At 54.7% G+C, this 57,671-nt stretch carries 52 protein-coding genes and 2 tRNA genes (1 of these 54 running past the window's edge); 25 read left to right on the plus strand and 29 right to left on the minus strand.

All coding sequences use genetic code 11. The features are described from left to right. A partial coding sequence (locus E6C51_RS20060; RefSeq protein WP_407920778.1) for a transposase occupies nucleotides 1-206 on the plus strand: 206 nt, incomplete at its 5' end. A 243-nt stretch (nucleotides 207-449) separates the two neighbouring features. Beyond that, complete coding sequence (locus E6C51_RS07240) at nucleotides 450-1,085, plus strand: recombinase family protein (RefSeq protein ID WP_190235503.1); 636 nt, start codon at nucleotides 450-452, stop codon at nucleotides 1,083-1,085. A gap of 1,141 nt (nucleotides 1,086-2,226) precedes the next feature. Here the strand turns inward: E6C51_RS07240 and E6C51_RS07245 are convergent. Together E6C51_RS07245 and E6C51_RS07250 are read right to left on the minus strand one after the other, a co-directional pair. Further along, nucleotides 2,227-2,580, minus strand: a complete 354-nt coding sequence (locus E6C51_RS07245; RefSeq protein ID WP_330999754.1) for a thermonuclease family protein — start codon at nucleotides 2,578-2,580, stop codon at nucleotides 2,227-2,229. Nucleotides 2,581-2,672: 92 nt separating this feature from the next. Continuing rightward, nucleotides 2,673-3,470, minus strand: a complete 798-nt coding sequence (locus E6C51_RS07250) for a hypothetical protein (RefSeq protein WP_190235505.1) — start codon at nucleotides 3,468-3,470, stop codon at nucleotides 2,673-2,675. 97 nt (nucleotides 3,471-3,567) lie between these two features. Between E6C51_RS07250 and E6C51_RS07255 the strand changes: the two genes are divergently transcribed. Next, nucleotides 3,568-3,810, plus strand: coding sequence for a helix-turn-helix domain-containing protein (locus tag E6C51_RS07255; RefSeq protein WP_190235506.1), 243 nt, complete (start codon nucleotides 3,568-3,570; stop codon nucleotides 3,808-3,810). Here the strand turns inward: E6C51_RS07255 and E6C51_RS07260 are convergent. The 3 genes from E6C51_RS07260 to E6C51_RS07270 all read right to left on the minus strand — a co-directional run bounded on the left by E6C51_RS07260 (nucleotide 3,755) and on the right by E6C51_RS07270 (nucleotide 6,643). Continuing rightward, nucleotides 3,755-5,452, minus strand: a complete 1,698-nt coding sequence (locus E6C51_RS07260; RefSeq protein WP_190235507.1) for a site-specific integrase — start codon at nucleotides 5,450-5,452, stop codon at nucleotides 3,755-3,757. The genes E6C51_RS07255 and E6C51_RS07260 overlap by 56 nt on opposite strands. A gap of 64 nt (nucleotides 5,453-5,516) precedes the next feature. Further along, nucleotides 5,517-5,592 (minus strand) — tRNA-Thr (locus E6C51_RS07265). 85 nt (nucleotides 5,593-5,677) lie between these two features. Next, nucleotides 5,678-6,643 carry an NAD(P)H-dependent flavin oxidoreductase gene (locus tag E6C51_RS07270; RefSeq protein WP_190235508.1) on the minus strand — a complete coding sequence of 322 codons (966 nt, stop codon included), beginning with the start codon at nucleotides 6,641-6,643 and terminating at the stop codon, nucleotides 5,678-5,680. A 248-nt stretch (nucleotides 6,644-6,891) separates the two neighbouring features. Between E6C51_RS07270 and E6C51_RS07275 the strand changes: the two genes are divergently transcribed. After that, on the plus strand, nucleotides 6,892-8,277 hold the full coding sequence (locus tag E6C51_RS07275; protein WP_230987110.1) for a hypothetical protein: 1,386 nt from the start codon (nucleotides 6,892-6,894) through the stop codon (nucleotides 8,275-8,277). A 12-nt stretch (nucleotides 8,278-8,289) separates the two neighbouring features. Here E6C51_RS07275 and ppk2 read toward each other — a convergent pair whose 3' ends face one another. Continuing rightward, complete coding sequence (gene ppk2, locus E6C51_RS07280) at nucleotides 8,290-9,168, minus strand: polyphosphate kinase 2 (protein ID WP_190235509.1); 879 nt, start codon at nucleotides 9,166-9,168, stop codon at nucleotides 8,290-8,292. Nucleotides 9,169-9,396: 228 nt separating this feature from the next. Between ppk2 and phoR the strand changes: the two genes are divergently transcribed. The 7 genes from phoR (at nucleotide 9,397) to phoB (ending at nucleotide 17,277) form a co-directional block, all read left to right on the plus strand. Beyond that, nucleotides 9,397-10,659, plus strand: a complete 1,263-nt coding sequence (gene phoR / locus E6C51_RS07285; protein ID WP_407920779.1) for a phosphate regulon sensor histidine kinase PhoR — start codon at nucleotides 9,397-9,399, stop codon at nucleotides 10,657-10,659. A 193-nt stretch (nucleotides 10,660-10,852) separates the two neighbouring features. Next, a complete protein-coding gene (locus E6C51_RS07290) occupies nucleotides 10,853-11,878 on the plus strand; it encodes a substrate-binding domain-containing protein (RefSeq protein WP_146932150.1) in 1,026 nt (341 codons plus the stop codon). 128 nt (nucleotides 11,879-12,006) lie between these two features. Next, a complete protein-coding gene (gene pstC / locus E6C51_RS07295) occupies nucleotides 12,007-13,494 on the plus strand; it encodes a phosphate ABC transporter permease subunit PstC (RefSeq protein ID WP_146932148.1) in 1,488 nt (495 codons plus the stop codon). Further along, complete coding sequence (pstA, locus tag E6C51_RS07300; RefSeq protein ID WP_190235511.1) at nucleotides 13,491-14,813, plus strand: phosphate ABC transporter permease PstA; 1,323 nt, start codon at nucleotides 13,491-13,493, stop codon at nucleotides 14,811-14,813. Before pstC ends, pstA begins: the two co-directional genes overlap by 4 nt. 79 nt (nucleotides 14,814-14,892) lie before the next feature. Continuing rightward, nucleotides 14,893-15,708: a phosphate ABC transporter ATP-binding protein PstB gene (pstB, locus tag E6C51_RS07305; RefSeq protein WP_146932144.1), complete on the plus strand. Its 816-nt coding sequence runs from the start codon at nucleotides 14,893-14,895 to the stop codon at nucleotides 15,706-15,708. 47 nt (nucleotides 15,709-15,755) lie between these two features. Continuing rightward, entirely contained in the window at nucleotides 15,756-16,463 is a 708-nt protein-coding gene (gene phoU / locus E6C51_RS07310) for a phosphate signaling complex protein PhoU (RefSeq protein ID WP_075639338.1), read from the plus strand. A 130-nt stretch (nucleotides 16,464-16,593) separates the two neighbouring features. Then, the gene (gene phoB / locus E6C51_RS07315; protein WP_075639036.1) at nucleotides 16,594-17,277 is read left to right on the plus strand and encodes a phosphate regulon transcriptional regulator PhoB; all 684 of its coding nucleotides are present in this window, start codon (nucleotides 16,594-16,596) and stop codon (nucleotides 17,275-17,277) included. A 295-nt stretch (nucleotides 17,278-17,572) separates the two neighbouring features. Here phoB and E6C51_RS07320 read toward each other — a convergent pair whose 3' ends face one another. Then, complete coding sequence (locus E6C51_RS07320) at nucleotides 17,573-18,118, minus strand: GcrA family cell cycle regulator (protein WP_146932140.1); 546 nt, start codon at nucleotides 18,116-18,118, stop codon at nucleotides 17,573-17,575. A gap of 450 nt (nucleotides 18,119-18,568) precedes the next feature. Between E6C51_RS07320 and E6C51_RS07325 the strand changes: the two genes are divergently transcribed. From E6C51_RS07325 to E6C51_RS07335, 3 genes are all read left to right on the plus strand, one after another. Then, the gene (locus E6C51_RS07325; RefSeq protein ID WP_190235512.1) at nucleotides 18,569-19,777 is read left to right on the plus strand and encodes an aspartate aminotransferase family protein; all 1,209 of its coding nucleotides are present in this window, start codon (nucleotides 18,569-18,571) and stop codon (nucleotides 19,775-19,777) included. A 14-nt stretch (nucleotides 19,778-19,791) separates the two neighbouring features. Then, entirely contained in the window at nucleotides 19,792-20,709 is a 918-nt protein-coding gene (argF, locus tag E6C51_RS07330; RefSeq protein WP_190235513.1) for an ornithine carbamoyltransferase, read from the plus strand. A gap of 299 nt (nucleotides 20,710-21,008) precedes the next feature. Continuing rightward, nucleotides 21,009-21,998, plus strand: coding sequence for an Hsp33 family molecular chaperone (locus E6C51_RS07335; protein ID WP_190235514.1), 990 nt, complete (start codon nucleotides 21,009-21,011; stop codon nucleotides 21,996-21,998). Nucleotides 21,999-22,038: 40 nt separating this feature from the next. Here E6C51_RS07335 and E6C51_RS07340 read toward each other — a convergent pair whose 3' ends face one another. Beyond that, nucleotides 22,039-22,638 carry a DsbA family protein gene (locus E6C51_RS07340; RefSeq protein ID WP_190235515.1) on the minus strand — a complete coding sequence of 200 codons (600 nt, stop codon included), beginning with the start codon at nucleotides 22,636-22,638 and terminating at the stop codon, nucleotides 22,039-22,041. Then, entirely contained in the window at nucleotides 22,635-23,627 is a 993-nt protein-coding gene (gene galE / locus E6C51_RS07345) for a UDP-glucose 4-epimerase GalE (protein WP_146932130.1), read from the minus strand. Before galE ends, E6C51_RS07340 begins: the two co-directional genes overlap by 4 nt. Before the next feature lie 407 nt (nucleotides 23,628-24,034). Here galE and E6C51_RS07350 point away from each other — a divergent pair, with 407 nt between their 5' ends. The 3 genes from E6C51_RS07350 (at nucleotide 24,035) to E6C51_RS07360 (ending at nucleotide 28,323) form a co-directional block, all read left to right on the plus strand. Further along, on the plus strand, nucleotides 24,035-25,735 hold the full coding sequence (locus tag E6C51_RS07350) for a long-chain-fatty-acid--CoA ligase (RefSeq protein WP_190235516.1): 1,701 nt from the start codon (nucleotides 24,035-24,037) through the stop codon (nucleotides 25,733-25,735). Nucleotides 25,736-25,939: 204 nt separating this feature from the next. Then, entirely contained in the window at nucleotides 25,940-27,565 is a 1,626-nt protein-coding gene (gene pgi / locus E6C51_RS07355; protein WP_190235517.1) for a glucose-6-phosphate isomerase, read from the plus strand. Nucleotides 27,566-27,576: 11 nt separating this feature from the next. Next, nucleotides 27,577-28,323, plus strand: a complete 747-nt coding sequence (locus E6C51_RS07360; protein ID WP_190235518.1) for an SDR family oxidoreductase — start codon at nucleotides 27,577-27,579, stop codon at nucleotides 28,321-28,323. Between the two features lie 50 nt (nucleotides 28,324-28,373). On the opposite strand, the gene E6C51_RS07365 is transcribed toward E6C51_RS07360, so the two are convergent. The 15 genes from E6C51_RS07365 to E6C51_RS07435 form a co-directional block, all read right to left on the minus strand. Further along, on the minus strand, nucleotides 28,374-29,300 hold the full coding sequence (locus E6C51_RS07365; protein WP_190235519.1) for a carbohydrate kinase family protein: 927 nt from the start codon (nucleotides 29,298-29,300) through the stop codon (nucleotides 28,374-28,376). Between the two features lie 98 nt (nucleotides 29,301-29,398). Next, a complete protein-coding gene (locus E6C51_RS07370; RefSeq protein ID WP_190235520.1) occupies nucleotides 29,399-30,091 on the minus strand; it encodes an orotate phosphoribosyltransferase in 693 nt (230 codons plus the stop codon). A 154-nt stretch (nucleotides 30,092-30,245) separates the two neighbouring features. After that, entirely contained in the window at nucleotides 30,246-31,415 is a 1,170-nt protein-coding gene (locus E6C51_RS07375) for a GGDEF domain-containing protein (protein WP_190235521.1), read from the minus strand. Between the two features lie 116 nt (nucleotides 31,416-31,531). Further along, nucleotides 31,532-32,569, minus strand: coding sequence for a dihydroorotase (gene pyrC / locus E6C51_RS07380; RefSeq protein WP_190235522.1), 1,038 nt, complete (start codon nucleotides 32,567-32,569; stop codon nucleotides 31,532-31,534). A gap of 74 nt (nucleotides 32,570-32,643) precedes the next feature. Continuing rightward, nucleotides 32,644-33,732, minus strand: coding sequence for a response regulator (locus E6C51_RS07385; RefSeq protein ID WP_146932113.1), 1,089 nt, complete (start codon nucleotides 33,730-33,732; stop codon nucleotides 32,644-32,646). Nucleotides 33,733-33,749: 17 nt separating this feature from the next. Further along, nucleotides 33,750-36,011: an ATP-binding protein gene (locus tag E6C51_RS07390; protein ID WP_190235523.1), complete on the minus strand. Its 2,262-nt coding sequence runs from the start codon at nucleotides 36,009-36,011 to the stop codon at nucleotides 33,750-33,752. Next, nucleotides 36,008-36,505, minus strand: a complete 498-nt coding sequence (locus E6C51_RS07395) for a molybdopterin-dependent oxidoreductase (protein WP_146932109.1) — start codon at nucleotides 36,503-36,505, stop codon at nucleotides 36,008-36,010. Before E6C51_RS07395 ends, E6C51_RS07390 begins: the two co-directional genes overlap by 4 nt. Before the next feature lie 51 nt (nucleotides 36,506-36,556). Further along, nucleotides 36,557-36,937: a response regulator gene (locus E6C51_RS07400; protein ID WP_075639022.1), complete on the minus strand. Its 381-nt coding sequence runs from the start codon at nucleotides 36,935-36,937 to the stop codon at nucleotides 36,557-36,559. Nucleotides 36,938-37,262: 325 nt separating this feature from the next. Continuing rightward, the gene (locus E6C51_RS07405; RefSeq protein ID WP_190235524.1) at nucleotides 37,263-38,006 is read right to left on the minus strand and encodes a Crp/Fnr family transcriptional regulator; all 744 of its coding nucleotides are present in this window, start codon (nucleotides 38,004-38,006) and stop codon (nucleotides 37,263-37,265) included. Nucleotides 38,007-38,117: 111 nt separating this feature from the next. Continuing rightward, a complete protein-coding gene (locus tag E6C51_RS07410) occupies nucleotides 38,118-39,158 on the minus strand; it encodes a proline racemase family protein (RefSeq protein ID WP_190235525.1) in 1,041 nt (346 codons plus the stop codon). Between the two features lie 135 nt (nucleotides 39,159-39,293). Further along, complete coding sequence (locus tag E6C51_RS07415) at nucleotides 39,294-40,556, minus strand: alpha/beta hydrolase (protein WP_190235526.1); 1,263 nt, start codon at nucleotides 40,554-40,556, stop codon at nucleotides 39,294-39,296. A gap of 205 nt (nucleotides 40,557-40,761) precedes the next feature. Then, nucleotides 40,762-42,255 (minus strand): acetyl-CoA hydrolase/transferase family protein, encoded by a 1,494-nt coding sequence (locus E6C51_RS07420; protein ID WP_190235527.1) that lies wholly within the window; start codon nucleotides 42,253-42,255, stop codon nucleotides 40,762-40,764. Between the two features lie 348 nt (nucleotides 42,256-42,603). After that, nucleotides 42,604-43,116, minus strand: coding sequence for a hypothetical protein (locus E6C51_RS07425; protein ID WP_190235528.1), 513 nt, complete (start codon nucleotides 43,114-43,116; stop codon nucleotides 42,604-42,606). 303 nt (nucleotides 43,117-43,419) lie between these two features. Then, nucleotides 43,420-43,496, minus strand: a tRNA-Arg gene (locus tag E6C51_RS07430). Between the two features lie 160 nt (nucleotides 43,497-43,656). Then, complete coding sequence (locus tag E6C51_RS07435) at nucleotides 43,657-45,165, minus strand: sensor histidine kinase (RefSeq protein ID WP_407920780.1); 1,509 nt, start codon at nucleotides 45,163-45,165, stop codon at nucleotides 43,657-43,659. A 403-nt stretch (nucleotides 45,166-45,568) separates the two neighbouring features. Here E6C51_RS07435 and rpmH point away from each other — a divergent pair, with 403 nt between their 5' ends. The 4 genes from rpmH (at nucleotide 45,569) to yihA (ending at nucleotide 48,680) form a co-directional block, all read left to right on the plus strand. Next, nucleotides 45,569-45,703, plus strand: coding sequence for a 50S ribosomal protein L34 (gene rpmH, locus E6C51_RS07440; protein WP_075639015.1), 135 nt, complete (start codon nucleotides 45,569-45,571; stop codon nucleotides 45,701-45,703). Nucleotides 45,704-45,735: 32 nt separating this feature from the next. Continuing rightward, a complete protein-coding gene (gene rnpA, locus E6C51_RS07445; RefSeq protein ID WP_146932097.1) occupies nucleotides 45,736-46,125 on the plus strand; it encodes a ribonuclease P protein component in 390 nt (129 codons plus the stop codon). Continuing rightward, nucleotides 46,122-47,915: a membrane protein insertase YidC gene (gene yidC, locus E6C51_RS07450; RefSeq protein ID WP_190235529.1), complete on the plus strand. Its 1,794-nt coding sequence runs from the start codon at nucleotides 46,122-46,124 to the stop codon at nucleotides 47,913-47,915. The genes rnpA and yidC overlap by 4 nt, the downstream gene beginning before the upstream one ends. A 105-nt stretch (nucleotides 47,916-48,020) precedes the next feature. After that, nucleotides 48,021-48,680: a ribosome biogenesis GTP-binding protein YihA/YsxC gene (gene yihA / locus E6C51_RS07455; protein ID WP_190235530.1), complete on the plus strand. Its 660-nt coding sequence runs from the start codon at nucleotides 48,021-48,023 to the stop codon at nucleotides 48,678-48,680. 226 nt (nucleotides 48,681-48,906) lie between these two features. On the opposite strand, the gene E6C51_RS07460 is transcribed toward yihA, so the two are convergent. The 3 genes from E6C51_RS07460 to E6C51_RS07470 form a co-directional block, all read right to left on the minus strand. Beyond that, complete coding sequence (locus E6C51_RS07460) at nucleotides 48,907-49,464, minus strand: fasciclin domain-containing protein (RefSeq protein ID WP_146932091.1); 558 nt, start codon at nucleotides 49,462-49,464, stop codon at nucleotides 48,907-48,909. A 248-nt stretch (nucleotides 49,465-49,712) separates the two neighbouring features. Next, entirely contained in the window at nucleotides 49,713-50,435 is a 723-nt protein-coding gene (locus tag E6C51_RS07465; RefSeq protein WP_190235531.1) for an anti-sigma factor, read from the minus strand. Next, the gene (locus E6C51_RS07470; protein WP_146932087.1) at nucleotides 50,432-50,968 is read right to left on the minus strand and encodes a sigma-70 family RNA polymerase sigma factor; all 537 of its coding nucleotides are present in this window, start codon (nucleotides 50,966-50,968) and stop codon (nucleotides 50,432-50,434) included. The genes E6C51_RS07465 and E6C51_RS07470 overlap by 4 nt, the downstream gene beginning before the upstream one ends. A gap of 354 nt (nucleotides 50,969-51,322) precedes the next feature. Here E6C51_RS07470 and argB point away from each other — a divergent pair, with 354 nt between their 5' ends. Continuing rightward, a complete protein-coding gene (gene argB, locus E6C51_RS07475) occupies nucleotides 51,323-52,210 on the plus strand; it encodes an acetylglutamate kinase (protein ID WP_146932085.1) in 888 nt (295 codons plus the stop codon). Between the two features lie 46 nt (nucleotides 52,211-52,256). Here the strand turns inward: argB and E6C51_RS07480 are convergent, their stop codons facing one another. Continuing rightward, the gene (locus E6C51_RS07480; protein WP_190235532.1) at nucleotides 52,257-53,156 is read right to left on the minus strand and encodes a ribokinase; all 900 of its coding nucleotides are present in this window, start codon (nucleotides 53,154-53,156) and stop codon (nucleotides 52,257-52,259) included. A 44-nt stretch (nucleotides 53,157-53,200) separates the two neighbouring features. Next, nucleotides 53,201-54,427 carry a DNA recombination protein RmuC gene (locus E6C51_RS07485; RefSeq protein ID WP_190235533.1) on the minus strand — a complete coding sequence of 409 codons (1,227 nt, stop codon included), beginning with the start codon at nucleotides 54,425-54,427 and terminating at the stop codon, nucleotides 53,201-53,203. Between the two features lie 194 nt (nucleotides 54,428-54,621). On the opposite strand from E6C51_RS07485, the gene E6C51_RS07490 reads away from it, so the two are divergent. From E6C51_RS07490 to fmt, 3 genes are all read left to right on the plus strand, one after another. Beyond that, entirely contained in the window at nucleotides 54,622-56,139 is a 1,518-nt protein-coding gene (locus tag E6C51_RS07490) for a methyl-accepting chemotaxis protein (protein WP_190235534.1), read from the plus strand. 72 nt (nucleotides 56,140-56,211) lie between these two features. After that, nucleotides 56,212-56,730 (plus strand): peptide deformylase, encoded by a 519-nt coding sequence (def, locus tag E6C51_RS07495; protein WP_190235535.1) that lies wholly within the window; start codon nucleotides 56,212-56,214, stop codon nucleotides 56,728-56,730. 37 nt (nucleotides 56,731-56,767) lie between these two features. Then, nucleotides 56,768-57,671: the 5' portion of a methionyl-tRNA formyltransferase gene (fmt, locus tag E6C51_RS07500; protein ID WP_190235536.1), read on the plus strand. Its footprint extends 32 nt past the window's final position; only the first 904 of its 936 coding nucleotides appear in the window; it begins with the start codon at nucleotides 56,768-56,770; its stop codon lies off the right edge, out of view.

Genomic DNA, 57,671 nt, shown 5'->3' on the forward strand with positions numbered 1-57,671 from the left:
ACCTGCACTGGGTTCTTGATACCGTCTTTGCCGAAGATGCGGGGCGCTCACGAAAGAACAATGCGCCCCAAAACCTTGCCATCATGCGACGGCTCGCACTCAACATTGCCACCATGCATCCAGAAAGAGTTCCCATGCGACGAAAACTCAAAAAGGCCGCATGGAACGAGAAATACCTACTCGAGCTCATTCACCATATGCGATAGGCCTGCCCCGTAGGGGGGGGCGGGTTCGGCGCATCTGTACGTTCTTCCGGCGCGGCATACGGTGCCTTCAGCGCCAGCCAATGTTACGCCACATAGGACATAAGGCGGGGTACGGGCATTGTCCGTAGGGGTATACCCTAACGTACATCTGGAATGAAGCACGAAAGAGTGTCCGTAAGGGTTGACTTGGATCATCGTACATGCATTTTAACGGACATAACCCTAACGGATAAGGATTGGGTCATGTCAAAGACTGTATTGTACGCCCGTGTATCAACCATAGACCAGACGATTGATCACCAGCGAACGCAAGCCGAGCAAGCAGGTTTCGTCATTGATGAGGTTCTTGCTGACAATGGCGTGTCGGGTATCAGCACCAGACTTGCGGACAGACCGGAAGGCAAGAGGCTGTACGATAAGCTCCGCCATGGGGATGTGCTAGTAGTCCGGTGGGTCGATAGACTGGGCCGCAACTACGAGGATGTGACAGACGCCATTCGGCATTTCATGCGGCAGGGGGTCATCGTGAAAACGGTCATCAACAGCATGACGTTCGACGGGGCGACGGCGGACCCGATACAGCAGGCTGTAAGGGATGCGCTGATTGCGTTCATGGCCGCGACGGCTCAAGCTCAGGCGGAAGCCACAAAAGCCGCTCAGCGGGCCGGAATAGAGGCAAGCAAGGGTGACGCCGAACGCTACAGGGGCAAAAAGCCGAGTTATGATCGAAAGACGTTCCGGCAGGTTGCGGACATGCTGGCGTTTGGCAACGGCGCATCTGAAATTTCAAAAGCCACTGGACTGACCAGACAGACAGTTCTCAGAATTAAAGGGGATCAGGCCGGGGCCGAAGCAGCTTTAGTTAAGTGGGGTATGTGATGTCCAAGCTTACAATTAAAGCGCTGTTTATAAAAGATTTTATAGGATCTTTCTCTAGCCGGACACTAATAGGAAATAGAAACGCGGTATCAGTTTATCACCAGTTGAAAGCACGGCTTTAGAGCCTGATACAAGCTGGCTGCGATACCAATCCAGTGCTGGCCGATAGGATGCTGACGCATGATGGATCAGCAAGTATGACAGCCGATAGTCTGGTTACGGAATAGAACGGTTGACGATGCCGGAAAGGTAACGGACCCTAATAGGATAATAAGCCGGATGCCGAATGGGTTGCTGACCATTGTAGTCATGGCAGGTTCGGCTTTGACCAGATGGCTCTTTAAGACCAAATCCCCAATCCTCACTGTACAGTGTATCAGTTTTACCAAGTTAGATATGCAGATTTATATACCGATAATAATAAAATTAGGTAAAGCACTCCATTGCATATACATATACATATACATATACATATAGATATACATATAGATATAGATATAGATATAGGTTTAATATCAATGAATATGTTATATGGATGAAGGTATCGATGAATGCTGCAGTATCTAGCTATGGAGCCATCAGTACAGTTCAGGGGAATGGCATTTTAGCGGATTTCGGCACTAGCAAAACGGCACCAGCACGCCACCCCGATCCGGCTATCAGTCCTAAGTGTACAGTGGTCGTGTCCAGTTTTAAGAATAAGTGATAAATACAAAATATAAATACAGAATGGAGTATATATTGTCGGTGCCGATTACGTTGTAACTCACGGTTATCATAATAATGTACAGGTGATATATATGAGATTCGTTCTATGTGGGTACGATACGGATTGGAAATACGAAAACCTTGTGGTTTGAACTCAATGCATCCAAATATTTTTGAGCTTATATGTCGCGCTGTGCGTTTCATTCCTTGAGGGGCTTCTTTCGACTGCAGGAGCTCGCTCAGAGCGAAAGCAGGGCTTGCAATTGGCAATGAGGCGTCGAGACGAAAAACGCTCGTCAGCGGGCAAATTTGGGAATTTCAATGTTGACTAAAATAATGTCAGCTCTCTGATATGCTTTACTGTTCTCGTGTAGCTGTCTCGTAACGCCACTCTTTCCTGAGCAACTATTCCCCCGGCTGTACGGAAAACCTGTTAGCACCACGGCTGTCTTTTGCCGCCCCATGTCCGGGCTAAGCCTTCCGACACAAGCATGTCGCCAATGGATCGGCCATCCCGTACCAGCACCCGAAGCTTGCGCCCGTACTTGTCTTCATCTCGTCCCCGCCATGCCTGCATCTGGAAGGGGCCAGCATTGACTAGTTCCTTGAGCCGAACGGTTGCGTGATCTCCCAGCGCCTTCTCGGCTGCGCAATGGGGTGCGCCGACTTCCGATGTATCGATGTCGGCAATGCGGATTTTGATACCGTTGCTCCAAAGCGTATCTCCGTCCACGATGCAGTTGAGCCGTGACCCGGTCTTGCACAGATCAAAAGCTATCTCGCTCATGTCGGCACCTTGTGGAAGCTTTGTAACCTGCGAGGCGCTTGCTTCCATACATAAGCACGCCACGATCAGCATGCCGAATGTGCTGCAATTCTTCACGCGCTGTGCTGCTCGGTGACGAGATGATGGAAACTGAGTGCAGTCAGGCGAGGATGGATATCCTGTTTAAAGTTGCTATCGATCAAGTTAGGATGTGCTCGTGCAAGCCACCCGGCATGTTCGGAGGCGTTGGCAGAGAAACGCCTGAGTTCCTGTGCGAAGGCGGCATAATAGCTCTCGTAGTCGGCAAATTTCTCGATTATCTTGTGATCATGGCAGTATTTCGCTGCCAGCAGTAAGGGGTCGATACCGTCTGTGTGGGCGCGGTGTAACGGTTCGTGTTCCATAAGGTCTGTAACGCGGGGATCGCTGACAGACTTGCCAGAAATACGATGAACCTCATTTGCGTAGGTCTCGTAGAAGTCGACATACCGCTCGTCCTTGCGCATGTCCTCGTCGGCCTGTGGGTCTTCATCTGTAGTGATCGTGCTAATGCGACCGTATGCAACTTCAATCCCCAAAGTCTCTGGCGCTGCAAGTGCCATCTTCTGATACCAGAATGGCATCGTCGTTTGCATTCCCTGTCGGTAGGCGTAGCCGATCATTGGAAGCTGTTTGCCACGATGTACGGTTGCGTACTCCAGCTTCGCCATATTCATGGCGTTGATCGCAAGGTCTTTGCCAACGTCGCTGAGCAATACCTCCGTCATGACATTGGCATCTTCAGGCGGCAAACCCTTCTTGAGCGTTTCCAGATAGACGTAGGCCCGCACGGCCTCCTTGCCTGTGCGGCTGGTATGGCGAAAGAACCTGTAGCCAGCGAATGCCAGCAACCCAATGATGATGATTTCCATGCGTCTACCTCTGTGTTTCGATCTGGATCGGAATATCTGATTTTTGGATAATCTAAAAATCGGATTACCGCACGGTTGAAGGGACAGTCAACCGCGCATGGCAAAAACACTGCATTCAAAGAGACAGGAGGTATTGGTAACGGCGATTGCAGAACAGCGCCGCGCTAAAGGCTTGTCTCAAGCGCAGGTCGCAAAGGTTTTAGGACGCCATCAACCCTTCATCGCCAATATCGAAAGTGGCGAACGGCGTGTCGATTTGCTGGAATTGCTAACGATCGCCAGCATCATCGGGTTGGATGTTCACGCGCTTGTGGATCGGTTGCAGCAGGTTCCTGAGTGAAATCCAGCTTCTGTATCGCGTCATTGAGCAGGTGCAGCGTGTGGCCGCCAAAATAACTCTGGTAGGTCACACCCTGTTGGCTGTGTCCGACAAGGGCCTTGATCAGAGGGCCGTCAACTTGAGCATTCACAAGCTTAGTCACAACCGTTTGCCGTAGGCTGTGAAACACGAGTAGCTTTGTTTTGATGCCAAGAGATGGTAGCAGGGTCTCGTTGAACCAACGGCCAATTGCTCGTCCACGACCATGTTCAACTGATGTGCTAAGATCGTGGAACAGCTTTGATACGCCCCGCTGACGGAGTGACTGTACATAATCCAAGAAGCCAAGCGCGAGAAGGTCTTTATGTATCGGAACCCTGCGCTTTGCAGACAAGGTCTTCAGCTTTTTTTCATCACCCTCATCATTCAGGTCAAAAAACCAGATTTCACCTTCTTGTTTGATGTCTGTAAGATCGATTTGCGCGATCTCATTTAGTCTCGCCCCGGTATACAAACCTATTAGCGGTCCCCATTTTTGATGAGGCTTACGCGCATGCAAAAAGCCGCCGTCCACTATGGCTTCCAGAATTGTTCGCACTTGCTCCGGTGTGAACCCTTCGCGGGTTTTTGCCTGTAACCGTTGACGATTCTGTTTTATCGCGACAGCCGCAAACAGATTATGTTTGATATGGCCGTGCTGGTGCGCATAGCCGAAAAAGTCATTGTAGGTCTGCAAGTATTTATTGATTGAAGGCACTGATAGTCGCGACAGGTTTGTCATAGTTAGTATCTCTGCCAATGGTTTGCCAATCGTCGCCTGCTTTTTGTGACGATGCTTGGGTAGGGCAAAGAGGGTTTCCTTAACGGTCGTCACATCCTTGTGGGTCAAGGTGGCAATATCGCGGTTGGTTCCGAAAAGCTCTGTAAGCAGGCCAAGATATTCCTCCTTACCGCTTACGGTGGTTTCTACCCAGTTCCCGCCCCGCTTTCGCTCCATGATAAACCGCTTGGCTAGTTCTTGTATTGTTACGCCTGCACTGATTGGCGGCTCCATCGGGGCAGGCGAAAGGTTAGCTCCGAGTGTAGGAGCGGATATGATGCGTTCATCTGATGTATTAAGGTCAAAATCATCGTATGAGGCATCGTGATCCAAAGCGGCTTTGAGAAAGCTACGGACGGCCTTTTTAAAATCTCGCTCAAGCCACTGATACTGTTGGTCAGCACCTGAAAAAGGCACGTTGTATTGCTTCATAAAGCTTGCAAGTAGCGTCTCGTAGCCGGTTCCAAACGATAGCGGTTTGTCCTCTGCTATTTCACGCTCGGTCGTCGCAAGCCGCTGTTGATAGTCCGCTCGCGTCTTTTCGTTCAAGCGGCCTTGGATATCTATTTCGTTTTTAACCGTGTCGAGAAGTTCGCGGAAGTGCCTCTTCAGGAGGCCGTGCAGTTCGTCGTATCGCATTCCGTAGGCAATCCCGTGGTCATTCAGTTGTTCACCTATCTGGATCAAAGAGCGGGACAAGCGCAATGCCTTTTGTGGGTCACGCGTCTGTAGCGACAGCTTGATCGTTTCAGCTTTACCGTGCGGATGTAGCAGCTTGGGTAGTGGCCAACGGAAGTAGAATAGGCCGTGCCGAGACTTGAGAAGGTACGTGGGAACGAACAAAAAATGCCTCACCGGAGTGTCCCACCTGTGGAAACCGGAAGCAAGTCTTTGATTTAAAAGGAAATGGTGCCGCTTGCAGGACTCGAACCTGCGACCCCATCATTACGAATGATGTGCTCTACCACCTGAGCTAAAGCGGCCCAGGAAACCGCGAGAAGCGATTTCCATTCTGAGCGGGTGGATACAGGCAAACTTTGCGGATTTCAAGATGCCTTTTCTGATCTGTTACGCTTTTTCGCAAATCCTTGCTTTTGCCGCATGGTACTCGCTTTCCAGCCTGCCAACCAAGGCCGAGACCGGCTGAACCGACTTGATCGCTCCTATGCCTTGACCGCAGCCCCAGATGTCCTTCCAGGCTTTCGCGCCGGTGGTGGCCGCTTCAAAATCCATTTTGCCCGGGTCGGCTTCAGGCAGATGGTCGGGGTCAAGGCCAGAAGCCTTGATGGAGGATTTCAGGTAATTGCCATGCACGCCGGTAAAATAGTTGGAATAGACAATATCGTCGGCGCTGCCTTCAACCAAAGCCTGCTTGTAGGCTTCGGAAGCACGGGCTTCCTCGGTGGCAATGAAGGGCGAGCCGATATAGGCCATGTCAGCCCCCGCGGCTTGCGCTGCCAAAATTGCACCGCCATTGGCTATGGAGCCTGCCAACAGCAGGGGGCCATCAAACCATTCACGGATTTCCTGCAAAAGTGCAAAAGGCGAGAGCCTGCCAGCATGGCCGCCCGCGCCAGCGGCAACCGCAATCAGGCCATCCGCTCCTTTGCGGATCGCTGAGTTTGCGTGGCGATTGTTGATGACATCATGCAGCACAATGCCGCCATAGGAATGAATGGCAGCATTGACCTCTGGCACGGCCCCCAGCGACGAAATCACGATCGGCACCTTGTATTTCACGCACAGGCCAAGATCATGCTCCAAACGTTTGTTGGAGGTATGCACGATCTGATTGACGGCAAAGGGTGCTGCGGGCTTCTCAGGGTTTGCGGCATTGTAGGCGGCGAGATTTTCGGTGATCTCGGCCAGCCATTCATCCAATTGGGCTTCGGGGCGTGCGTTGAGTGCCGGAAACGAGCCAACCACACCGGCCTTGCACTGGGCCAGTGTCAGGGCAGGGTGGGAAATAATGAAGAGGGGAGATGCCACAACCGGCAAGGCAAGATGACGAGAGAGAATTGCTGGAAGGGCCATTGCACACCTCAAATATTTGACGTTTCCGTAAACGTCAAAACGATAGCAGAGCCATTGGCGATTGAAAAGAGCGTTCTCTTCTCAAATATGTCGGGTTTGTTCCAACTATTGTGGCAGTTCCGGTTCGCCGCCGGGGGATGATGACATGCATCATGTTGATTGCTGCTTGTGAGCAGATATGACCTATGATGTCGGGTCCTTGTCGTCCCATATATAGTGAAAGGCGTGATAAAGGTGCGCAGGCGGGCTTGCGGTTTGTCTGGGCAGCCGTTACCGATTCGCAGCAAGAGAGTGTGCGCTGGCATGGTTCCGGCACGGTGTATGAGGAAAGATCAGGCGTGAGCGGATTGGAAACGGCGATTAGAGGCGCGTTGGAGCGGTCGGACCGCACGAAGGCGGAGGTGCGGGCGCGGATTTATCAATCTGCCCGCCAGGCGCTGGAATCCGGTTTGCGCAAGCAGGGCGTCAATGATCCCGAAACCGTGGCCGAGCAACGCCATCAGCTTGAAGCGACAATCCATGCGATTGAGCAGGAAGAGCGTGAGCGTTTAAAAGCGCAGGCTGAAGTTGCGCCGCCGGTTGCAAAACCTGTTACCCCCGCAGCACCGCAGCCAGTTTCGCCCCCGCCAGCTGCACCGACGCCAGCTGCACCGCAGCCCATGCCTCAGTCCCGTGCGAGTGAGCCGAAAGCGCCTCAAGCATCGAAACCGACCGAGCCTGCCGCAGAGGATGCAGGCGTGCTCTCCTTTGGTGCTGATCGTGATCACGTCGCCGATCACCCTTCATCTTTGGATGATGTGAGAGCCGAGCGCGATGACCGCCCCGCGATGGATGCGGTTATGGGTGAGCGCCGGCAGGCGGCCGCCCCTGCGTCTGATGTGGTTGATGAAAAGCCATCAAAGCGCGGGTCGAAGAAACGCGCTCAAGCCGCCGCCAAAGCCCAAGCTCAAGCCGCAGCCCGAGCCAAGCCACGGCGTCGCCGGGGTCTGTTCTCGCGAATCTTTATCTTCGTTGTTATTCTGAGCTCCATCGGCATTGCAGCCTGGTGGGTCTATTCAACGGGTCTTCTTCTTACCGCAGCCGAGCGCCAGACTGGCGTGCCGACGCCGACGCCCACAGCTTCTGCCGATGATTTTTCGGGCAATAGCCAGGAGCCGAAGACCATTGATCCGCAGCGTGGGTTCTCCAGCGCATGGCTGGATATTTTCAAGCCCAGCGATGCCCGCGCCGTCAAGGCAGGCCCGAACGCCACGGTGGAGGTTTTGGGTGCAAGCGATGGGCAGGCCGTCAAGATCGCCTCGCGCAGTTCAGATGCGGATGGCGCTGCGATTTTCACGGTTTCGCCGGATATTCTGCGTGAAATGGTGGGTAAAACCTCAACGATTGCCATCACGGTGCAATCGACAGGCGAGAAGCCGGTGCAGTTTGCGGTCTCCTGCGAATTTGATCGGCTGGGCGGCTGTTCCCGTCATCGCTTCACAGCCAATCCGGAGCAGGCAGACCTGCTGTTTCGGGTGACCTTGCCCCCCGCGGTCACCCCCAACGCACCCGGACAATTCACCATCAACACCGATATGAGCGGCAATGGTGCTGGAATCAATGTCTATTCCATCCGGGTTTTGCCGGGGCAATAATGCCTGCCGTTGTCAGAGGATCTTGGATGGCTTACCCAGGATTTTTTCGTCAATGTCGCCGATCGCCTTGAGGTCTTTGCCGTCATAATCCAGTGATAACAGGATATGGCGGATGGCATTGAGGCGCGCGCGGCGTTTGTCGTTGGCCCGCACCACGGTCCAGGGTGCTTCCTTGGAATGGGTTTCTTTCAGCATCCGGTCGCGCTTTTCGGTATAGTCATCCCACCGGTTCAGAGCGGCAATGTCCATGGGTGAGAGTTTCCAGACTTTGAGCGGATCGTGGCGGCGATCGTGAAACCGCTCAATCTGCATTTCGCGGCCAATATCCAACCAGAATTTGAAGAAGTGGATATTGTCCTGCTGGATCAGTTTTTCAAACCGTGGCACCTGCTCCATAAAATGCCTGTACTGCTCCTCTGTGCAAAAGCCCATCACCGGCTCAACCACCGCGCGGTTATACCAGGAACGGTCAAACAGTACGAATTCGCCAGCACTTGGAAACTCGGCAATATAGCGCTGAAAATACCATTGACTTTTTTCGGTCTCCGTCGGTTTGGTCAGCGCCACATTGCGCGCAGAACGCGGGTTCATATAGGATAAAATCGAGTGGATCGTGCCGCCCTTGCCAGCAGCATCGCGCCCTTCAAACAGCGCCATAACACGGGCCCCGGTGGCCTGTAGCCAAAATTGGACTTTGACCAGTTCAATTTGTAGGGCCTTCAATTGCTCGTCATAATCACTTTGCTTCAGTTTTTTATCATAGGGATAGCCGCCCGATGCAAGGGCGCCTTTGTCCACCCAATCGGGCAAAACCGGATCATCAATGTCAAATTCGCGCTGCTGGCCATTGATTTCAAGAGTGACTTTGCGGCTGGCAATCGCTTGGTTCATTGCATTCTCCACAGGTGTTTTGAGCGGCAATCTGGACAGGATAGTGAATGAAATGCCTATATCATTCAATCGTTTGTCGCTGTTTTGATGAAGGCTGGCATAGGTGTCGCAACTTTATGTGATGCAACACTGTTCGAAGGCGGTACAATTCTGTCATGCTAGAGGAATAAGATGTAATCCTTCTTTGAAATGTCCAGCCCCTTGTACCGTGCCGCGCCGAGGTTTGCCTTGAAGTATTTTTTGTCACCTTTGCGTGTCTTTGGTCAAAGGCTTCGTCGTCGTTGGGATTTTATTCTTCTGGATGTCCTTGTGTCCGGCAGTGCGGCGCTGGCTGGAGCCAATCTGGTTTTTAGCTGCATCCTGTTTGCCTTCGCGCTGGTTGTCATCATGCTCTACGGTGATGTTGATGACGCGCAGACACCCGATGTGGTGCAAAAAGCGTCCTCTGCCGCACCACCGCTCTCTGGCGAAGATGTGGAGGGCTTGCTCAAGGCAACCTTTGCGGCCATTGAGCTGCCATGTCTGGTGTTTGGGGCGGATGGCACCGTCGCCTTTCAAAATGCTGCGGCAGAAAAGGCCTTTGGTGTGGTGGCGGCGGGCGTTCATCTGTCCGCCCGTTGGCGCTCTCCCGGTATTTTGGACATGGTGCGCGAAACCGTGGGCAATGGTCTGCCCAATCAGTTCGAGCACTCCGAAGTGCTGCCGTCCGAGCGTGTGTTTGTGGTGCGGGTGGCCCCGCTGGCCCTGCCGCAGCTAAAGCGGCACTCGGCGCTGTTTGTCATGACCTTTCGTGATATTTCCGAGTTGCGCCGCCTTGATCGCATGCGTTCGGATTTTGTCGCCAATGCCAGCCATGAATTGCGCACGCCGCTTGCCTCTCTGCGCGGCTTTATCGAAACGTTGCTGGGGCCGGCGCGCAATGATGACAAGGCGCGCGAGCGGTTTTTGGGCATTATGCTGGATCAGGCCAACCGCATGAGCCGGCTGGTGGATGATCTTTTGTCGCTCTCGCGGCTGGAATTGAAGGCCCATCTGGCACCAGACCAGAAAGTGGCCTTGCAGCCGGTGTTGAGCCATGTGCGCGATTCCCTCAGCCCGTTGGCGACGGAGCTGGATGTGGATTTGCGCCTGCATTTGCCCGAAGAGCCGATCGAGGTGACGGGGGACCGCGATGAGCTGATTCAGGTGTTTGAAAACCTGATCGAAAATGCCTGCAAATACGGACAGGAAGGCAAGCAGGTCGATGTCTTCCTGCGTCAGACCCCCGACGCTGTGGAAGTCAGCGTTGTTGATAAAGGCCCCGGCATCCCCGCAGACGACGTGCCGCGCCTGACCGAGCGGTTTTATCGAGTCAGCGTCACCGATAGCCGATCCAAAAAAGGCACCGGACTTGGGCTTGCCATCGTTAAGCATATTCTCACACGCCACCGGGCACGCCTGATTATTCGATCAGAAATTGGGGTTGGGACGGACTTCACGGTGCGTTTTTGACATGAATGTCATAATTTTTTTAGGTTATTCTAAATTTTATAGATAAATCAATAAATTAGACTGTCATAAATGTTTCATCAAAGTGACATAAAAGCTAAGGCCATCGGGCGCTAAGTACAAGCAGCCGGAGCACGGCGAGGGCAGGCGGGGGACGCCTGCTTCCCAAACAAAAGCTCATTCTCGGGAGAGATTTATGAACATGCTAAGACTTTCCGTAGCGGCTTTGGTCGCATCTGTTGCATTTGCCGGTGCGGCTTCTGCCCGCGATCAGGTTCAGGTCGCTGGTTCTTCCACCGTTTTGCCTTATGCCAAGATCGTTGCTGAAACCTTTGGCGAAACCTTCCCCAAGTTCAAGACTCCGGTGGTTGAATCGGGCGGCTCGTCTGCTGGTCTGAAGGAATTCTGCAAGGGTGTTGGCCCGGAAACCATTGATATTGCCAATGCTTCCCGTCCGATCAAGGACTCTGAAGTTGAGGCCTGCAAAAAGAATGGCGTAACAGAAATTCAGGAAGTGAAGTTCGGCTACGACGGTATCGTCTTTGCCGTTGATGCTTCCAACAAAGACCTCGCTTTGGTGCCTGCTGATCTTTACAAGGCTCTGGCCGCTGAAGTTGTGGTGGATGGCAAGCTGGTTGCCAACCCTTACAAGAAGTGGTCGGAAGTCAACAAGGACCTGCCGGACACAGACATCATGGCCTTCATTCCGGGCGAAAAGCACGGCACACGCGAAGTGTTTGAAGAAAAGGTTCTGGCCGAAGGCTGCAAAGAATCCGGCGCTCTGGCTGTGATCGAAAAGGCTGTCGACAAAAAGGATGCGCCCAAGAAGTGCATCGCCGTGCGTAAGGATGGCAAGGCTGTCGATATTGATGGCGACTACACCGAAACGCTGGCCCGCATCTCGGCCAACAAGACAGCTGTTGGCGTATTCGGCTTGTCCTTCTACGAAAACAACGCGGACAAGCTGAAGGTTGCCACGATTTCTGGCGTCAAGCCTTCGGTTGAAACCGTTGCATCTGGCAAGTACCCAGTGTCGCGTCCACTGTTCTTCTACGTCAAGAAGGCGCACCTCGGCGTGATCCCAGGCATGAAGGAATATGTGGATTTCTTCCTGTCGGACCAGATGATCGGTGACGACGGCCCATTGGCCAACTATGGCCTGGTTCCTGCTCCTGAGAAAGAGCGCGAAGAATTCCGCGCCAAGTTCACAGCTGGCAAATAAGCAGATAACTGGCGCGGGTGTTTCATCCGCGCCAACTTTCATTTTGGCAGATCGCGCCTTCAATCATGATCTGTCAGCCTTCTCTCCTTGCTCTTCTGGGGTAGGGGTATGGTGACCCGGGGATGTACATGAGTCTATCCATACTGTTGTTTATTGTGATCGCGATTGGGGTCGTGTCTTATCTGATGGGAGCTTCGCGTGCAGCGTCTCTCGCGGGAGGCAAGGCATCCTCGCTTCATTCTCGCTATGGCTATCACGGCAGCTTTGTTGCGGTGATGGCGGTTGTTCCTGCTTTTCTTGTTCTGGCTGCCTGGCTGTCGATTGCGCCAAAGGTGATTGAAACAAGTGTGCGCGAAGCTTTGCCGCCGCAGGCGCAATCTCAGGCCGCTGCCACACAAAATTTGAACTACGGGACGATCATGTCGATTGCGCGGGGGATGCGCGATCTTGATGCGGATACCCTGGCAAAACTGAAGGCTGCCGATCCATCGACGGCGCGCACCATTTTGGGCGATCACGGCGTGCCGCTGGCGGGTGAGCCGGATGCTTATATGCTGAATGCAGCAGAATCGCTCAACAGCATGAGTGCCATCAACAGCATGGCCATGACCGCTGTGGTGATTGCGCTGTCGATTGCCGGCGCAGCTCTTGGAATGCGGATGATTGCGCCACGCTTTCGGGCGCGCAATCGCGTTGAGCAGGTCATGCTGGCAGCGCTTATCCTGTGCTCGTCCATCGCCATTCTGACCACGGTTGGCATTATCCTGTCGATGTTCAGCGAGACGGTGCATTTCTTCCAGGCGGTTCCAGCGTGGAAATTCTTCTTTGGTGTGGTCTGGGATCCGCGTTTTGCGGCGGCTGGCTCCACCGACACCGGCGGCCAGTTTGGTCTGATCCCGCTGCTGCTGGGTACGCTTTATATTGGCGCGGTCGCCATGCTGTTTGCGGTTCCCGTCGGGTTGTTTTCGGCAATCTATATGGCTGAATATGCATCGCCAAAGCTGCGCGCCGTTACCAAGCCGCTTCTGGAAGTGCTGGCGGGCATTCCCACCATCGTTTACGGCTTCTTCGCACTCACCTCGGTCGGGCCTTTCCTGCGCGATATTTCTGCCAAGATCAGCGGCATCGCGACGGGCGATTTTACCAGCTTCATTCAGGCGCAAAGTGTTCTGACCGCCGGTTTCGTGATGGGCATCATGTTGATCCCATACGTCTCCTCGCTCTCCGATGACATCATCACAGCCGTGCCGCGCTCGCTCAGAGACGGATCGTTGGGCCTCGGCGCAACCCGCTCTGAGACGGTCAAGAATGTGATCTTGCCAGCCGCTCTGCCGGGCATTGTCGGCGCACTGCTGATGACCGCCTCGCGCGCTGTGGGTGAAACCATGATTGTGGTGCTGGCCGCAGGTGTTGCAGCCCGCATTCAGTTCAGCCCGTTTGAGCCGATGACAACCGTGACCGTCAAGATTGTCAACCAGTTGACGGGCGACCTTGAGTTTACCTCACCGCAGACGCTGGTGGCCTTTGCGCTGGGTATTACCCTGTTTGTCATCACGCTTTGCCTTAACATCTATGCACTTTATATCGTGCGCAAATACCGGGAGCAGTACGAATGAGTGATGTCGTCTCTCAAGGCCCTGCTTCAATGGCAGGCGCAAAAGCGCCGCGCCGCGATATCGGCATCAAACGCCGCTATGCTGCTGAACGTCGTTTCCGTGCCTATGGCATTGCGGCGATTGCCTTTGGCCTGATTTTTCTGGCGCTGTTGCTGAGTTCCGTGGTGTCAAAGGGCTATACGGCCTTTTTGCAAACCACCATTACGGTACCGGTTGAGTTCAGCCAGAAGATCATTGATCCCAACAATCAGCGCGCTACCAACCCGGATGTGCTGCTGCCCGCCAACTATCCATTGCTTGTGCGCAATGCAGTGGCAAAGGAACTGGGGCTGGAAACCACCAACCGCCCGGCCATGAAAGCCTTGATGGAGATGGTGTCGGACAGCGCGCGCATTCAATTGCGCTCGGTGGTCATGGCCGATCCGTCGGTGGTTGGTAAAACCGTGCCGATTTCTGTGCTGGCCAGCGCCACGATTGACTCGGCTTTCAAAGGTCAGTTTGACCTCACCACCGATGAGGCCAATCGCAAGATTTCGGATCAGCAGATCGAATGGATGAACAAGCTGGCGGCAAGCGGTGCTTTGCACAAGGCGTTCAACACCGGCATTTTCTTCAATGGTGCATCCAGCCGCCCGGAAGCCGCTGGCGTGGGTGTGGCCTTGATCGGCTCTGCCTACATGATGTTGATCGTGTTGGCTCTGGCTCTGCCCATTGGTGTGGCGGCCTCAATCTATCTTGAGGAGTTTGCGCCTAAAAACCGCTGGACGGACCTGATTGAGGTCAACATCAACAATCTGGCGGCGGTGCCTTCCATCGTCTTTGGTTTGCTGGGTCTGGCCGTATTCATCAACTTCATGGGCCTGCCACGCTCTGCATCGCTGGTGGGTGGTCTGGTTCTGACGCTGATGACCTTGCCAACCATTATCATCGCCACCCGTGCCGCTTTGAAGGCGGTGCCACCGTCCATTCGCTCGGCAGCGCTTGGCCTTGGTGCATCGAAAATGCAGACCGTGTTCCATCATGTTCTGCCATTGGCCATGCCGGGTATCCTGACCGGAACCATTATCGGTCTGGCCCATGCCCTGGGTGAAACCGCGCCACTGCTGCTCATCGGTATGGTGGCCTTTGTGGCCGATTATCCGGCAACCCCGATGGATCCCTCAACCGCTTTGCCGGTGCAGATCTACATGTGGGCCAATGAAGCGGAGCGTGCCTTTGTCGAGCGCACGTCGGGTGCGATCATCATTCTGCTTATCTTCCTGTTGATCATGAATGTCGGGGCTATTCTGCTGCGGCGGCGTTTCGAGCGGCGCTGGTAGGCGGTGCCGCCCCTGAAAGAAATGTGGACGGCTTTTCATCTGCAAATGCGCTATTGAGAAAGCCAGAGGAGTAAATTCCATGAACATGATGTCCGAATCAGCAGTGGAAAAGGCGCTGGATCAGAAAATGACCGAAATGAACTATAAAATGGTCGGCAAGGACGTGTCCGTTTATTACGGTGAGAAGCGCGCCTTGTTTGACGTCAACCTCAATGTTCGCGAAAACACCGTGACGGCTTTGATTGGCCCGTCTGGTTGCGGCAAGTCGACCTTCCTGCGCACATTGAACCGCATGAATGACACCATTGATGGCTGCCGCGTGACGGGTCGCATCACGCTCGACGAGATGGATGTCTATGATCCGTCCATCGACGTGGTGGAACTGCGCGCCCGCGTCGGTATGGTGTTTCAAAAGCCCAATCCATTCCCCAAGTCGATCTATGAGAATGTGGCCTATGGCCCACGCATCCATGGTCTGGCTCGCAACAAGGCGGATATGGATCAGATCATCGAGAAGAGCCTGCAACGCGCCGGCCTTTGGAATGAAGTCAAAGACCGTTTGCATGAAGCTGGCACTGGCCTCTCCGGTGGTCAGCAGCAGCGTCTGTGCATTGCACGTGCCATTGCGGTCAGCCCGGAAGTGATCCTGATGGACGAGCCATGCTCGGCGCTCGATCCGATTGCCACCGCCAAGGTGGAGGAATTGATCCACGAGCTGCGGGCCAATTTTACCATCGTGATCGTCACGCACTCCATGCAGCAGGCGGCGCGTGTGTCGCAGCGCACAGCCATGTTCCACCTTGGTCAGCTGGTTGAGGAAAACGACACCGATAAAATGTTTACCAACCCGGATGATCAGCGCACCCAGGATTACATCATGGGACGCTTCGGCTGAGCATTCGGCCGACGTCGAAAACAATCCATTAAGTTGAGGAAATGGCCATGCCAGCGCATATCTACACTGCCTTTGACGAGGAATTGAAATATCTCATGCGTCGCATCTCCGAGATGGGCGGTCTTGCTGAGCAGATGGTGGCGGAATCGGTTCGCGCCCTGGTGAATTCGGATGCGGCCCTTGCCCAGAAGGTCATTTCCGATGACACGATCATGGATGCCGCCGAGCGCGACGTTGGCGACAAGGCCATCGTCACCATTGCCAAGCGCCAGCCGATGGCGGCAGACCTGCGCGAAATCATTGGTGCCCTTCGCATTGCCTCGGATCTGGAGCGCGTTGGCGATATGGGCAAAAACAATGCCAAGCGCGTGATGGCCGTGCAGGGCACCGGCGTGCCGCGCAAATTGGCCCGCGGTATTGAGCATCTCTCTGAGCTGGCTCTGACCCAGCTGAAAGAGGTGCTGGATGTCTACACCACGCGTTCCGCCGAAAAGGCAAAGTCGATCCGCGATCGCGACGAAGAAATTGACGCCATGTACACCTCGCTGTTTCGCGAGATGCTGACCTATATGATGGAAGATCCGCGCAACATCACCACCTGCACGCATCTTTTGTTCTGCGCCAAGAACATCGAGCGCGTTGGTGACCATGCCACCAATATTGCCGAGACGATCTATTACATGACCACGGGTGCGCAGCCGGAGGGTGAGCGTCCGAAGGATGATACGACAACGGCGGTTGGCGTTGTTGAGTAAGGTTTAGGGGCTTCATGTCTGATGTCGGGATGCGTCAGACATGTTTGAGGTGAGGGGATCATGAACAAAGGTTTTGCCATTGGGGCAGGACCTTTGTGCTATCTGGCTCTCATTGAAGGTTTGAGAACGAATGCTGCCGAAGATTGCTGTGGTTGAAGACGAAGAAGCGCTCAGCGTTCTTCTTCGATATAATCTCGAAGCCGAAGGCTATGAGGTCGAAACCGTCTTGCGCGGAGACGAGGCCGAAATTTGTCTTCAGGAGCGGGTGCCGGATCTGTTGATCCTGGACTGGATGTTGCCAGGCGTGTCTGGTATTGAGCTGTGCCGCCGTTTGCGGATGCGCCCTGAGACCGAACGCCTGCCGATCATCATGTTAACGGCGCGGGGCGAAGAGAGTGAGCGCGTGCGCGGCCTCTCCACCGGTGCTGACGACTATGTGGTCAAGCCGTTTTCCACGCCGGAGCTGATGGCGCGGGTGAAAGCCATGCTGCGTCGGGCCAAGCCGGAAGTGCTCTCCAGCGTGTTGAAATGCGGCGACATTGAACTGGATCGCGAGACCCATCGCGTTCACCGCAAAAGCCGCGAAGTGCGCCTTGGACCAACCGAGTTTCGCCTGCTGGAGTTTTTGATGGCGTCCCCTGGCCGGGTGTTTTCGCGCTCGCAGCTTCTGGATGGTGTCTGGGGTCACGACATTTACGTGGATGAGCGCACGGTGGATGTGCACGTCGGACGACTGCGCAAGGCGCTGAATTTTTCCAACATGCAGGACGTGATCCGCACCGTGCGCGGTGCTGGCTATTCCATGGAAGCCTGAATCTGGCTTTGTTTATTGCATAATTCTTTAAACCGGAATCGGTTTAAAGAGAAAATTATGCAACAGATATAAAGTGCTACAGCGAACCTTTGTGCGCCATATATGGCGCACGGCGCTGTAGTGCACGATAGCAAAAACGGGCCGTTTGGCCCGTTTTTTGTGTTTGGTGCAAATTTTCAATGGCGGAAAACGATTGGCCTGAAATGGAAAGGCTGATCATCAATGTAACAAAGACCAGCCCCAGTATTTTTTTCGACGCATTTTCATGCGTGGAAGACGGCGCGCTTGGAAGCGCTTAGCGTGTTGCAGCCGCAGCGCGACGGCGCTCATTGACAGGCTGGTAAGCCAGCTTTGCGTGGTATTTGCAATAGGGCGAGCTGTCCATGCTGTCGCAGCCGCAGAAATGGAAATCGTCGGTCATCGGATCGCCAACCGGCCATTTGCAGGTGCGCTCGGTGAGGTCGGTCAGTGTCAGGCGCTTTGATGTTGGCAAGGTGCCGCTGATAACAGCCAGTTCTACCTTGTCTTCGATCGGCTGAATGTCCATATCCTGCTTCAGTGAAACAGCTTCTTCAGCGCGCGGCGCTGTGCGTGTTACGGTGCGTGCAGGATAGTTTGGTGCGCGCGGAGCCGGTGCGGCAGGGCGCTTTGGTGCCGTGCGTGTCGGGGTTGTTGTGGTGCCGCCAGCTTTGACGCGGCCCGGCAGGCAAAGCCTGTGAACCTTGCCAATCACGGCGTTGCGGCTGACACCGCCACCAAGCTGGGTGGCAATCTGGCTTGCGCTCAGACCTTCTGCCCATAGTTTCTTGAGTTTTTCAACTCGTTCATCTGTCCAGTTCATGCCGCAATCTCCGCCTGTTGCGTGCGTTTGCGCAGAATCCATCACCACGATCTCGGGAGGTCCGAAACCCAACTTGCCTCGAATTGTTGGTGACTATTCCGCCGCATGCAGTCTAGTAATTAGACATTAACCTAGTGTGAGCCTGACTCCGTGACAAGAGTCGGCGAATCATCACGAATCGAAATTCGTGCTTTTCCCCAACTTGCTGCCGATTGCGTTTTTTTCGAGTCTTGCGTTGCGAGGTTTCGCCCGTCGTCGAAAGTCATGAAATATCGATGTTTTGTTGACAATGAGGCACGAAGCCCCAATAGTGCAGTTGCGAATTTGGGGAGGACATGATCATCTCAAATCGCACAAAGGCCGCCGTGATGGCGGCATTTTTAATTTTTCACGGTCATACCGGCCGTGGAGTGTCAGTTTGGATTGCCGCAGGATAAAGGATTTTCCGTCATGGCTCAGAATACAACGCCGCTGTTCAACACGTTCTCACGTGCGCCGCTGCGTTTTGAGCGAGGTGAAGGCGTTTGGCTTTACACCGAAAGTGGCGAGAAATACCTTGATTTCGGTGGCGGCGTGGCTGTGACCTCCTGTGGTCATTCGCATCCCCATCTGGTCGATGCTTTGAAAAGCCAGGCCGAAAAGGTATGGCATTTGTCTAACCTCTACGAGGTGCCCGGTCAGGAGCGCCTGGCTGAGCGGCTGACCGAAGCGACGTTTGCCGACAAGGTGTTTTTCACCAACTCTGGCGCGGAAGCGTTGGAATGCGCCATCAAGACTGCGCGCCGTTACCATTATTCCAAAGGCCATCCCGAAAAATTCCACATCATCACCTTTGAAGGCGCTTTCCATGGTCGGACCATTGCGACCATTGCTGCCGGTGGTCAGGAAAAATATCTGGAAGGCTTTGGACCCAAGGCACCCGGCTTCGATCAGGTGCCGTTTGGCGACATGGAAGCGCTGAAGGCTGCCATTACTGACGCAACGGCAGCTCTGTTGATTGAGCCCATCCAGGGTGAAGGTGGCATTCGCGTTGTGGAAAAAGAGTTCCTGAAGCAGTTGCGCGCCATTTGTGATGAAAAGGGCCTGCTGCTGATCCTCGATGAAGTTCAAAGTGGTGTTGGCAGAACCGGTAAATTTTTCGCCCATGAATGGGCGGGCGTGACACCGGATATCATGGCAATTGCCAAGGGCATTGGCGGCGGTTTTCCGTTTGGTGCCTGCCTTGCCACAGAAGAGGCGGCATCGGGCATGACGGCGGGTGTTCATGGCACTACCTATGGCGGCAATCCGCTGGCGATGGCCGTTGGCAATGCGGTGCTCGATCTTGTACTCGCCGATGAGTTTTTGCAAAATGTTCGCGATGTCGCGCTGGTGTTCCGCCAAGGGCTGGCGGCGCTGAAAGACCGCTTCCCGGATGTGATTGAGGATATTCGCGGCGATGGTCTGATGCTCGGCATCAAGGCCGTCAAGCCCTCATCGGAACTGCTGTTTGCCATGCGAGCAGAGCATATTCTGGGTGTGCCAGCGGGGGATAATGTTATCCGTCTGCTGCCACCCTTGACCATCACCGCCGACGAAGCCCGCGAGGGTTTGAAGCGCATTGAGCAGGCCGCCGAGGCCTTGTCCGCAAAGGCTGCCCCCAGCGCAGCGCAGGCTTGAAAACAGGTAACACAATGGCATCCCCGAAGCATTTTATTGATCTCTCGGCCATGACATCCGAGGACCTCACCTCTATTTTATCCGACGCGCGCGCCCGCAAGGACAGAACCAAGGCAGGCACTGCCGATAAGCCTTTGGCTGGCAAGATGCTGGCGATGATTTTTGAAAAGCCATCGACCCGCACCCGTGTGTCTTTTGATGTTGGTATGCGTCAACTCGGCGGCGAAACGCTGTTTTTATCCGGCACGGAAATGCAGCTTGGCCGCGCCGAAACCATTGGCGATACGGCCAAGGTGTTGTCGCGCTATGTTGACGCCATCATGATCCGCACCACGGACCATTCCCGCCTGTTGGAACTGGCAGAGCATGCGACTGTGCCTGTCATCAATGGTTTGACGGATTTGACCCATCCTTGCCAGATCATGGCAGACATCATGACCATTGAAGAGCATCGCGGCCCGGTTAAGGGCAAGACATTGGCCTGGACCGGTGACGGCAACAATGTGCTGCATTCGCTGGTCGAGGGTGCGGCGCGTTTTGGTTATAAAATGAATATGGCCGTGCCCATGGGCTCGGAGCCGGAAGATCGCATTCTCAACTGGGCGCGTGATCATGGCGGCGAAATCATGTTGTGCCATGATGCGGAGCGGGCGGTGGCCGGTGCCGATGCGGTGATTACTGACACATGGGTGTCGATGAATTTGGAGCACAAGGCCCGTGGGCACAATGTGTTCCAGCCGTTCCAGGTCAATGCGGATTTGATGAAGCGGGCGAAATCCGACGCTTTGTTTATGCATTGCCTGCCTGCACATCGCGGTGAAGAAGTGACGGATGACGTGATTGATGGGCCGCAGTCTGTGGTGTTTGATGAGGCTGAAAACCGCTTGCACGCGCAAAAATCCATTCTCGCATGGTGCCTTGGCGCTGTGTGACACTTGCTCTCAGCATTCTGCGTGTCACAGCTCAAAGCATGGGCTGTGACACGTCTGTTTTTAAGCGTCGTCAGGAATTTTGCGCATAAGGCTTGATGCAAAATTCACAATCATTATGTATCGGCACCATATATAGGCATTCCCCAGAAGGTTTTGCCCCACACGTTGCGGCGCGTACCTCGTGCCAGAATCTGTCCGGTTCAGATTGAACCGGACAGATTCTGAAATTCTTTGTTTTCGTTTGTCTTTTCGGGAAAACCGGGTTCCACTTTTCCCTGACAAACTGCAGGAGTGTCAAAATGACAGACAGATCAAACCAGCTTGGCGAATTCGATTTCGCAGGTGACGATAAGGTTGTTCCCTTTCAGGTGGACGGGCTTGATGTGCGCGGTCGCGCCGTTCAGCTTGGGCCGTTGTTGAACAGCATTCTCGACCGTCATGCTTATCCACCAACGGTTGCGCGCCTGCTGGCCGAGGCGATTGTGCTCACGGTGCTGATTGGCACGTCCCTGAAGTTTGAAGGCAAGTTTGTGGTGCAGACCAAGAGCGATGGGCCTGTGGATCTGCTGGTCTGTGACTTTGCCACGCCAGAAAATGTCCGCGCCTATGCACGTTTTGATGAGGCGCGGCTGAACGAGGCGCTGGCGGCTGGAAAATCCTCTCCCACCGATCTTTTGGGCAATGGTGTTCTTGCCTTTACCATTGACCAAGGCGGCTTCATGCAGCCCTATCAGGGCATTGTGCCGCTGGATGGCTCATCCTTGGAAGACATTGCCGGCTTCTACTTCCGCCAGTCGGAGCAGATTCCGACACGGGTACGTTTGGCGGTTGCCGAGCTGTTTGATCGCGATGAGGGTGGCAAGCCGCGCCACACCTGGCGGGCCGGTGGCATTCTTGTGCAGTTTTTGCCGGAAGCGCCAGAGCGCATGGGGCATCAGGATCTGCCCGGTGATGGCGATGACAATGGTGAATACGCGCCACCTGAGCATGACAACTGGACAGAAGCCCGGATGATGGCTGATACCATTGACGGGGACGAGTTGACGGACCCGCTGATTGGCACCGAGCGTTTGCTGTTTCGCCTGTTTCATGAGCGCGGTGTGCGGGCCTATACCCCGCAGCCGATTTATGATCGTTGCAGCTGCTCGCGCGACAAGATCAAGGGCGTGTTGTCGGGCTTTTCAGCCGAGGAAATCTCGGCCAGCATTGAAGATGGCACCGTGTCTGTGACCTGCGAGTTTTGCTCAACCACCTATAAGTATGAGCCGCAGGAGCTTATGCCTGCGTAATGCTTGACGATCGTGCGCCATTTATGGCGCACGATCAGATTTAAGCCTTGCGGGCTTTGGCGATCGCTTCTTTCAGATCGCTTTCCTGCAAGGCACCGGGATAAAGGGTTGCGCCAATCACAAAGGATGGCGTGCCCTGAAAGCTCAGGCCTTCCGCTTGCAGCCAGTTGCGATCCAGAATACCGGCGATGTTCTTTGAATTGGCGTTCACCGTCTTTGTCAGCAGGTCTTTCGATATGCCGATGTCCTCCAGTGCCTGTTGTACGCGATCTGGCGTCAGCGGGCCGGAAAGCTTGAACAATGCGTCCTGTGCGGGCTGATATTTGCCAAGTTTGCTGGCCGCCAGCACGGCTTGGGCTGCAAACACCGAGGCGGCACCAAACACCGGCCAATCCTTCATCACCAGCCGCACATTGCCATCCTCCTTGACCACTTTGGTAACAACCGGATGGACGGCTTTGCAATAGCCGCACTGATAATCAAAATATTCGGCAATGGTGACATCCCCCTTGGGATTGCCCAGCACCGGCACATCCTTATCAAAGAAGATGTCTTTCTGGGTCGGTTCCTTGGCCCGCAGCAGCGATGGCATGGCCAAGGATGCCGCAGAGGCAAAAAACAATGTGCGCCGCTTGATCATGATTGACTCACGAGGTTTGAGGTTGAGTGCCAGGCCCAGGCCGAGCGGATAATGTCTTCCAGCGTATATTGTGGCGACCAGCCCAAAACGTCACGCGCCTTGTCGTTGTTGGCCACCAGCGTCGTGCTATCACCTTCACGGCGTGCCGCATATTCCACCGGGAAGGGGCGGCCTGACACTTTTTCAATGGTGGACAGCAGTTCTTTCACCGTGGTGCCGGTGCCGGTGCCAAGGTTCAATTCCACTGATGCGCCGTCGTTGAGCAGATATTCCACGGCACGCACATGGGCATCGGCCAGATCGAGCACATGGATATAGTCGCGAACACAGGTGCCGTCGCGGGTGTCATAATCGCTGCCAAACACCTTGAAGCCGTCGCGGCGGCCAAGGGCGGCCTCCAGCGCCAGCGGGATAGCGTGGGTTTCGGGTGTATGCCATTCGCCAATGCGTCCTTCAAAATCCGCGCCCGCCGCATTGAAATAGCGCAAAATGACCGAGCGGAAGCCGGTGTATTGGTCGTAATCCTTCAAAGCCTGTTCCACCATCCATTTGGTGCGGCCGTAAGGATTGATGGGCGATTGGCGGTGGGTTTCATCCATCGGCACCGCATCAGGCAGGCCATAGGTGGCGCAGGTCGAGGAAAACACGAAAGCCTTGATGCCAGCAGCTTGGGCTGCCGCCAACAAGGTGAGAGAGCCAATCACGTTGTTTTCATAGAAAGCGACCGGATCTTTAACCGATTCCCCCACCTCAATCAGGGCGGCAAAATGCAAGATTGCCGCGGGCTTATGCTTGGCCAGCACCTCATCCAGGCGGGCGCGATCCCGAATATCGCCTTGCTCCAGCGGTCCCCATTTCACGAACTCGCCATGGCCATTGGAAAGGTTGTCGTAGACAATTGGCAAAAATCCACGCTTGGCCAAAGCGAGGCAGGTGTGGGAACCAATATAGCCTGCACCACCAACAACGAGAATGGGCGTTTCACTCATGCAATCGTCCTCTATCTACAGCGTCTCAGTCTATGAGCCATGGCATAGTCCCGGAAGCCGAAATCATCTTGCCGGGGACATTATGCAACAAGCCTCTCAATCTCCAGTGATCTTTGTCGGTAATTTATGGCCTTCGCAAGGGTACGGGGCTGTGGACTGAGAGTTCGGTTTGAACGTGCAAGAATAAATTGACGTTTACGTCAAAGTTATTGTAGCATGGGCACTTGCGATTGCGCACGCTTGGCATAAGCTGAGAGTAAGGCGATGAGGTGAGAGCGTCGCATTCTAACTCTGGCACCTTTCTGGTGATTGGGTGAGGACAAAATCTACGGTGCCGCCTGTGTCTGGAGGGCGCATGGTGCCGTGATGGCTGGGGTGAGGATGCCCGCCGAAAAAGGGAGTGAGGAATGAATACAATATCCATGCCCGCTGGTAACCCGGATAACGAGCGCATCTGGCTCGCGTCTTACCCGGCAACCCTGCCTGCGGAACTGCCGCCGTTTCAGTTTGAATCGCTTGGCGCTCTGTTTGACAACAGCTGCCGCATCTATGCCAAGCGCGATGCCTTTAGCTGCATGGGCCGCGCCATGACCTTTGAGCAGTTGGGTGCGAATGCCACAAAGATTGCGGCATGGCTGCAGGAGGCAGGTTTTGTCAAGGGCGACCGCATTGCCGTGATGATGCCCAATATTTTGCAAAACCCGGTTGTGGTTTACGGCATCCTCAAGGCTGGCATGGTGGTTGTGAATGTCAACCCGCTCTATACCCCGCGCGAATTGGGTCATCAGTTGAAAGACTCTGGTGCCGTCGGCATTTTCGTTTTGGAAAATTTTGCCCATACCGTTCAGGCCGTTGCCAAGGAGACGGCGCTGCGCAGCATTGTGGTCGCTACCATGGGCGACATGCTTGGATTGAAAGGCCATCTGGTCAATTTCATCGTGCGCAAGGTAAAGAAACTGGTTCCAGCCTGGTCTATGCCCCAGGCGTTGAGCTTTCGGTCTGTGCTGGCTGAAGGCGCAAGGCTGACCTTTAATCCCGTAAAGGTTGAACGCAACGATATTGCTTTCTTGCAATACACGGGTGGCACAACCGGCGTTTCCAAAGGGGCTGTGTTGACCCATGGCAATCTGATTGCCAACACCATGCAGATGATGGGCTGGCTTGGTGCGGTTTTTGATCAGAAAACCGTTACCGGCTCATTGGTCTATGTGTGCGCGCTGCCGCTCTATCACATTTTTGCGCTCACCGTGAATTCGCTGATGGGTGTTGCCAGCGGGGCCAAAAATCTTCTGATCGTCAATCCGCGCGACATTCCCGGCTTCGTCAAGGAGCTTGAACAGCATCGCTTCAACATCATCATTGGTCTCAATACGCTGTTTACGGCGCTGATGAACAATGAGGCCTTCAGAAAACTCGATTTTTCTGCGTTGAAGCTCACGTTTGCAGGTGGCATGTCTGTGCAGCGCCCTGTTGCGGATCGCTGGCGAGAAATTACCGGCAGCAAGATCACCGAAGGATATGGTCTGTCCGAAACCTCGCCGGTGGCAACCGCCAACCGGTGTGATGAGGCGGATTTTACCGGTATGATCGGCATGCCGATTCAGTCCACGGATGTGAGCATCCGAAACGAGGACGGAATCACCATGCCCTTGGGCGAGGTTGGGGAAATCTGCATTCGTGGTCCGCAGGTGATGGCAGGCTATTGGCAGCGGCCAGACGAAACCGCCAAGGTGATGACAGCAGATGGTTATTTCCGCACCGGTGACATGGGCTTTATGAATGAGCGCGGTTACATCAAGATTGTTGATCGCAAGAAAGATATGATCCTTGTGTCCGGCTTCAATGTTTATCCCAATGAGATTGAAGAGGTGGCTGCCATGCATCCCGGCGTGCTTGAAGCCGCAGCGGTGGGTGTGCCGGACCCCCATTCTGGCGAGGCGGTGAAGCTTTTTGTTGTGCGAAAAGATCCGGCACTCACCGAGCAAGAGGTGAAGGATCATTGCGCCAAAAACCTCACCAACTACAAGCGGCCTCGCCATGTCGAGTTTCGCACCGAGTTGCCGAAATCCAACGTTGGTAAAATCCTGCGAAAAGATCTGAGAGGGTAAGCGAAAGCTCTGAAGATTACCCCGGTATCTCTCAATTAAAACCCCAGTATCTCTCAATGAAAACATTGTGCGCTGCTTTTGCGGCGCGCATGGTGCACCATGTCTGTTTTCATGCCGCACGGGTATAATTTTCTCCTGAAATTGATTCCGGTTTGGCAATTTATGCAGTAAGTTCCCAGTCTATGACCGGATCGGGAGACATTTATGCAGGCCATTATCGAACAGTTGAAGACATGCGTTGCGGCCACATCCGCCACCGATATTCGCGCGGCATTTGCAGCCGACTCCAACAGGTTTGAGCCTTTCAGCGCCCGTCTCGATGACTTGCTGATGGATTATTCCAAATCGGCTGTGAACAAAGACATCATGGCTCTTTTGCAATCCCTATGCGAAAAAGCGGGCGTTGCTGAAAAGCGCGAGGCCATGTTTACGGGCGAGGAAATCAACTTTACCGAAGGTCGCGCTGTGCTGCACACCGCCCTTCGCAATCGCGCCAACACGCCTGTTTTTGTGGATGGCAAGGATGTGATGCCGGATGTCAATGCGGTGTTGTCCGCCATGGCAGATTTTGCGGAAGGCATTCGTGCAGGCAAAATCACCGGCTCGACCGGCGAACAGATTACCGATGTGGTCAATATCGGCATTGGCGGTTCTGACCTCGGTCCGGCCATGGCAACGCTTGCGCTGGCTCCGTTTCATGATGGTCCGCGCCTGCATTTCGTTTCCAACGTCGATGGCGCGCATATTGCCGATACGTTAGCGCGGCTGGAGCCAGAAACCACACTGTTCATTGTGGCCTCCAAGACCTTCACCACCATTGAAACCATGACCAATGCCGCAACGGCGCGCCGGTTTATTGCCTCCATGCTGGGCGAGGACGCTGTGGGCCAGCATTTTGCCGCAGTTTCAACTGCGCTGGACAAGGTGCAGGCCTTTGGCATTGCCTCGGATCGGGTGTTTGGCTTCTGGGATTGGGTTGGAGGTCGCTATTCGATCTGGTCGGCCATTGGTCTGCCGTTGATGATCGCGGTTGGGGCCGATAATTTTACCGATTTTCTCACTGGTGCCCATGTCATGGACAACCATTTCAGAAGCGCGCCATTCCTCGAAAATCTGCCGATGCTGCTGGGAGCACTTGGCTATTACAATCGCAATGTTTTGGATTATGCGACGCGCGCTGTGCTGCCTTATGATCAGCGCTTGTCGCGCTTTCCGGCCTATCTGCAACAGCTCGATATGGAATCAAACGGCAAGGGTGTGACCATTGATGGCACGCCAGTAAAGGGCAATTCCGGCCCTGTGGTCTGGGGAGAGCCGGGCACCAATGGCCAGCATGCTTTCTATCAGCTGATCCATCAGGGCACGAGCGTCATACCTGCCGAGTTCATGATTGCCGCCAAGGGGTTCGAGCCAGAGTTGCGTCATCAGCATGATCTGCTGATTGCCAATTGCCTTGCGCAATCGGCAGCGCTGATGAAGGGGCGCACGCTGGAAGAAGCCAAAGCGCAATTGCAAAAGGTGGGCATGGATGCTGCCAAGGTCGACCACATTGCGCCCCATCGGGTTTTCACTGGCAACCGCCCATCCATTACCTTTGTGTATGAGCAATTGACCCCGTTTGCTCTGGGTCGTCTGATTGCGCTTTATGAGCATCGGGTGTTTGTCGAAGGTGTGCTGTTTGGCATCAATTCCTTCGATCAATGGGGCGTGGAATTGGGCAAAGAGCTTGCCACAGGCCTTTTGCCGGTGGTTGAAGGCAAGGCAGGCACCGATGGTCAGGATGCGTCCACTGCCGGGCTGGTGCAGGCCTTGAGCAATCTGGCTGGGTAAGGCCATCCCCGATGGCAGAGCAAACGCCTGCGCAAAAATTGGCTATTGTCACGGGCGCGGCCCGTGGCATTGGTGCAGCAATCTCGGCCCGCTTGGCAATAGCCGGTGGCTTGTTCGTGATCGTCAGCGATCTGGATGGCGATGAGGCGGAAGCAACCGCGCGTTCCATCCGTGCATCAGGTGGCAAAGCGTTGGCCATGGCTGCCGATATTGCTGGTCGCACCACATTTCCCAACCTGTTTGATCAGGCTGAGGCCCTGTGTGGCGGTGTTGATGTATTGGTCAACAATGCCGGCATCATGGTGCGGCGTCCCATGGTGGAAATTGATGACGCGATGTTTGATCGCCAGATCGCGGTGAACCTGACAGGGACATTTGCTGGCATGCGCGAAGCCGCCAGGCGCTTGCGCGATGGTGGGCGGATCATCAATATTTCCAGCAGTGTTGCGGCCATGCGGGCCGAGAACTACAGCCTCTACGGTGCCACCAAGGCGGCCATCGAGACAATGACGGCCGTTCTTGCCAAGGAACTGCGCGGTCGCAACATTACTGTGAACGCTGTTGCTCCCGGTGCCACGGCGACGGATCTGTTTCTGGATGGAAAATCCGAGCAGGCAATTGCAGCCTTTGCCAAACTTGCGCCGCTGGAAAGAATTGGCACACCTGAGGAAATTGCGACTGTTGTGGCTTTTCTGGCCGGGCCGGAAGGCGGCTGGATCAACGGCCAGACACTTCACGCCAATGGCGGCGTGATCTGACACGCATTTCCACCGGATCAGTGACCCGGTGGAGGTCCGCAATGGTTCAATCAAAGCCCGATTTCATGGGCGAATGGCGGGTTTGCGCCAGCGCGTGATACGGTGACAGCCGCAGCTTTTGCCCCCAAAGCCAGCGCCTTGGCAATCTGATCTTCGGTCAGGTTGGCGACTTGCGCTTTGGTGAGCAGGTTTTGCAGTTTCAATGAGGCCAGAACGCCTGCATCGAAGGTGTCACCCGCACCCACGGTATCCACCACGGTGACTTTTTCGCTTGCCACCGTCACTTTATGCTTGGCGCTATAGCCCACTGCACCATCGGCACCACGGGTGATGACAACCAGCTTTGCACCATGGTCCAGCCATTGGCGGGCAAGGCTTTCCTCGTCGCCGTCCATGCCAAACCACGCCAGGTCTTCATCGGAAAATTTCACAATGTCAGACATGGCTGCCATGCGGCGGATGCGGGCCATGTGGGCAGCCTTGTCCTTGATGAAGCCGGGGCGGATGTTGGGGTCCAGCGAGATCACACGGGTCTTGTGCTCGCGCAGCATCAAGGCTTCATAGGTTGCGCCGCAAGGGTCAGGGATCAGGCTGATGGCACCGAAATGCAAAGCCTCGCAATCATCGCCCAGCGTTGGCAGGTCAGCCTCGGTGATCATCCGGCCCGCGGTGTTTTCATCATAAAAGGCGTAAGAGGCGTGGCCATCAACCAGCTTGACAAAAGCAATGGTGGTGGGGCGCGCCAGGGTGGCGCAATAGCTGAAATCGACGTTGCTTTTGCTTAAGGTGTCGCGCAGCACATCGCCCAGCATGTCGTCGGAGAGGCCGGTGAAAAAAGCCGAGGGCACGCCAAGGCGCCCTAGCGCAATGGCGGTGTTGAACACGGCACCACCGGCATAGGGAGAAAAGGCAGGCTCTCCCAGCGTGGTTTCACGCGGCAACATATCAATCAAGGCTTCACCGCAACTCAGGATCATTCGAGCCTCCCAGGCCAATTGTTCGATTGTTTAATCGATTTAAAGCAAGTGATCGATTTTTGCCAGCCCGCTGAGCAATTCTTCGGACCGGCCAGCCTTCAGGCAAGTTCGCTGACACCACCATTGCGGCCCGACCATTCGAGGGGGGCGTCGAGGAAGGCTTCCACCTCGGACAAGGTCTTGTCATCAAACAGTTTTTGTTGCTTGGCAACGGCCAGCACATTGCGCCAGGTGGCAATATGGTGAAGCTTGACGTTGCCTTTGTTGAAGCGTTCATGGGCTTCCGGGAAGATGTCGTAGAAAAACAGCGCCATGCCGTGATCAATCACGCCGCCAGCCGCGCGCACCGCATCAATGAAGGTAAACATGCTGCCGCCAGCCGTTGTCAGGTCTTCAATCACCAGAACGCGGGCACCTTCCGGCATATGGCCCTCGATCTGGGCATTTCTGCCATGGCCCTTTGGCTTTTTGCGCACATAGATCATCGGCAGGTTCAAGCGATCTGCCAGCAGGGCTGCAAAGGGAATACCAGCAGTTTCGCCACCCGCGACGCAATCGAATTGCTCAAACCCGGCATTGCTCAAGAGGGTTGCGACGGCAAAATCCATGACGCTTGAGCGCACGCGGGGATAGGACAAAAGCTTGCGGCAATCGATATAAACGGGGCTGCGCATGCCCGACGCCAGCTTGTAAGGTTCCGCCGCGTTAAAATGCACCGCCTTGATTTCCCAAAGCATCTTGGCAAGCAGATTTGCCATGACGGCAGGATCGGAAAAGGATGTCAGGGTCATGATGTGCTCCTCATTATCGGGCGGCGCTGCCAAAATGGACGGTTGCAGCGCTATAACAAGAAGCAGCAAGTCACGCCAGATGGATTTATCCCTTGTTTTTTGAGCATAGACTTAAAAGCGGGAATCGGTTTTCTGCATGGCGCTGTGAGCGCAATCAGGCGAGGTTGCAGGCCGAGGCACCCGGTGCTCCGTTTGAGGCGACCTCTATGCGATTGCGCCCCATGCGTTTGGCGCTGTAAAGGGCGTCATCTGCCTGCTTCAGCAAGGCCTCAAACGTCATGCCACCGTCCGTGCCATAGCTGATACCGACGCTGGTGGTGACGCGGATTGTTTCGCCATTGACGGTAATGTCGCGGTCTTGCAGCTGTCTGCGAATGCGCTCGCCGATCCACTCGGCACGTCCGGGAGGGGCATCTTCAATAATGGCTGCAAATTCCTCGCCGCCCAACCGTGCGACGCAATCAACACCAACGGCGCTTTGCAACTCCTTGGCAAATGTGCGGATCACCCTGTCGCCAGCCGCGTGGCCGTGCTGGTCATTGATGGATTTGAAGCGGTCAATATCAAACACCAGAACTGCCATGTCTGCTTTGAAACGCTTCTGTGCGTATTTTTCAAACAGGGCCCGGCGATTGAAAATACCGGTCAGGGAATCGGTCATGGCTTCCAGCCGATGCTGGAGCGTAATACGGGCCTGATGGGCGGTGAGCGACAAAACGCCAATTCCCGTCATGCCGACAATGCAGGATGCAATATTGATTTTTTCGCTCACCCCGTCAGGTGCGCCCTCCATGACCCAGGATCCGGCCTGAACCAGAGCAATGGCGCAGAGAAGAAAGGAAAGCGAAATGGCACCGTAAAGCAGGGCGATGCTGGCAAGAATGCCCGGAGCTTCCGCTCTGCCCTGCCAATATTGATGGGCTGTGGCCAAAAGCGCAACAGTCGCACCCAGATTGAGCAGGATGAAGCCAACGCCCCAATAGTGCGCGACAAATGCTGCGGTAATGCTGAGCGAAGCAATACTTGCGAGGCAAACAATGCGTGCCATCGGAAAATTGCCGCCTCTAAACTGCATGGCGGCTCCATAGAGCGTGCAAAACCCCGATTGCATGAGCGACATCGCCAAAGCACCGGCAAGCGTCGTTGGCCACCACAGGAAAAATGCGTAGGACAAGATCCCGGCAACGCAAAGGAAAAGCCCAACAATCCAGCTGAGAAGAAAGGACGATTCTCTGCGCCCGAGCCACGTACCCACCAGTGTCAGCAGCAAACACAGCCCTGACAAGCCCAGTGCAGACAGCAGAGAATTATAGTCCAGCATCATGCTCACCCCAAAGCGCTATCCTGCGCTTTTCCTGAGGGGATACTATGATGATTTTCTCTCTAAAAAGTTACGTGCAATATGATTCATCTTTTAAATGTAATCGATGCACATCACGCTCAATTTACATCCCAATGAAGAGGGAACATTGGATCAAAGACGGTAACAATACCTGCGCCTGTTTCAATTTTTGACGGAAAAGACACCGGTTCATCGCGTTTGACCAGGGTGATTGTTTCTTCGTTACATGGCAAGCCATACCAGGCCGGGCCATTGAGCGAGGTGAAGGCTTCGAGCTTGTCGAGGGCATTCTCCTGCTCAAACACATGGGCAAGGCAGCTCATGGTGTTGATGGAGGTGTAAATACCGGCGCAGCCACAGCCGCATTCTTTCAAAGGATCGATATGCGGGGCAGAATCGGTGCCAAGAAAGAAGCGCGCATCCCCGGATGTGGCGGCTGCCCGCAGGCTGAGCCGATGGCTCTCGCGCTTGGCAACCGGCAAGCAATAATAATGCGGACGAATGCCACCCACCAGAATAGCATTGCGGTTGATAATCAAATGATGCGTGGTGATGGAGCCTGCCAGATTGCGCTCTGCGGATCGGATATATTCCACGCCGTCTGTGGTGGTGACATGTTCCATCGTCACTTTCAGCTCCGGCAGGCGCTTGCGCAACGGTTCCAGAACCGTGTCAATGAACACCGCTTCACGGTCGAAAATATCAACCTCCGGGGTGGTCACCTCACCATGGACGCACAGCGGCAGGCCGATCTTTGCCATTCGCTCCAGAACCGGCATGGCCTTGTCCAGATCACGCACGCCGCCATGGGAATTGGTGGTGGCACCGGCGGGATACAGCTTGACCGCGGTGATCAGGCCGGTGTTTTTGCCCTCTTCCACATCGTCGGGATTGGTGTGCTCGGTGAGATAAAGCGTCATCAATGGCTGAAACCTGTGCTCTTTCGGCACGGCGGCCACAATGCGTTCGCGATAGGCGATTGCGTCTTGCGTTGTCACCACCGGCGGCACAAGGTTTGGCATGATGATGGCGCGGCCAAAATGCCGGCTGGTGTCGCCCACCACACCCTGAAGCATTGCACCATCGCGCAAATGCAGGTGCCAGTCATCGGGGCGGCGAATGGTGAGCGAACGCATGGGCTATCTCCGGCAAAAAGAATTGGCCGGAAATAGCATTGTTCCTCTGTCGAGACAAATCATCGCTGGCAAAATCAGGCAATTTTTCCAAGCGGCGGGACACCTGCGCTCAGGGCCGCTTCCTCGGCCTGTTCACGACGGTCATTTTCCATGATGGCGCGAATTTTCGGCAGTGATTTTTCAAAGGCGGCAACGCAGGCTGGATCAAACTGGCTGCCAGCTCGCCCCAGAATATGCTCGACGGTGCGCTCATACGACCATGCCGGCTTATAGGGCCGCTCTGTGGTCAGAGCATCAAAATTATCGGCAATGCAGACAATGCGACCCGCCAGCGGAATGGCTTCCCCGGCCAGCCGATTGGGATAGCCCTGTCCATCCCAGCGTTCATGATGGCTAATGGCGATCTCAGATGCCAGCTGCAACAAGGAGGAATGAGAGCGGGCAAGGATGTTGGCCCCGACCTCGGTGTGGGATTGCATTTGTCTGAATTCAGATTCGGTCAATTTGCCCTGCTTGAGCATCATGGTATCGGGCATGGCCACTTTACCAATGTCGTGCATCGGGGCTGCAAGCCGCAAATCGGTGCAAAATTGCTCGGACAAACCCATTTCGCGGGCAATGGTTTCGGAATAGGCCGCAACGCGCAATGTGTGGCGGGCCGTGTCGGGATCTTTATATCCGGCAGCAAGGGTCAGCCGTTCAATGATTTCCTGCTCGCGCAGTCTGAGTTCCTGAACGGCTTTTTCCACCTCGCGGCGCAACCATTCTGCCTGATCCGCCAGTTGGCGACGGGCAATGGTCAGATTGACAATGTTATGAATGCGAACCTGAAATTCCACCGGGTTGACGGGCTTGGTCAAAAAGTCGATGGCACCGGCATTCAGCGCTGCCATGCGCGTTGTCATGTCCTTGTCGGCGGTGATGAAAACCACCGGCACATTGGCGTATTTCTCAAACCGGACAATCTCGGTGAACAGCTCGACGCCATTATAGACCGGCATCTGGTAATCAATAATGGCAACATCGAAATCCAGATCGGGCAAGGCCGACAAAACCTCATCGGGGGTTGAAAAGGCCACGGCTTCGCAGTTTTCGACCTTCTTTACCAACCGTACGAGAAGTTTCAGATTGGTATTGTTATCGTCAACGACTAAAATACGCATTTTTGCCTCCCGTGTCATCAGGCCACCAATTTCAATTTCATCGTTTCGATTTCCTTTGAGAGCCTGCCAATGGACTCAAATGTCGGTGCAGCGCCCCGCAAGGTATCGGCATGATGGGCAATATCGTTGAGCCCTACATTGCTTGCCGCCCCTTTGATCGTGTGCAGAACGCGGTCAATTTCCGGATTATTCTGATTGGCAAAGGCGATGTTGAGGGCACCAATCAGATCTTGTGCGTCATTAAAAAAGGATTCAATCAGCTCCTGGTACACGTCTTCGCCCAGCGCTTCAATCAATTCATCCTGGCGCGATTTATCCAGCCCGTTGATTTCATCAAGATGCTGCTGGAGCGTCAGCGGCGGCTGTTCCGGGGATGGATCAATCAGATCACGGATGTCGAGAGGGCCTTTGTCAGCGTCGCTGTCGTGTTCCGCGGGCGCGAAAGTGAGGATAACATCCCGCAGGCGGTTCATGGTGACCGGTTTGGATTCAAACCCCACCATGCCTGCGGCGCGGCAGCGGCGGCGGTCTTCGTCAGACGCATTGGCGGTCATGGCGATAATGGGGGTGAGGGCGGCGGCACCGCCGCGCTGAATAATATGTTTGGTTGCCTCTATGCCATCCATGACCGGCATTTGCATGTCCATCAGGATCAGATCAAAAGTTTCCTGTTCTGTTTTCTCCACCGCTTCGGCACCGTCGCTGGCCAGCACAACGGTCTGATTGAGCTTTTCGAGAAAGCGGCTGGCGACCTGCTGATTGACGATATTGTCTTCCACCAGCAGAATCCGCAGACGTGGAAAATGCTTCTCCGGTGTTTCGCTTCTGGCGTTCTGGCGCACTTCATCCTTGCCAGCGACAATCACCGGTAATTCGAACCAGAAAATACTGCCAACGCCCACGGTGCTGCTCATGCCCAGCTCACCGCCCAGCTTGCCGACGATCTGTTTGCAGATGGTCAGACCCAGGCCGGTGCCACCGTAGCGTCGGCTGATACTGGCATCGACCTGGCTGAACGGCTGAAACAACTTGGCAACGCCCGCCTCATCAATGCCAATGCCGGTGTCTTCCACCTCAAAGCGCAACATCAGCGCTGTGCCGCGGTAAAATTCGCGAAGGCGCAATGTCACAGTGCCATTATGGGTGAATTTCACCGCATTGCTCAACAGATTGAGCAGAACCTGCCGAAGGCGGGTTGGGTCGGTGCGCACATAGAGTGCGTCCATTGACAGCGGAATATCCAGAATAAGCTCATTTTTTTGCGCGTCAGCCCGGCCTTGAATAATGCTGATCGTGCTTTCGGCCAGCGCGTAAATATCAACCGCGCGTTCTTCCAGTTCCAGCTTGCCATGTTCGATTTTCGAATAATCGAGAACCTCGTTGATAACTTCCAGCAGCGCTTCGCCTGACGAGCGAATGGTTTTCACACTTTGCAATGCGTCTGGTGGCAGCTCGGAATATTCCAGCAATTCGGCCATGCCCAGAATAGCATTCAACGGTGTGCGGATCTCATGCCCCATGGTTGCCATGAATTGCGATTTTGCCCGATTGCCCGAATCGGCCGCCTCATAGGCGTTTGACACTTCGCGCGCCATTGTTTCCAGCCGGTGGCTGGTTTCGCGCAGGGACGTCAACTGGCGGCGTAGTGTCACCACCAGAAAAATCACCGAGATCATCAACAATCCCAGCATGACGGCCGAGGTTTTTTCCAGCTCGATCATATTGGCGCGAATGGAAGCGCGCTCATTACCAACATAATTGTTGGTGTAGATCAGCAGATCGCCAGTGTTCTGGGTCAGGCGGCCAAGTTTTTGATCAATTGGTTCAAAATCATGTTTGGTCGGTGTTTTTCCATTGGCGATATCGTCAAAGAAGGGTTGCATGTCAGCAATGGCACCACCTATTTTGCTCAAATAGTCCTGAACCGTGGCGTCATGAATGAAATATTCGCCAAACTGGGTTTGTTTGGCCAGTTTAATGCGCGAATACAGAATGTCGTAGCGCAAGCTGATGTCTTTCAGCTCTTTTTGGTCAATGGTGTCCAATCGACGCGCTTCTGCAATGGTATAGTCCAGCGCGCGCGCCTCCCGATCCAGTTGGTAAACGGCCCAGGTTGCATTTTCGCGGATGTCGTCAAACAACATATGGAAACGATCGGATATGTCGCGCGACAGCAGAAGAAATGTCAAAAGCAAAACGCCTGACAGGATCAGCAGCACAAATGTTGTTTTAGGCTGGGAGCGGTGTCGCTCCAGCCCATTGCGATTGAACAGAATCATGGAACGATCTCAATGTCCTTGATTTGCCACACAGAGCGCGAAAAATAGATCTCTGTGTAAAGCTTGGGATTGAGATCAAAGGGATAGACCAACATGGTTGGCCCTTTGTCGCGCACAGACATGGTCTTGCCATTCAGCCTTGTGGCGATAATGACGTCCAGACTGCCTGCGTCATCAGCGGGCACCACAACCGTGTAATCATTGAGAGCGTGGACCTTCAATGCGCCCGCAGGTGCGCCCGCGGCCTCCAGCACAGCACGCAACAGCGGGCCGGAAAATGTCACTTTTCCTTCGGTCCAGGGCGTTTCCATTGTGGCGCTGCGCCCCTTGAGAGCTTCGAGCATCGCAAGATCAAAGACAGCGTCAGCACCGCTGTTGGGGTGGGCAAGCGGGCCTTTGATGGTGAGAATGACCGCCCCTTGCGGAGCATCAAGCGCCATGAGCGGCGTTGCCATGAAAAGACATGCTGCAAGGGTCATCAGCAAACGTTTCATTGAAACACTCCTTACTTGCTTTGGTCGATATTGGCATTGCTCGAAAGGGGCCTATTCCGCCGTGGCTTTGCGCCCGCGGTGGTTGGCAATGAGTTGGCGAAACGCCAGGGCCTCCACGGGTTTGGTTAGAAAATCAGAGACACCATTTTGCTTGGCTGCCAGCCGCAACGCCGGGTCATTGTCGCCCGTGACCATGATGATTGGCACCGTGTCATAGCGATGGAGCTGGCGAATGGCCTTGACGAATTGCAGGCCGGTCATGCCTGGCAAAATCTGGTCAACGATCAGCATGTCAAACAGCGTATTGTGACACAGAACCAGAGCATCATTGGCATCGGCCTGAACGGTGATTTCGTCGTCCGCAACCTTGCGCGCCAGATGCTTCAAGATCATCGCATTGGTCGGATTGTCTTCGACGATCAGAATGCTCATGGGTGTCTCCTTCAGATATTTCCATCAAACCCGACGGGTCCAACGGCAGTGAAAAGCCGAGGACCGCAACCGGTATCGAATTGTGAGCTACTGCATCAATCCTGAAACCAAAGGGGATCCAAGGAGACCAATCATGCAGTAAAAATGGACAGTGCTGTCGTGTCTCATTCGGGTTTTCATGTGGAGCACCCTGCATCATGCAGGACCAGCCAAGTACTCCATCCCAAAGTTGTAACGAGATTGCACTGATATTAGCTGAAGCAAATGGGTAAATTTTTAGTTTTTTTGCGCTGTGCTGGGATTAATCTTTACGGCATTGGAGACGTCAAGCCGGGTTGCACGCTGGCTTAACCAAAGGCGGAGCAATGGCCACGCGCGACAGGCGTCGCAACAATTCGCGGGGCTGGCGAATGATAATGGCGTCGCTGTTTCGCTCAATCACGGCGTCTTGCAAAAGGCGCGACATTTCGCGCGAAATGCTTTCGCGGCTGGTGCCGACATGTTCCGCCAAGGCCGCATGAATCAGAGGTGGCGCGATGATGCGACGCTCTGGATTGTCGGTGCAGGGCAGTGAGAGCCGCAGTAAAGCGTTGTAAAGCCGGTGTTTGACATCCAGATAGGAGTGCTCGCTGACTTTGAGGTAGAGCTGGCGCATGCGCGATGTCATGGTGGTGAGCAAGGTCAAACAGATATCGTGGCGCGCTTCAAGGATTTCCTGGAATACGTCTGGCGGGATCATGATGACCTCGCCATCGGTGATCGTCATCAAGAATCCGTTTTCCCAATGACCATTGAGCGCCACCAGTGCGCCGACGATGGAGCCGGGCGCAAAATCTTCCAAAAACAATTCTTTGCTTGGGGTCACCCGCAACACGGCCCGGATCATGCCGGAGGTGTTGATGAACACGGATCTTTCCGTGCGCTCAGGATCGTAAAGGATTGTGCCTGCAAGCACCTTTCGAGTTTCGCAGCGCTCGGACCATGCCTGATCCTGCTCTGGCGTGAGACTTTGAAAAAACGGTATCTGCCTCAAAAAGCCAGTCTTTTTGGTCTGGTCATCTCCAGCCATCAGGTGCCTTTCTCGATGATGAATGCTCTTCCATTATTGTAACGTTCAATGACTGAAAAAAACAACCTTAAAGCGCTTCTCACCATATATGGCGCACGGTGCTGTAACGCGTTAATTCAGGCTGGCGGCAGCATCGCCCCATACGTCGCTCAGCGCGAAGCCTGCACCAAGCGGATCAAAAGCATCCAGTGCCACCTGATGTAGCCCGAAGGTAAAGCCGCGACCGGTGATGGTGGGAATAACCGCCGCGCGGTCGCCAACAGAGGTCAGGCCTTCCAGCCCGACCTGAAACTCGGAACCAATGATCGAGCGCGAGAGGAAGCGCTCTCCCGGCTTGATCTTGCCGCGCGCATGTAAAGTGGCCAGATTGGCAGAATTGCCGGTGCCGCAAGGTGAGCGATCTACCCGGCCGGGCCACATGGTGGTGCAGGTGCGCACTGCCCCGTCGGGATCCTGATCACGGAACATCACGTAGGCAACACCGGAAATCTCGGGGATTTCCGGGTGAACAACATGAAACTGCCTGTTGATTTCTGCTTTGAGCAACATGCCAGCCTCGACAAGCTTGCGGGCATTTTCTGGTGCAATGGCAAGGCCAATTTGAGGGGCATCAACGAGAGCATAAAAAATACCACCATAGGCCAGATCAACACTGATATCGCCCCATTGCTGAGTGGTGATCTTTGCATCCAGTTGATGGACAAACGAGGGTACCATGGTCAATGTCACGCTTTCGCAGTGGCCATCGCGGCATTGGGCTTTGGCTTTCACCAATCCGGCGGCCGTTTCCAGAACAACGACGGTTTCTGGCTCCTGCATGTCCACAATACCGCTTTCCAGCAAAGCCGTGGTGACGCAGATGGAGTTGGAGCCGGAGCTCGCATGGGCCTGATCGGGTTGCAGGATAATAAATGCTGCGTCAGCCTCGGGATGTTTGGGTGGCAACAGCAGATTGACCGAGCCGATCGGCGCGCCACGCGGCTCCAGCACCAAAAAGCGCCGCAGCTCTTGTCCTTTGGGGTCGGTGTTCAGCCAGCGCAATTGCTCGGCAACCGTTTTACCGGGGATTTTGGGCACACCGCCTGTGGCCACCTTGCCGATTTCGCCCTCACAATGGACGTCCAGCAATTGCATCACCCGTTTCCACCGCATGCCCGCTTCTCCCGATCACTCTCTCCCCTTCGATATCAGGGGAGGCCAAAGATAGTTCTCCTGATATATCAAGTGAAATGTCTTTTGCGATAGAGAAATCTGGGGCGATAGGGAAATCTGGGTCGCAATCGGATCTTATCGCGGCACCGTATCCGAAAGCGCACCAAAGGTCGATCCGGCGCTGTTGCCCACCTGTTTGATTTGGTCATTATAATTGCGCCGAGTGCGGGCATCGAAAATCATGATCGGCGCGCTGATGGCGCTGCTGGCGACCTGTCCGATTGTGCTTGATGTGCCGATGGCAACGGCACCCAGTGCTTCGCCAAAGCCCACGTTGGAATCCGTCACAGTCTGGCCACTGAGAAGCCGGTCGCCGATCAAGCGCACCACCTGAGGGCTTTCGGCAAATTTGCCGTGGTTCAGCTGGTCGCCGGTTTTCAGCTTGGTAAGATCAATCACGGTGACGCCTGCCGCTTCCAGAGCGCTGCGGTAAGGCTCCTGCGCGGCATTGATCTGCCCAAGCCGATCAACATTGCCGGAAATCCGCCGCGAAATGCTCAGCGCGCGATCATCACGCGAGACAAAAATGGTAAAATGCGGATGCTTTGGCCCGAGCGAAACAAATTGGCTTTTGAATACATCCACATCCAGATCAGGTGATGCCAGGATAACATTGGCAATCTTTGCATTCACACGCCCGTGGCGGATGGCCATTTGCCGCAGAGCCTCCACAGCCAGCCATGATCCCATGGAGTGCGCCATAACGGTCACATCGGTCACGCCCGGCTCGTTGCTGACGCGGGTCAGCAAATCCTCCAATGCATCACGAGAATAATTGGTGCTTTCCTTATCGTAGTTGTAATCAAATATGCTGGCGCGCGATGGCCAGGTAAACAGCACCGGCACAACATCCGTCTTGGAATCATGCACGATCTGAGCAAATCGATAGACGGAATCCTCGTAGGTGTTGTTGAAGCCGTGCACGAACACCAGCACCCGGTGTTTGTTGAAGGAGTTCTTGCGCAGCCAGTTGCGCCCGTCGCGTTCTGTCGGCAAAGGTGTCACGCTCACGGTGGTAAAGGACTTGCTTGGGTCAGGCGGGAGCTTCTTGGGCCACTGAACCTCACCAATCTTGCGGTTTTTATCCGGCGGTATCGATATAGTCACCGCATCGATTTTCAGGCTGGTGCCGCGCTCACCATTAAACAATATGGCCGGATCACCCGATGGCTGGCGTGTCGTTGCCACCAGCATATTGACGGGCGTGGCTCCTTGTATGCTCACAGGGCCAACCGGCTTCATCACACCCTCAAGCCGCCCGCCGCAGCCGGCCAGGGTGAGTGTGAGCGCAATGAAAATTACGCGCTTTGAAAAATGGCTGATCGCGGGACATGTCATGACAAAGCGGCTCTTTTGCGCCCCGCACCATTGAGGCGAGTTAGTGATGAAGATCACTTATCGTCATTTTGGCGATAAAATCCACCGATTATCGCCTGCCGCATGATTAAGCTGGAGGATGTTGCATTTTTGCAGAGATTTGTTGCGACAGGCTTGTCTCCATCGGAACACAATCCAGATGGAGACAAGCCTGTTATAACGGAAATCAGGCCTTGAGCATCGTTTTCCCATTGCGAAACGCCTGATGCCAGGAAAGTGCTTCTTCAAGAACATGCGGTGTATGACCGCCGCGCTTCAGCGCATCGCTGAAATAATCCGAAAGCTGGTCGCGATAGGTTGGATGCACGCAATTGCGGATAATCAGCGCTGCCCTCTCGCGTGGGGCAAGGCCTCTCAAATCGGCAAGTCCCTGCTCGGTTATCAGAATATCCACATCATGTTCGGTATGGTCAACATGGCTTACCATCGGCACGACCGAGGAGATTGCCCCATCTTTCGCAATGGATTTGGTAACAAAGACGGATAGATAGGCATTGCGGGCAAAATCGCCCGAGCCGCCAATGCCGTTCATCATGTGGGTTCCGCCCACGTGGGTGGAGTTGACATTGCCGTAGATGTCGAATTCCAGCGCGGTGTTGATGCTGATCAGGCCCAGACGGCGGATAACCTCGGGATGATTGCTGATTTCCTGCGGTCTCAGCAGCAGGTGATGCTTGTATTCCGCAAGGCGAGGCAAGACACGCTGATACATCTCAGCCGACAGGGTGATGGAGGATGCCGAGGCAAACGTCATTTTGCCCGCATCAATCAGTTCAAATGTCGAATCCTGCAAAACCTCGGAATACATTTTCAGATCGTGAAAAGGGCTATCCAGAAAGCCATGCAAAACTGAATTGGCGATGGTGCCAATGCCAGCCTGCAAGGGCTGAAGATCATGGCCCATTCGCCCGTGCCTGACTTCGTGCAGCAGCAGATCGGTCAAATGGTTGGCAATGGCTTTGGTGTCTTCGTCCGGCGGCAGGATGGTTGACGAGCTGTCCACTTTCTCTGACACGACAATGGCAGCAATTTTTTCTGGCGGGATGGGAATATAGGGCAGGCCAACACGGCTTTCCGGCGTCACAATCGGAATGGGCATCCGGGAAGGACGCTTGGAGGGAATGTAAATGTCATGAAGGCCTTCCAGCGTGATCGGCTGCGACAGGTTCAGCTCGATAATCACCTTATCGGCCAGAATGGCAAAGCTTGCCGAGTTGCCAACCGATGTGGTGGGCACAATGCCACCATTTTCCGTAATCGCCACAGCCTCGACAATGGCAATATCCACCGGGCTGATCTGGCGGGTTCTGAGAAGTTCGACCGTTTCAGACAGGTGCTGATCGATAAACATCACCTCGCCAGCATTGATGGCTTTGCGCAACGTGGGATCGGATTGAAATGGCATGCGGCGTGCTGTGACATGGGCCTCCACCAACGTCTTGTCGAGATCGTTGCCAAGCGAAGCACCCGTCATCAGCGTGATTTTCAAGGGGTGTTTGCGGGCGCGGGCGGCCAGCGCCATGGGCACCGCCTTGGCTTCGCCCGCACGGGTAAAGCCGCTCATGCCAATGGTCATGCCATCTTCAATCATGGCGGCCGCTTCATCCGCTGTTGCCAGTTTTTCTAGAAGGCGCGGGTAACGAATACGATCACGTAACATCTGCAATCCATCTCCTGTCGCAGTCATTGTCTGCGAATAGCGCTGTTAAAACGCTCCACATGAACCACAGCGCCCTCGACCATCTATTGGAAAAGGTGCTGTAACACTTTAAATTTTAGGCATAATGTCGACCTCAATCGTTTTCGACTGAAGGATTTATGCGGCAGTGCAATAGGAGCCTAATGAGGGGCCTGCCGCTTTGATATTTCTCAAGTCAGGGGAAATTATGCAGTGTGTGCACAAACAGGGAGAGAACACAGCCCATCGATTCCAATAAACGCGCTGCGCTTCAGGTGGGAATCGTCAGAGGGGCGGTTCTGCAAAAGTGCAGCCCAATCTTCGAGGCATTTAAGCCAAAATTGGTGCTGCCGTGGACACCGCTGGTGCGGCCTGGGACGGTACGGTTTGGGCAACAGACGTCTGCGCTGGGGCTTGGGCCGTGGTGTGGCTTGGTGCCGCTGGAGCAGGCGGGACAACCGCCACATGCTCGGGCTTCGCAATAGGTGAGGTGGTGTCTGCGTCTGGATTGGCCGTTTCTGACCGTGACGCCTTTGCAGATAGCTCTTTTGCGGTATTGGCCACGGAATCGTAGGCTTCCTGCACCTGCGGCAGAGGTGGCGCTGCCACTTTGCGCCCGCTGTCCAGCAAAGCAAACAGGGTTATGGACGGAGGACGAACAAGATTGAGAATAACTTTGTCCCAGAGGCTCTGGCCTGTCTCGGCTTGACGCGCGAGATTGATTGTCTCTTCTTCTGCCAAACTCAAGCCGACAACAGGTCCGCGTTCTCGCTCGATCTGGGGAGCGCGCGCTTCCGGTGCCTTGGTGGCGTATGCCGGGGATCTGTTCAATTCTACGGTCATTGGCAATCCCTGATCATCTGCTGCATATTTTCGTGCTTCGAACCTCAATCGGGGTAGAAAACATGCGTCTGCTTCTGAATTTTAAAAGCTATTCGCGGCGTCGAATGAAACGCGCAAACGCTCTGTTTGGATTGATCCTATCAAAGCCATGTTTTCTATTCGCTAATCCAGAATATACAGTTTTAAACAAATGAACATAGGCAAGAGTTTTTATCCGCCAAAAAATGCAGCAGAGGATAACAAAATCCTAGCGAAAACCTTGCAAGGTCTTCTGCATTAACATCTTATTTCTGTGAAAAAGAATGGCGCACCCGAAAGGATTCGAACCTCTGACCCCCAGATTCGTAGTCTGGTGCTCTATCCAGCTGAGCTACGGGTGCGTCTGTCACCAGAGTTTGGATCGTCTCTGGCGTCCAGCAGTTCGTCTCTGCTGGCGTGCCGATCCTCTAAAACGAGACGGGGCGTAATGCAAGCGAAAATCGACAAAAAAGCAGACGGGTTTTTCAACTTAATGATAAGATTCTGATTATGAAGGTTTTTTTACAATTGCGATTTTAGTCGAAAATTATCGAGTGAAACCGGCCTGTCGGGAATTTCGATTCTGAACTGTGTGCCGGGGCCGGGTTTCTCCACCAGTGCGATGGTTCCGCCATGGGCCAGCACGATTTCGCGGGCAATAACCAGCCCGAGGCCGGTGCCGCCTGAACGCACGGAGCCGCGAAAAGCGGTAAACAGATTTTCTCTCGCTTTGCGCGGCATGCCGGGGCCGTCGTCGTCCACGGTAATGGAGACGACACTGCCGACCCGATGGGCTGACAAAATGATTCGGCCGGGCAGATCGCTGCCCGATCCGGCCAGTGCCTGAGCGGCATTGCGGCAAAGATTATGAATCACGCGGAACAATTGCTCGCTGTCGGCGTCAATCTCAATGTCGGGCCTGATCTGGCAAATGAACTGGATGCCGGTATCAAGCGCAAGAATATCTTCCACCTCCTGACTGAGGCTGGCGAGAGCAAATCGCCTCCGTCTCGGCTCGGCTTCAGAGGCCTGGCCATAGGCCAAAACCTCACTGGTGTAGCCCACGGCGCGATCAATGGTGCGCACCAGCTTAGGCGCGAAGCTTTTGACCATCGGGTCTTCCACGTCCGCCAAGCGATCAGACATCAGCTGCGCCGAGGCCAGGATGTTGCGCATGTCGTGGTTGATCTTGGAAACCGCCAATCCAAGATCAGCCAGATTTTTCTGCTGGCGCAGGGTTTTCTGCAACTGTTCCTGCATGCTGGCCAAATGATGGGCGACGAACGCCAGTTCATCGCGCCCGGCCATTGCGCCCATTACTCTGGATGGATCTTCAGGGTGCTCTGCGAAATCCTGAATATTGCGGGTGAGGCGGCGCATGGGGTTGATCAGAATCCTGTTCAGGCTCACGAACAGCAAAAGGCCGGTAATCACCGAAATGATCAGAGAGACGATGGCGATTCTCCCGGCATAGGCCAGCAAGCCGCGATGCAAGGCGGCATCGGACATTACCACTTCAACCTGCATCTGGGTGTCGCCAATCGGGCCGGATACGCTGATCAGCCGGTTGCCACCAAAGATGAGGGTTTCGAATGCATCTTTGATGGCGTTCAGCGTGCTCACATCGGTGAGGTCATATTGTCCGTCAACCTCCTGAGGCATTTCTGTCATCGCCAGCAGACGCGATGTTCCGTCTTTGCGCAGCACAATCGCCTTGGTGCCTGTGGCAAGCAGGGTATCGGCCTGAACTTCTTTCGGCAGGGTGCGCGGCTGAAGGCCGTCAATCACCACGCTGGCGGCTGCGGCCTTGTTGATATTGTTACGTAGCCAGTTGAGGCGCATTGTGGCAATCGATGGCGCAAAAATCAGCACTTCGGCGGCCAGCACAAAGGTCATTGTCAGCACAAGCACCTTGCCGGAAAGTCCCCTCAGACGGCTCGGCATCTTCATGGCTTGAACCGTGTCGGCCCGATCCTTGTTGGTTTGATCCTTGTTGGTCTGCTCTTTATCAAGCGGCTGTCGCTTGTGCATGGGTGAAACCCTCATCGTCTCGGGCAGTGCGCCGCCAGCTGCCGACATCTGGAAAAGCGGGGTCGCGCTTGTTGCAAATGCTGCTTGCCTTTGTCATTTGCGTTGCACCATATCACGGGAAAATCACTGGGTAAAACATCAAGATGACGGGGAATTGTTCTTTGCCGCGTCATCCCGGCATGGGTGCAACATCAAGGCTATGCCCGCTTTGATGGGGTTTTGATGGCTATTTTGGCCCGATTGTCTGGTCGTTGAAGATTGACTCTCAAGGCTATCCTCCGTATAAGCCGCGCGCCTGCCCTTGGTTTGCCCGTTGATCGGGTGCCTTTGGCGTGGCTTTAATCCAACGCTCTTGCAAGTGATTGCAAACCCAAGAAGGGCCGCACACCGCGGTATTAAAAAAATGAAGCGTACTTACCAACCGTCCAAGCTTGTTCGCAAGCGTCGTCATGGTTTTCGTTCTCGCATGGCAACCAAGGGTGGCCGCAAGGTTCTGGTTGCTCGCCGCGCACGCGGCCGCGCACGTCTTTCCGCTTAATGTCGGGTGGGCCCGATGAAAGCGTTGGGCTTATGACGTCTGAAACGACACACAAAACTGTCGGCCGGTTGAAAAACCGGCCGCAGTTTCTTGCTGTTCGCACTGGCGAAAAACGCAAGGGTAAATATTTTCTCCTTGAAGTGCTGAAAAGAGCCGATTCCGAGGGCGAGGCCCGCGTCGGATTTACCGTCACGAAAAAACACGGCAATGCTGTTGAGCGCAATCGGATGCGCCGTCGGCTGAAAGAAGCCGTTCGCACGGATGTTTGCTTTGCAATGCAGCCCGGACATGACTATGTGATCGTGGCGCGCCGCGAGGTGCTGACGGCTCCGTTCAATGGGCTGAAATCAGCTCTCAGGCAGCGCATTCAAGACAAATTCAATGTTCGGCATCCCGATACGAGCCGTGCCAGGAAGGTATGATGGAAAATAACCGCAATTATCTCATCGCGATTGCACTTTCAGTGCTGGTCGTATTGGGCTGGCAGTTCTTCTACATGAACCCGCGGATCGAGGCTCAGAAACAGGCCGAACAGATCAGGCAGGCCGAACTTGCTAAAAACCCGGCAAACAAGACGACTGCTGGCGCGGCGCAGGTTAACGGCGCTCTGCCGGGCGGTGTGCAGGCAAACGCGACCGAGAGCCGGGAAGATGCCATTGCCAAAACCCCGCGTGTCGAAATTGAAACCAAGGCTCTGGTTGGCTCCATCAATCTGACAGGCGCACGTCTGGATGATCTTCGTCTCAAGGCCTATCATGAGACAGTGGACAAAACGAGCCCGATTATTTCGCTCTTGAACCCGGCTGATACCAAAGACGGTTACTTTGCCGAGCTTGGTTATATCGGTGGCGACAAGGCGGGTTCTGTGCCCGGCCCTAACACGGTCTGGACCGCAACGGCTGGCGAAAAGCTGACAGAAACCACGCCGGTCACGCTGACCTATACCAACAATGCCGGCTTGACCTTTACCCGCAAAATTTCGGTCGACGACCATTACATGTTCACGGTGGAAGATACCGTGGCCAACACCGGCAATGCCGATGCCAGCCTTGCGCCCTATGGCCGCATTACCCGCTACAACAAGCCCGCTGTGGCATCGACCTATGTGTTGCATGAAGGCTTTCTGGGCGTGATTGGCACAGGCAACAGCCTGACGGAAGCCAAGTACGCGTCGATTGAGAAAGAAAACGAAGTCAACCCGAAGGCAACTGGCGGCTGGCTTGGCATTACCGACAAATATTGGGCGGCAACTTTGGTGCCGGATCAGAAGCTTGCCTATGATTCGCGCTTCTCGCACTTCACCGATGGTCAGGCCCGTTTTCAGGCCGACTATAAGAATGATGCGGTCTCGATTGCACCGGGTCAGTCGACAACGCTGAAAACCCTGTTGTTTGCCGGTGCAAAAGAAGTTCCGGTTATCGACAAATACGAAGTGTCCTACAATATCCCCGGTTTTGACCGGTTGATTGACTGGGGCTGGTTCTACTTCCTGACCAAGCCAATGTTCAAACTGATGGACTTCTTCTTCCGTCATGTTGGCAATTTTGGCGTGGCCATTCTGCTGACAACCATTGTCGTCAAGGCCTTGTTCTTCCCCCTGGCTTCCAAGCAATATGCTTCCATGGCCAATATGAAGCGCATGCAGCCGAAGATGGAAGAGTTGAAGGCCAAGTTTGGCGACGACAAGATGGCGCTGCAACAGGCGATGATGGCGCTCTATAAAGAAGAGAAGATCAATCCGGTTGCTGGTTGCTGGCCGCTGCTGTTGCAGATTCCGGTGTTCTTCTCGCTCTATAAGGTCATTTACATCACCATCGAAATGCGCCATGCGCCGTTCTTTGGCTGGATTCGCGACCTTTCGGCTCCAGATCCAACCAGCATTGTCAATCTGTTTGGCCTGTTGCCGTTTGAAGCACCAACTATTGTGCATCTTGGTGTCTGGCCGCTCATCATGGGCTTCACCATGTTCTTGCAGATGCGCATGAACCCGACGCCGCCAGATCCAACCCAGGCCATGCTGTTCAACTGGATGCCGGTGGTGTTCACCTTCATGCTCGGTTCTTTCCCCGCTGGTCTGGTGATCTATTGGGCTTGGAACAACTCGCTCTCGGTGTTGCAGCAGTCGATCATCATGAAACGTCACGGCGTCGAGATTGAACTGTTCAAAAATCTGGGCAGTTTGTTTCGGAAAAAAGAAAAGCCGGCGAAATAGCAAGGCGAGTTGATTTGCAAAGCCCCCGGCCTGAGCGCCGGGGTTTTTGTTTGGAATTGGCATGGTTTTGTGGTCGAATTCAGCTGGCATCAGGAGAATGAAAAAATGACAACGATACAGAGCACTGATGAGAAGCCGGTTTTTGGTCGCCCCTGGGTTTTTATCCGCGGTGTGCCTGCCATGAAATTTCTGCCACCGGAAGGACCGCTGGAAATTGCCTTTGCGGGCCGCTCCAACGTCGGCAAATCCTCGCTGATCAATGCGCTGGTTGGGCAAAACGGCTTGGCGCGCACGTCCAATACGCCGGGCCGCACGCAGGAGCTTAACTATTTCGTTCCCGAGGGCTACAGCGGTAGCGGCGACGATCTGCCGCCGATGGCGCTGGTGGATATGCCAGGCTATGGCTATGCCAAGGCCCCCAAGGAAACGGTGGATGCCTGGACCAAACTGGTGTTTGACTATCTGCGCGGTCGCGCCACCTTGAAGCGGGTTTACGTGCTGATCGATAGCCGCCACGGCATCAAATCCAATGACGAGGAAGTGCTCTCGCTGCTGGACAAGGCAGCGATGTCCTATCAGATCGTTTTGACCAAGACAGACAAGATCAAGGAAGCGGGCGTTCCGCGCCTGATTGGCGAGACGTTGGAAAAGATCAAAAAGCGTCCAGCCGCCTTTCCCGAAGTGCTGTCGACATCCTCTGAAAAAACCAGAGGTTTGGATGAGTTGCGGGCGGCGATTCTGAAAACCGTTGGGCTTACTGCATAATTCCTTAAATCGGAATCGATTTAAGGTGAAAATTATGCAGCAGATTTAAAGTGTTACAGCGCCGTGCGCCATATTTGGCGCACGGCGCTGTAATGCGTAGGCACGGGCAAGCCTTTATGCCGTAAAATATTTCGCCCCTGCGCCTTATAGAACGCAGGGGCGGTCAAAAAAAACCGGCGGCAGGAGAGACATCGCCGCCGGCTGCTAGCCGAAACGCTGTGTGGGGTTACGTTTTCGGCAGCAAAACCTTGTCGATGACGTGAATGACGCCATTGGATTGTTTCACATCGGCAATGGTGACATGGGCCACGCCACCTGTTTCATCGGTGAGCGTGATTTTGCCATTGGATTCCTTGGCCTTCAGAATGCAGCCGCCCACGGTTTTCACATCGTGCTCGCCGCCGTCATCCTTGATCATTTTTTCAATCGCGCTGGACATGGCATCGGCTGCCACAACATGGCAGGTCAGAATCTTGGTCAACTTGGCCTTGTTGGCGGGTTCGAGCAGAGTCTTGACCGTGCCCTTGGGCAATTTGTCGAAGGCTTCATTGGTTGGCGCAAACACGGTGAAAGGGCCTTTACCTTCCAGGGTGCTGACCAGACCGGCTTCCTTTACGGCTGCCACCAGCGTGGTGTGGTCTTTCGATTTGGATGCATTTTCAATGATGTTTTTGGTGGGGTACATGGCAGCGCCACCTACCATCGGGTCCTTGGCGAAGGCCATGGAGCTGGTGGCCGCAAGAACAGATACAGCCGTGAGCAGGCGAAGGGTTGTCTTGGTCATCTGTCAGTCCTCTTCCCGTTTAAAATCTTCATCTCTCAATCCCACCCATCATGGTGTGGGGGACAAGAGCAAAGACGAAAGCGAGGACGAAAGAGTTTCAAGAAAACGAAAAAATATTAAAAGCCTATGATTTTACTGCATAATTCCTTAAATCGGAATCGATTTAAGGTGAAAATTATGCAGCAGATTAAAAGTGTTACAGCGTCCTTTGTGCGCCATATTTGGCGCACGGCGCTGTAAAAGGATATTTATGGTGCGTGGGTCACGCCTGTGCCGATCACCGCGCCGGTTGGCAAGCCGGTTGGCGAGCCGCCAAGCGGCTCAATGCTGACCGCCAGCGTGACGCCATCTTTCAATGTGGCGCGCATGGCATCGGGCACCAGAAATTCGCCTTCGCCGGTTTGCGGCAAAACGCCAAGCGAGTGCGGCTTGCCGCTGGCCTCGATCATCCATAATTCAAGCGATTTTGCCGCAGCACCGTTGCTGGCAACGGGCGTCACCCGCAAGCGGCCGCTGAAGCGATTGTAATTGGCAATCAGCGAGAGGTCAGAATTGGTGGTCTTGAGATCGGCAACGATGTGGCGGCCGCCATATCGGCTCTCCCACATTCCCATTTCAACGCCAGCAAGCGAGGCAACAGCAATGATGCTGACCAGCGAAACACCGCGCCACACGCTCACCGAATTCCAGATACGGCTGAGGCGGCTGGTTTTTCGTTCATTCTGTCGGCCAAACAGGCGCGTTTCAATAGCCGAGAAACTTTCCGGCCTTGGTTTGACGACCTCGTATTCGTCATTAAACTGCGAAAGGTTTTCTTCCCAGCGGTGCACAACAGCGGCAAACTGGCGGTCCTGCTTCATGCGGATCTCGACCCGCGCTCTGCTTTCCGCAGAAAGCACACCCAGCACATATTCCCCCGCCAGCACTTCGTCTCTGGAGCGGTTCCCCTTGCTTTGGTCTGGTTCGTTCATCTTTCCAAACACTCTCTCAACGACAACAGGCTGCGACGTAGCCATGTGCGCACCGTATTTAGCGGCACACCCAAACTGTCCGCCAATTCCTGATAACTTGCACCCTCCACATACGCTGCCCTCACAGCGCGTGCTTTGCTAGCTTCCAACTCTTCCATGCACCTGTCAATCCGCTTTCCTTCACTGCGCAGGCTGGTTGCCTGTTCGGGATTGGGGGCGGTGTCGGCAATGTCCCAGTGCTCATCAATGTCATGGGCGATTGGCGCGCGCACCCGCAGCTTATCAATACAGTGATAGCGGGCAATGGCGCTCAACCATGCCATGGCATTGTGGCCGGATGCGGCAAAGCTCTCGGCCTTTTGCCAGATTTTGACAAAGATATCCTGCAACGCATCTTCCGCCTCTGTCTTGTCTTTAAGAAGACGAATGCAAAGGCCAAAAAGTTTCGGGCTTGTCTTGCGATAGAGTTCGGCTAAAGCAGTGCGGTCTCGCAAGGCCACTTTGGTTAATAAGACTGCCACGTCGTCGTTCATACCACCCTCTTGTCACTGGAGATGTGTTCGAATGCCACCCAACCGAGGTTCTGAGTTGCACCACTATGGTATGGTTTCGCAAAATGCGGGCGCATGGATTGCTTTTGCCCGACGATAATTCGGCTTTGGGGGAATTATCGTCGATATAGGCGCAAAATTTTGCATTAAAGCGGGTTGAGGCGAACGCGGCTCCACGGAGATCCGTTTTAATTCTTACGGTGCAGGACGTCCGGTGTCGTTTAATTGAGGACAATTAAACGCGACTCGCTTGAGGGCGAAATTTTTCACCGCAAAACGATTTTGATTTCAGACATTATGCAGTAGAAAGCTGCGAACCAACCGAAGGGATCTCCCATGAGCGCCTCCGAAAGCGAAACTCAGGCCCGGCTTCTGGCCCAGGCGCTGCCCTATATGCAGCGTTATGAAAACAAGACCATTGTTGTAAAATATGGCGGCCATGCCATGGGCGATGCCGATTTGGGCAAGGCTTTTGCCAGCGATATTGCGCTTTTGAAGCAATTTGGCGTCAACCCGATTGTCGTGCACGGCGGCGGCCCGCAGATTGGCGCGATGCTGAGCAAGATGGGCATCGAATCAAAATTCGAAGGCGGATTGCGCGTCACCGATCAAAAGACGGTCGAGATTGTTGAAATGGTGCTGGCTGGCTCCATCAACAAGGAAATCGTCGCCCTCATCAACCAGACTGGCGAATGGGCGATCGGCTTGTGCGGCAAGGACGGCAATATGGTCTTTGCTGAAAAGGCCAAGAAGACGGTTGTTGATCCTGATTCGAATATTGAGCGGGTTCTCGATCTGGGCTTCGTCGGCGAAGTGGTTGAGGTTGACCGCACCCTTTTGGATCTTCTCGCCAAGTCAGAGATGATTCCGGTGATTGCGCCTGTCGCTCCCGGCCGTGATGGCCATACCTATAACATCAATGCCGACACCTTTGCCGGTGCCATTGCCGGTGCCCTGCGCGCCGATCGCCTGCTGTTCCTCACCGATGTTCCCGGCGTGTTGAACCGCAATGGTGAATTGATCAAGGAATTGTCCGTGTCTGAGGCGCGCGCCCTGATCAAGGACGGCACCATCTCTGGCGGCATGATTCCGAAGGTGGAAACCTGCATTGAGGCGATCAACGCAGGTGTACAGGGTGTGGTCATCCTCAACGGCAAAACAGCCCATTCTGTTCTGCTCGAAATCTTCACCGAGCATGGTGCGGGAACATTGATTGTTCCTTGAGATTGAACTTGAAAAAAACCGGCTCTTTTGAAGCCGGTTTTTTTATTTACAGCTTTTCTGCAACATCGCTTGCCATTGGAATGGCGGGTTGCGCGCCGGGATTGAGGCAAGCCAGAGAACCGGCAATGGCCGCACGCTTCAAAGCGTCTTCGAAGCCGAGACCGGCATCCAGGCTGGCGGTAAAATAGCCGCAGAATGTATCGCCCGCACCCACCGTATCAACGGGTTCAATGGTCAGACCGCTGGCGCGATAAAGCTTGCCCTCATGCAAAGCCATAACGCCTTCTGCGCCGAGGGTGACAATCAGGGTCTGGCCAGTCTCGCCATGCAGACGCTGCATGGCCGCTTCGCGTTCCGCATTGCCCATGCCGCTCTCGCCAGCAAGACGTTCAAATTCGGTTTCGTTGGCAATGACAATATCAGCCATTTTGCCAAGCCGCGCCGCCTCATCGGTGAGGGGAGCGATGTTGATGACGGTGCGGATACCGGCGGCGCGCGCTTCATGCAGGGCCGTTTCCACAGCCTCGGCCGGAATCTCAAGCTGGAGCATCAGTGTGTCCGTTGTGCTCATGCCCTTGAGGGCGTTGCTGGCGTCAGCGCTGGTCAAGGTGCCATTGGCACCCGGCACCACGGCAATCATGTTTTCACCGTCAGCTTCCACCAGAATGAGGGCTGTGCCTGTTGGCGCTTCGACGCTTTTCACAAGCGAGAGGTCTGTGCCACCGTCTTTAAGAAGCGCAACGGCATCATTGGCAAATCCATCCTTGCCCACGGCTCCCGCCATTTTCACTTGTGCGCCCGCACGGCATGCAGCCAGAGCCTGGTTGGCACCCTTGCCGCCTGCTGCCGTGGCAAAGCCCGTTCCTGCCACGGTTTCGCCGGGCTTGGGCAATCGGGTGGTGGTGGCGATAAGGTCCATATTGATGGAGCCAAAAACGGTAATCATGGCAAGGCCTCCTGAATCAGTGTGGCTCTCTTTTGGGCGACAGTTCAGTCTTCGTCAACAACCCGCAGCTTGAGATGACCCGTGCGGCTCTCTGCTGCTTTCTCAATCGGGCTGGTGGCACTCGCGCGCGCGGCCAGATCAGGTGCAGGCTCAAAATCCATCGACTCAATTTTGGCTCCACGTTTGTTCAATTTGTCGGCGGAGGTCAAAATCATATCGACATCTTTCTGCGCGGCCAGAAAATGGCTTTGCAGTTTGCGGGTGCGGTCATCCAGGCGGCCAAGATCATCCATCAGATGAATAACTTCCGCCTGAATGAGATGGGCCTGCTCACGCATCCGCTGATCTTTCAGCACGGCTTGAATGACCTGAATGGACAACATCAATAGGGAGGGCGAGACAATGACCACCCGAAGGCGGTGGGCGCGTTGCACGATGCTCTCGAAATTCTCATGCACTTCGGCAAAGATTGACTCGGATGGCACAAACAGAAAGGCGGTATCCTGGGTCTCACCTGCCAGCAGATATTTGTCGGCAATATCCTTGAGATGCACTTCCATATCACGACGAAATTGCTGGCTTGCGACCTTTTTCTGCTCGGGCGTTGCGGCATCGCGAATGGCGTTCCAGGCTTCCAGCGGAAATTTGGCATCAATCACCAGCGGCGGCTGGCCATTGGGCATGCGGATAGTGCAATCGGGTCTGTTGCCGTTTGAGAGCGTGTCTTGAAAAGCATATGCCCCCATGGGCAGGCCATCGGCAATGATGGTTTCCATGCGTGCCTGTCCAAAAGCGCCGCGGGTCTGCTTGTTGGACAAGATCGCCTGCAAACCCACAACATCTCTGGCCAGCGTCTGGATGTTGTTCTGGGCAGCATCAATCACTGCCAGACGCTCTTGCAGGGTGCGTAGGTTTTCATGGGTGGATCTGGTTTGTTCGCTGATGGTTGTGCCAAGCCGATGCGTCAGGCCATCCAGCCGCTCATTGATCGTGCGGTTCAATTCAGCCTGTTTGGAGCCGAACACTTCCGTCATGGCCGCCATGCGGCCTTGCATCTCGGCTTGTGCCTTCATCAAGGCCGCCATGCGCTGGTCTTCCCGCATCTGCCGTTCATCGGCAAACTGCTCTTCCTCCCGGCTGGCCCGGCGCGCGGAAAAAAGAAAAAACAACAGCAGCAAAAAGCCAAAGCCCAGCACCAATGCGCCAAAGCTGAATTGAAATGTGCCCAGTATCAGAGCAGGCGAGCGGAGAAACGAGAGGACTGTGTTCATGGTGCAAGCTTAACAGATTTATAAGTCGTGAAAAGATCAAAACATGAACATTTATTGGGAGGCGCAAAGCAGTTTTCAGAAGAGTGAATTATAAGAAAACAATAATAAAGCGCTTTATAAAGAAGAAATTTACCTAAGTGATTTAGAACAAACTAAAGGAATCTATAATTTTGCCGCCAAAGAGGATCGAGTTGATGATGACTGCGGAAGAAAAGGCAGCGCTTGCAAAACGGCTTGATTTTATCGGGCTGGATGCTGAGGCCCGCGATGTTTTGCGAGGGTTGGGGCCGACAATTCGGACGCATGTTGGTGCGGCGCTCGATGTTTTCTATCAGAAAGTGCGCGCCACCCCGGAAACCGCCCGTTTTTTCCGAAGCCCCGAGCATGTATCGGGGGCAAAGGCCCGGCAGGAAGAGCATTGGGGCGTTGTCGGCACCGCCAATTATGATGATCGATATGTTGAAGGCGTTCAGGCCGTCGGTCGCGCCCACGCCCGGATCGGGCTGGAGCCGCGCTGGTACATTGGCGGTTACGCCCTGCTGCTGGAGCAATTGGTTCATACGGTGATAACCCAGCGCTGGCCAAGCCGCTTTGGGCGAGGGGGGTCCGAGAAGCTGGCGCAGGAGGTTGGCGTTATTGTGAAGGCCGCCTTGCTGGATATGGATTATTCAATTTCCATCTATCTGGACATCTTGGCTGAGCAGCGCGATCAGGCCGAAGCCACCCGTATCAAGGCTGAGGAAGAGCAGAAGCAGGCCCTGACCGTCCTGACAGATGCTTTGGCCCGCTTGGCCGAGGGTGATCTGGAGTTTCATTTGCCCGAAGACATGCCGGTCAATTTCCGCCAGGTGGCCGAGGATTATAATCGCTCGGTGACGACTTTGGCCGAAACGCTGTCGATTGCGCGCAGCGCTGGCGAGGAAATTCTGAAATCCACCTCGTCGATTGCCGATGCGACGGGCAATCTTGCCCACCGCACCGAGCAGCAGGCCGCAGGTCTGGAGGAAAGCACGGCGGCCTTGCATGAATTGTCGGGAAGTGTTTCGACAGCTGCCGAGGGTGCGCAGAAGGCTGCAAATGTTGTGCGTGTGACCTTGAGCGAAGCACAAAGCTCTGGCGAGGTCGTGACGCGGGCGGTTGACGCCATGGGCGCCATTGAACAATCGTCGGACGCCATTTCCAAAATCATTGGTGTTATCGATGAAATTGCTTTCCAGACCAATCTTCTGGCCTTGAATGCCGGTGTTGAGGCGGCGCGCGCGGGTGAGGCAGGCCGTGGTTTTGCCGTGGTGGCGCAAGAGGTGCGCGAACTGGCGCAGCGATGCGCCAATGCGGCACGCGAGATCAAGGGCTTGATTTCACAAAGCTCGGATCAGGTCCAGTCGGGGGTCGGGCTGGTGAACAGCGCTGGTGAAGCCCTGCGGAATATCATCACCCGGATTGATGAAATCAACACCATCGTGGCGAAGATTGCGCTGGCGGCTTCGGATCAATCGGGCGGGTTGAAGGAGGTCAGTACCGCTATTGGCAGCATGGATAGCATCACCCAGCAAAATGCCGCCATGGTGGAGGAGACATCGGCCCAAACCCAAACGCTTCGCGATGAGGTGGAGCGGCTGGTGGGGGCCTTGCGCGGCTTCAAGACCCATGCCGCCAATCATGGCTCCGGCCAGGGACATCGGAACGAACACGTTTTGCGTCGGACGGGATAAACAGCCGTCCTTGGCCGATATCGCGCGTTTTTTCGATTTCCTTGAAATCCATGATGGTTTATGGGGAAACCCATGACGATAAAGCCCATTATTATTTTGCCCGACCCGCTGTTGCGCGAGGTCTCCAAACCCATTGAGCGGGTCGATGCCGATCTCTCCCGCTTGATCGATGATATGCTGGAAACCATGTATGATGCGCCGGGCATTGGTCTGGCCGCCATTCAGGTGGCTGTGCCGCGCCGTTTGCTGGTGATTGATGTGTCCAAGGAAGGCGAAGACAAGCAGCCGCTGGTCTTTATCAATCCGGAAATCATCACCGCATCTGAAGCCCGCTCAACCTATGAAGAGGGCTGCCTTTCCATTCCCGATTACTATGCGGAAGTGGAGCGTCCGGCTGCTGTGACGGTCAAGTCGCTGGATCGCGATGGCAAGGAGCAGGTGATCGAGGCCGATGGCTTGCTGGCCACCTGTTTGCAACATGAGATCGACCATTTGAACGGAACATTGTTTATTGATCACATTTCGCGGCTGAAGCGTGAGATGGTGATCAAGAAATTCACCAAGGCAGCCAAGTCCAAGACTTCGCTGTAAGCGGCCCTGTTTCTTCTGTTCTGGTCTGGATTGGCTGATGGCATTGCGCATTATCTTTATGGGAACTCCTGATTTTTCGGTGCCAACGCTCAAAGCGCTGGCAGAAGCAGGGCATGAGATTGTTGCGGTCTATAGCCAGCCGCCACGGCCCGCTGGACGGCGTGGGCTGGATTTGACCAAATCGCCGGTGCATCAGGCGGCGGAAGCGCTTGGCATTCCGGTGTTCACACCGCTGAATTTCAAACTGGAGGAAGACCGGCAGGCGTTTCTCAATCACAAGGCCGATGTGGCGGTGGTGGTGGCCTATGGGTTGCTGTTGCCGCAAGCCATTCTCGATGGCACAAAGCTTGGTTGCTATAACGGTCATGCCTCGCTTTTGCCACGCTGGCGGGGGGCTGCCCCCATTCAGCGCGCCATTATGGCCGGTGATGCAGAGACCGGCATGATGGTGATGAAAATGGACAAGGGGCTGGATACCGGCCCCGTCGCCCTTACATCACGCATCGCGATTACGCCGGAGATGACGGCGGGTGAATTGCATGATGCTCTCAGCGACATCGGCGCCAAGGCAATTGTCGAAGCAATGGCCAAGCTGGAAGCGGATGATCTGCCGCTAACGGAGCAGAAGAGCGACGGTGTGCTGTATGCCGCCAAGATCGACAAGGCAGAAACCCGTATTGATTTTTCCAAGCCCGCCTCTGCGGTTCATAATCATATTCGCGGCCTGTCGCCTTTTCCGGGGGCCTGGTTTGAGGCCAATGTGAATGGCAAGCTTGAGCGCATCAAGGTTTTGGCAAGTCAGGTGCAAGACGGCCAAGGTCAGCCGGGCGAAGTGCTGGATGATGCGCTGACCATTGCCTGCGGCGAGGGGGCTATTCGCCTGACGCGCTTGCAAAAGGCGGGCGGTAAGCCGCTCAGTGCACAGGATTTTCTGCGCGGCA

The organism is Gillisella terrae, assembly GCF_004801395.1.
Classification (GTDB): Bacteria; Pseudomonadota; Alphaproteobacteria; order Rhizobiales; family Rhizobiaceae; genus Allorhizobium; species Allorhizobium terrae.

Bases quoted from the DNA above. Each gene is read 5' to 3' on its own strand.
- galE (WP_146932130.1), bottom strand. From the start codon at position 23,627: ATGAGTGAAACGCCCATTCTCGTTGTTGGTGGTGCAGGCTATATTGGT.
- E6C51_RS07470 (WP_146932087.1), bottom strand. From the start codon at position 50,968: ATGAACGACGACGTGGCAGTCTTATTAACCAAAGTGGCCTTGCGAGAC.
- E6C51_RS07410 (WP_190235525.1), bottom strand. From the start codon at position 39,158: ATGCGGTGGAAACGGGTGATGCAATTGCTGGACGTCCATTGTGAGGGC.
- E6C51_RS07385 (WP_146932113.1), bottom strand. From the start codon at position 33,732: ATGCGTATTTTAGTCGTTGACGATAACAATACCAATCTGAAACTTCTC.
- phoB (WP_075639036.1), top strand. From the start codon at position 16,594: ATGCTGCCGAAGATTGCTGTGGTTGAAGACGAAGAAGCGCTCAGCGTT.
- E6C51_RS07480 (WP_190235532.1), bottom strand. From the start codon at position 53,156: ATGATTACCGTTTTTGGCTCCATCAATATGGACCTTATCGCCACCACC.
- pyrC (WP_190235522.1), bottom strand. From the start codon at position 32,569: ATGCGTTCGCTCACCATTCGCCGCCCCGATGACTGGCACCTGCATTTG.
- E6C51_RS07390 (WP_190235523.1), bottom strand. From the start codon at position 36,011: ATGATTCTGTTCAATCGCAATGGGCTGGAGCGACACCGCTCCCAGCCT.
- E6C51_RS07350 (WP_190235516.1), top strand. From the start codon at position 24,035: ATGAATACAATATCCATGCCCGCTGGTAACCCGGATAACGAGCGCATC.
- E6C51_RS07420 (WP_190235527.1), bottom strand. From the start codon at position 42,255: ATGTTACGTGATCGTATTCGTTACCCGCGCCTTCTAGAAAAACTGGCA.
- rnpA (WP_146932097.1), top strand. From the start codon at position 45,736: ATGACGTCTGAAACGACACACAAAACTGTCGGCCGGTTGAAAAACCGG.
- E6C51_RS07425 (WP_190235528.1), bottom strand. From the start codon at position 43,116: ATGACCGTAGAATTGAACAGATCCCCGGCATACGCCACCAAGGCACCG.
- E6C51_RS07460 (WP_146932091.1), bottom strand. From the start codon at position 49,464: ATGACCAAGACAACCCTTCGCCTGCTCACGGCTGTATCTGTTCTTGCG.
- E6C51_RS07325 (WP_190235512.1), top strand. From the start codon at position 18,569: ATGGCTCAGAATACAACGCCGCTGTTCAACACGTTCTCACGTGCGCCG.
- rpmH (WP_075639015.1), top strand. From the start codon at position 45,569: ATGAAGCGTACTTACCAACCGTCCAAGCTTGTTCGCAAGCGTCGTCAT.
- pstA (WP_190235511.1), top strand. From the start codon at position 13,491: ATGAGTGATGTCGTCTCTCAAGGCCCTGCTTCAATGGCAGGCGCAAAA.
- def (WP_190235535.1), top strand. From the start codon at position 56,212: ATGACGATAAAGCCCATTATTATTTTGCCCGACCCGCTGTTGCGCGAG.
- E6C51_RS07485 (WP_190235533.1), bottom strand. From the start codon at position 54,427: ATGAACACAGTCCTCTCGTTTCTCCGCTCGCCTGCTCTGATACTGGGC.
- E6C51_RS07415 (WP_190235526.1), bottom strand. From the start codon at position 40,556: ATGACATGTCCCGCGATCAGCCATTTTTCAAAGCGCGTAATTTTCATT.
- E6C51_RS07340 (WP_190235515.1), bottom strand. From the start codon at position 22,638: ATGATCAAGCGGCGCACATTGTTTTTTGCCTCTGCGGCATCCTTGGCC.
- yidC (WP_190235529.1), top strand. From the start codon at position 46,122: ATGATGGAAAATAACCGCAATTATCTCATCGCGATTGCACTTTCAGTG.
- E6C51_RS07365 (WP_190235519.1), bottom strand. From the start codon at position 29,300: ATGATCCTGAGTTGCGGTGAAGCCTTGATTGATATGTTGCCGCGTGAA.
- E6C51_RS07490 (WP_190235534.1), top strand. From the start codon at position 54,622: ATGATGACTGCGGAAGAAAAGGCAGCGCTTGCAAAACGGCTTGATTTT.
- pgi (WP_190235517.1), top strand. From the start codon at position 25,940: ATGCAGGCCATTATCGAACAGTTGAAGACATGCGTTGCGGCCACATCC.
- E6C51_RS07250 (WP_190235505.1), bottom strand. From the start codon at position 3,470: ATGGAAATCATCATCATTGGGTTGCTGGCATTCGCTGGCTACAGGTTC.
- E6C51_RS07405 (WP_190235524.1), bottom strand. From the start codon at position 38,006: ATGGCTGGAGATGACCAGACCAAAAAGACTGGCTTTTTGAGGCAGATA.
- pstC (WP_146932148.1), top strand. From the start codon at position 12,007: ATGAGTCTATCCATACTGTTGTTTATTGTGATCGCGATTGGGGTCGTG.
- E6C51_RS07320 (WP_146932140.1), bottom strand. From the start codon at position 18,118: ATGAACTGGACAGATGAACGAGTTGAAAAACTCAAGAAACTATGGGCA.
- argB (WP_146932085.1), top strand. From the start codon at position 51,323: ATGAGCGCCTCCGAAAGCGAAACTCAGGCCCGGCTTCTGGCCCAGGCG.
- E6C51_RS07240 (WP_190235503.1), top strand. From the start codon at position 450: ATGTCAAAGACTGTATTGTACGCCCGTGTATCAACCATAGACCAGACG.
- E6C51_RS07245 (WP_330999754.1), bottom strand. From the start codon at position 2,580: ATGAGCGAGATAGCTTTTGATCTGTGCAAGACCGGGTCACGGCTCAAC.
- E6C51_RS07395 (WP_146932109.1), bottom strand. From the start codon at position 36,505: ATGAAACGTTTGCTGATGACCCTTGCAGCATGTCTTTTCATGGCAACG.
- E6C51_RS07465 (WP_190235531.1), bottom strand. From the start codon at position 50,435: ATGAACGAACCAGACCAAAGCAAGGGGAACCGCTCCAGAGACGAAGTG.
- E6C51_RS07335 (WP_190235514.1), top strand. From the start codon at position 21,009: ATGACAGACAGATCAAACCAGCTTGGCGAATTCGATTTCGCAGGTGAC.
- E6C51_RS07370 (WP_190235520.1), bottom strand. From the start codon at position 30,091: ATGACCCTGACATCCTTTTCCGATCCTGCCGTCATGGCAAATCTGCTT.
- E6C51_RS07255 (WP_190235506.1), top strand. From the start codon at position 3,568: ATGGCAAAAACACTGCATTCAAAGAGACAGGAGGTATTGGTAACGGCG.
- E6C51_RS07360 (WP_190235518.1), top strand. From the start codon at position 27,577: ATGGCAGAGCAAACGCCTGCGCAAAAATTGGCTATTGTCACGGGCGCG.
- E6C51_RS07435 (WP_407920780.1), bottom strand. From the start codon at position 45,165: ATGCACAAGCGACAGCCGCTTGATAAAGAGCAGACCAACAAGGATCAA.
- E6C51_RS07375 (WP_190235521.1), bottom strand. From the start codon at position 31,415: ATGATGCTGGACTATAATTCTCTGCTGTCTGCACTGGGCTTGTCAGGG.
- E6C51_RS07290 (WP_146932150.1), top strand. From the start codon at position 10,853: ATGAACATGCTAAGACTTTCCGTAGCGGCTTTGGTCGCATCTGTTGCA.
- pstB (WP_146932144.1), top strand. From the start codon at position 14,893: ATGAACATGATGTCCGAATCAGCAGTGGAAAAGGCGCTGGATCAGAAA.
- phoU (WP_075639338.1), top strand. From the start codon at position 15,756: ATGCCAGCGCATATCTACACTGCCTTTGACGAGGAATTGAAATATCTC.
- E6C51_RS07400 (WP_075639022.1), bottom strand. From the start codon at position 36,937: ATGAGCATTCTGATCGTCGAAGACAATCCGACCAATGCGATGATCTTG.
- ppk2 (WP_190235509.1), bottom strand. From the start codon at position 9,168: ATGAACCAAGCGATTGCCAGCCGCAAAGTCACTCTTGAAATCAATGGC.
- yihA (WP_190235530.1), top strand. From the start codon at position 48,021: ATGACAACGATACAGAGCACTGATGAGAAGCCGGTTTTTGGTCGCCCC.
- E6C51_RS07270 (WP_190235508.1), bottom strand. From the start codon at position 6,643: ATGGCCCTTCCAGCAATTCTCTCTCGTCATCTTGCCTTGCCGGTTGTG.
- argF (WP_190235513.1), top strand. From the start codon at position 19,792: ATGGCATCCCCGAAGCATTTTATTGATCTCTCGGCCATGACATCCGAG.